Source organism: Agromyces sp. Marseille-P2726, assembly GCF_902809835.1.
Classification (GTDB): Bacteria; Actinomycetota; Actinomycetes; order Actinomycetales; family Microbacteriaceae; genus Agromyces.
In genome coordinates, this window is record NZ_CADDWM010000012.1 from 1 (window position 1) to 57,553 (window position 57,553).

Here is a 57,553-nt window from a genome sequence, read left to right on the forward strand (position 1 = left end):
CTTCCCGCCCCCGGCAAACCCCAGCAAAGGAACCCCGTGCTCGAACTGCTGTTCACGCCCATCGCCGGCGTCATCGCCATCGTCGTCGTCGTCCTCATCATCGTGTGGGCCTGGGCGAAGGTGCTCTACCGCAACGTGTCGCCCGACGAGGCGATCGTCGTCACCGGCAAGCGCTCGCGGCGCAAGATGATCGACGGCGTCGACACCGAGGAATCGGGCCAGCGCGTCGTGCACGGCCAGGGCGTCTGGATCATGCCGTTCTTCCAGAAGGCGCACAAGCTCTCGCTGCGCTCGCGGGCCATCGAGATCCGCGCCGAGGCGCAGACGAACAACGGCATCACGGTGAACGTCGACGCCGTCGCCATCGTCAAGGTCGGCGACAGCGCCTCGGCGATCCGTGCGGCCGCCCAGCGCTTCCTCGGCCAGGACAAGAACATCGACATCTTCGCCCAGGAGGTGCTGTCGGGCTCGCTGCGCGCCTCCATCGGCGCCACCGACGTGCTCACGATCATCAATCGCCGCGACGAGCTGTCGGCCGCCGTGCTCGGCGTCGCCCGCGACTCGCTCGCGAACCAGGGCCTCGACGTCGACTCGTTCGAGATCAAGGGCATCTCCGACAGCAACGGCTACATCGAGGACCTGGGTCGGGCCGAGCAGGCGAAGGTGCGGAAGCAGGCCGAGATCGCCGAGGCCGAGGCTCAGCGCGAGGCGCGCGAGGCCGTCATCGCCGCCGAGCAGACCGTGGCCGAGCGTGAGGCCGAGCTCGCCCAGCGCAAGGCCGCCCTGCAGCGCGAGACCGACAAGGCGATGGCCGAGGCGGCCGCCGCCCGCCCGCTGGCCGAGGCCCTCTCGCAGCAGGAGGTGGTCGCGCAGCAGGAGATCACCGCCCAGAAGAAGGCGGCCCTGCGTGCAGCCGAGCTCGACTCCGAGGTGAAGGCGGTCGCCGACGCCCAGGCGTACCGGGTGAAGGTCGAAGCGGATGCCGCAGCCGAGGCGGTCCGCGTCGCCGCCGATGCCGACCGGGTCGCCCGCACGGCCGCCGCCGAGGCGCTGAAGGCCGAGGGCCTTGCGGAGGCGGACGCCATCAACGCGCGGGGTGCCGCCGAGGCATCCGCGACCAAGGCCGCCGCCGAGGCCGTCGCACAGCAGTCCGAGGCGCTGCTGCAGATGCGCCTCATCGATGCCCTGCCCCTCATCGCGCGCGAGCTCGCGGCGCCCATGTCGAACATCGACCAGCTCACGGTCGTCTCGACCGACGGCGCCTCGCAGCTCGCCAAGAACGCCGTCTCGGGCATCACCGAGGTCGACGCGATGCTGAGCTCGACGATGGGCGTCGGCATCCGCGAGCTCATCGGATCGCTCGTCGGAGGCACCGCCGCCGGCGCCGCGATGGCGCGCAGCACCGAGCCGGTCGCGAATCCCGCGCTCGCCGAACTCGGACTCGACGACGTCGGCACGCGCATCGAGGGCGCCGCCGGTGCCGAGGTGTCCCGAGCATCCACCGAGCACGACATCCCGACGGTCACCGGATAGGGCGCCGGCGTCGCAACCGTGCCACGATGGCCGTATGTCCGAGCCAGTGAGCGGCGAGTACGGGTCAGGCGTCGAGGGCGATCGCAACGCGGCGTCATCGGGGATGGTCATCGGGGTGGATGGCTCCGAGTCGTCCATGGCGGCACTGCGCTACGGCGTCGATCTCGCGCGACGCCTCGGCCTGCGGGTGCAGGCGACCGCGGTGTGGCATCACCCGTCGTTCCTGTACGGCGGCTACTACCCCGAGCTCGACTGGACCCCTGAAGACGACGCGGCGAAGGTCCTGAAGCTGGCGACCGACGAGGTCCTCGGCGACGACGTGCCCGAGTGGTACACGACGCAGACGCGCCAAGGACGTCCGGCCGAGGTGCTCATCGAGGCGTCGATGGACGCCGAGATGATCGTTGTCGGCAGTCGCGGCCACGGCGGGTTCGCCGGGCTGCTGCTCGGCTCGGTCAGCGCCGCGGTCGCCGAGCACGCGCATTGCCCCGTGCTCGTCGTGCACCGGAAGTAGGGGGTCAGCACGGCCGAATCGGGGGGTCGAGGGATCGAGGATCGAGTGGAACGGAGGGGTCGGATGCCACGACGCACCGCCATCTACTTGCCCGGGTTCGGGCACGCCAACCCGATCCCGGTGGCGAGCCGGATCGGGCCGCACCTCGTTTCGGGCGCCCTGACCGGGCGCGACCCGTCGACGCGAGAGCTGCCGCCGTCGCTCGAGGAGCAGTGCGCGAACGTGTTCGCGCATGTGCGGGCGCTCATGGAGGCCGCGGGCGGCACCCCTGACGACATCATCAAGATGACGGTCTGGCTTGCGGATCCCGGCGACCGCCAAGCCCTCAACCGCGAATGGGTCGCGATGTTCCCCGACGTCGACAGCCGGCCAGCGCGCCATGTCATCCCGCAGGTCGGCGGGGGTGCGCTCATCCAGGTGGATCTCACCGCCGTGCTCGCCGAGCCCGCGAGCGGGTGACGGGCGTTCCGCGCGCCGTGCCCGAGCGGCATCCGATGCTGAGGTGACACGACCGGGAGTGGCCCGCACGATAGGGGGATGGCTTCCGCAGACACGCTCATCTCCCTCGCAGACCCCGATGATGCCGAGATCGTGACGCGGCTGCAGATCGACTTCGGCGACGAGTTCGACGATCCGTCGCCGCCGTTCGACGTACTCGTGCCGCGATTCCGGCACTTGCTGGCTGATCCGGCTGCGTTCGTCCTCTTGGCCGGGGATCGCGACGACCCCATCGGCTACGCGGTCGTGACCCTGCGCCCGACTGTCTACACCGACGGGCCGCTCGCCGTGCTGGATGAGCTCTACGTGCGACCGGCTCGCCGAGGCGAGGGCATCGGCACCGTGCTCCTGACGCGCGCGATCGAGGAGGTGCTTGCTCGCGGCGGCGGGGAGATGCACATCAACGTCGACGAGATCGACACCGATGCACGCCGGTTCTACGAGCGGCACGGCTTCGTCAACATCGAGTCGGGCCACGACTACCGAATGCTGCTGTACGTCGGCCAGCTCACTCGGTGACGGCTGGCGCGGCGTGTCCCGGCCGCTGGGCCGGACGCTGGCGCCCCCGCGCTCGAGCGGGCGATACTCGAAGCATGAGCGCAGACGAGCGACCCCCGACCCTCCACCTGACCGAGGACGAGTGCTGGCAGCGACTCAGGGATGCGCCGTACGGTCGTGTCGCCGCGTCCGCGGCCGGCGAGGTCGACATCTTCCCCGTGAATCACGCGGTCGACAACGGCACCATCGTGTTCCGCACGTCACCCGGAACGAAGCTGCTCGAGCTGACGATCCGCCACAGCGTCGCATTCGAGGTCGACGGGTACAGCGAGACCGACGCGTTCAGCGTCGTGGTGAAGGGCACCGCCCAGGAGTTCGACCGTCAGTCCGAGGTCGAGGCCGCCGAACAGCTCGGCATCACGCCGTGGGCGCCCGAGGAGAAGGACCGCTGGGTGCGCATCACGCCGAGCAGCGTGCAGGGGAGGACGTTCCAGCGGCGCGGAGCCTGAGTTCCCGGCATCCGCTCGGCCGGCGCCGGGGCTGCATCCGCTCGCCGGGCGGCGCCCTGGTCAGGACTCGTCGAACGTGACCGCGGGCGTGCGCGCGGGCGGCCCGGTTCGGAAGCCGACGAGCTTGTGCGAGCCGTCGCAGAAGGGGCGGCTCGCGGAGGCGCCGCACCGGCACAGGGCGAACGTGCTGCGGCTCGGCTGCACCGGCCGGCCGTCGTCGTCGACGAGTTCGAGGTCGCCGCGTACCAGGAGCGGGCCGTCGGGGCACGCCGTGATCGTGACGGGGCGGGCGGGCCGGCCCGGCGCAGCCCCCCGGTGCGACCCCCCGGCCCCACCCGGCCCGGCGGGAACCACCGGCGGGGCGGCCGGCCCGGCCGCGGCTCCCTGAGCGCCGACTCACCCGCCTCGAGCCGCTGCCGAACGCCACCCCAGAGGTCGCCGTCGATGGCAAGGCAGGCGGCCGCGCCGAACAGGATGTCGGCGACGAGCTCAGGCTCGTCCTCGGCGAGGGATCCGGCGAGGTCCCGTGCGGCGACCTGCTCGTGGACGGCATCGGCCTCGACGTGCTCGTCGAAGTACTCGATGACGTCGGCGTCGAACCCGAGGCGCCGAAGGCCGTTGGCATAGGCGCGGCACGGGAGCGAGGACGTCATCTCGTACGCGGCGAGATGCCCAGCGATCGCACCGCGGAACCGACGGTGCAACCCGAAGAGCGACATGACGTTCATCGAGGTGTAGGCCGCGGCCGGCACGTGGTCGGCGTAGGCGCCGTACCGGTCGTCGAGGCCGGCCGCTCTCACGCACTTCGCGTAGAGGGTCGCGTGCAGGCGGTCGGCGCGGCCGCCACCGTACTCGTCGGCCTGGATCTCGACGAGGGCCGCCTTCGCCCGACCGTGCAGGCGGGGGATCGCCCAGCTGTGCGGATCGGCCTCCTTCAGCGTGTAGATCGTGCGGCACGCGAGCACCTCGCGAACCTGGTCGGCGGTCGCCTCGCTCTCGACGAATCGCGAGAGGCTCGGCCCGCCGTCGTCCTCGGTGAGCTCGAACAACGCCTCGGGAACGGTGCGCGTGGCGACCGGCTGCGGTACGCGCTGACGCAGCGCTCCCTCGAACGCCTGCTCGACCTCTGCACGCACCCACAGCAGGCGGGGGTCCCACTCCCAGCGATCGTCGACGCCCTCGATGCCGCCGTAGTGCAGTTCGTACATGAGGAAGAGCGCGAGTTGCACGTCGTCGTCGACGAGCAGGTCCTCGGATGCCGCGAGCGCGCGTTGCCCGATGGCGGCGAGTCGCTCCGCCGCACGCGCGGCGTCGTACCCATCCTCCGTCGCCTCGCCGAAGGGGCCGGACGAACCCAGCAGGTCGATCAACGCCGTACTGAACGGTCCACGCGGTGAGGGCATCGCCATCGGCCGCATGTGCCGGCTGATCGTGTCGTCGTCGGGGCGGTCAGCGGTCGCCAACGTCGTCGTCACGGCTTCAACACGACCTTGATGCATCCGTCCTCCTTGTTCTTGAACGTGTCGTACATCTCGGGTGCCCGGTCCAGCGGCACGCGGTGCGTCGCGAGGTCCTCGAGCCCGAGCGGGTCGTCGGGCGCCTCCGCGAGGGGGAGGAGCTCGTCACGCCAGCGATGCACGTTGCACTGGCCCATGCGCATCGCGATCTGCTTGTCGAACATGGTCATGAGCGGCATCGGGTCGGCGGTTCCGGCGTAGACCCCGCTCAGCGAGACCGTGCCACCACGGCGCACCGCGTCGATCGCGAGCATCATCGCGGCGAGGCGATCGACGCCGGCGGTGGTCATGAGCTTCTTCGCGACCGCGTCGGGCAGCAGGCCGACCGCATTCTGCAGGAACGCGGTGCCCGGGTTGCCGTGCGCCTCGATGCCCACCGCGTCGACGACCGAGTCGGGTCCGCGCCCGTCGGTCGCGTCGCGCAGGCGCTCCAGCACGTCATCGGTGAGGTCGAAGACCTCGGCGCCGTACCGCTCGGCCATGAGCCGCCGCTCGGGTACCGGATCGACCGCCACCACGCGATGGCCGAGGTGCGTGCCGATGCGTGCGGCGAACTGGCCGACCGGACCCAGCCCGATCACGCCGAGGGTGCCGCCGGGTGGAACGTCGGCGTAGGCGACGCCCTGCCAGGCGGTCGGCAGGATGTCGCTGAGGTACAGGTAGCGCTCGTCTGGCAGGTCGCGGCCCACCTTGTACGCGTTGAAGTCGGCACGACGAACGCGCAGGTACTCGGCTTGGCCGCCGGGAACGGATCCGTACAGCTCGGTGTAGCCGTAGAGGTCGGCGCCCGTGCCGGTGTCGCGGTTCTGCGTGGTCTCGCACTGCGTGGTCAGTCCGCGCCGGCACATGAAGCACTCGCCGCACGCGATCACGAACGGGATGACGACCCGATCGCCGACGGCCAGCTTCTGCACCTCGCTGCCGACCTCCTCGACCACGCCCATCGGCTCGTGCCCGAGGATGTCGCCCTTGTCGAGGAAGGGCCCGAAGACGTCGTAGAGGTGCAGGTCGGATCCGCAGATCGCCGTCGAGGTGATCCGGACGATCACGTCGGTGGGCTCCTCGATCCTCGGATCGGGGACCTCCTCGACCGTCACCTTCCGGGTCGCCTGCCACGTGAGCGCTCGCATCCTTCCGGTCTACGTGGGCTCCGGGCGGATGTCACGGGGTTGACAGGCCGCGCGGCCCGCTCCCGCCCCTGCACCACCGTCGCAGGTCATGGGTGCTCCGGCGCACAACGACGGTTCGATGAGTTCGGGCGGGGATCAGGCCTCGTCGGGCGGGGATTCGATGTCGCCGGGTCGGGTGTCCCCGTCATCCGCGATGTCGATGCGCGTGACCCCGTCGCGCTCGGTTGACTGAGCGGTCCGGCGCCCGCTGCGCCATTTCGGCGTTACCTGCGCCACCAGAACGGGCGCAGGCAACGCGCAAGTGGCGCAGCGCCGGCGCCCGCATGCCACGCGCACACTGTCGGCCGGGTCCGGCACACTGGAACGGTGATCGCCGAGCATGAGCTGACCTGGCGGCCGCGCCATCCGACCGATCTTCGCCAGACACTCGGGGTGCTTCGGCGCGGTCCCGCCGACCCGACCTTCAAGCTCGACGCGGCCGGCGCGGCCTGGCGCACCACGCGCACCGCCGACGGCGTCGCGACGCTGCGGTTCGAGCAGCGCGGTCCCGACGAGCTCCGCTGCAGCGGGTGGGGCCCCGGCGCTGCCGCGGCCGTCGCGCAGGCGCCCTCGGTGCTCGGCGAGCACGACGACCCCAGCGGCTTCGATCCCGGCATCCGGCTGCTCGACGACGCGCACCGCCGCAATCCCGGCATGCGCATGGCGCGCACCGGCGCCGTGTTCGAGGCGCTCGTGCCGGCGATCCTCGAGCAGAAGGTCATCACGCCGCAGGCCCACGAATCGTGGCGCCGGCTCGTGTGGATGTTCGGCGAGCCGGCACCCGGTCCGACGCCGAGGCGCATGCAGGTCACCCCGTCGCCCGAGGCCTGGGCATCGATTCCCACGTGGGAGTGGCACCGGGCGGGCGTCGACCCGCGCCGCGCCCGGACCGTCGTGAATGCGGCCCGGTATGCCGCTCGTCTCGAGGAGGCGGCCGGCATGAGCCCGGCGGATGCCACGGCCCGCCTCACCCTCATGCCCGGCGTCGGGGCGTGGACCGCCGCCGAGGTCGCCCAGCGCGCCTTCGGCGACCCCGACGCGCTCTCGGTCGGCGACTACCACCTGTCGAACTACCTGGGCCATGCGCTCTGGGGCCGCGACATGACCGACGGCGAGATGCTCGAGGCGATGACGCCGTGGGCGGGGCACCGCTACCGGGTCGTGCGCCTGCTCGAAGCGGCTGGCGTGCGAGGGCGTCCCCGCCGTGGACCGCGCATGCCCTTCGTCGACCACCGCGCGATCTGAGCGCCCGAGCCGTTCGCACGCCTCTCGCACGTCCAGGCCCGGCCGGCTCAGGGCAGCAGCGCGTCGAGGCTCGGGTGCAGGTGCCGGGTCATGAGCACGGATGCCGCGTGCCGCGCCCCCGCCCGCAGCGCGTCGGGCAGTGGCGATCCCGCGAGCGTCGCGTCGAGCACGCCGGCCATGAATGCGTCGCCGGCGCCGTTCGTGTCGAGCACCTCGACGGGCTCGGCCGCGACGTGGTGGCGCCGCATCCGTTCGTCGACGGCGACCGCTCCTTCAGCGCCGAGCGTGCACACCACGAGCGAGGCACCGCGCTCGATGCACGGCTCCATGAAGGGGAACGGATCGTCGCCGATGCGGTCGGCATTCATGAAGATCACGTCGGCCGCCTCGATGAACGGGCGATGGAACTCCGTCTCGCCGTCGTAGTCGTGGATGTCCGTCCAGATCGGCAGCCCCGTGGCGCGCGCGGCGGGCAAGAGGCCGACGGAGAGGGGAGCGAGGTCGAGCACGAGCGCCGCGGCATCCGACATGGCGGCCATCGCGTCGGGTGAGGGGGCGTCGTCGACCGGCTGCGGAGTCGCCAGGTAGAGCGACACGCGGCCCCCGGCACGCGTCATGAGATTGAGGTGTCGCTCGGTCGTGACCCCGTCGCCCGCGATGAGGTCGACGCCGGCTCCGGTGAGCGCACCCCGCACACGACGGCCTTCGGCATCATCGCCGAGGAGCGTGTGCAGCGTGACCGGGCGTCCGAGCCCGGCGAGACCGAGCGCCTTGCCCGCCGACGTGCCTCCCATCGTCTCCCAGTCGCCCAACGCGAACTGCATGTGCGGCACCGGGTCGGGCAGCCGGTCGAGTTCGACGAGGTGGTTCCACGCTGCGGGCCCGGCGATGAAGACGCGGTCGGTCATCCGTTCATTCTGGCGCGTTCCCCCGGCAGGATCCGCGTCGGCGGTCGGCTACGCTGAGCCTCGCCGCCACAGCCGCCCGCCAAGGAGGAACGTGCCCCGCTTCGACCTGCCGCTCGAGGAACTCCGCGTCTACCGGCCCGAGGTGGCCGAGCCCGACGACTTCGACGCCTTCTGGGCCGAGACCCTGGCGGAATCCCGTGCGCTCGCCGGGTCACCCTCGTTCGCGCGCGTCGAGTCGCCGCTCTCCGCCGTCGAGGTCTACGACGTGTCGTTCAGCGGCTTCGGCGGCGACACCGTCGTCGGATGGTTCATCGTGCCGGCCGGCAGCGACGGACCGTTCCCGGCCGTGGTCGAGTACCAGGGGTACGGCGGCGGGCGGGGCCTGCCACACGAGCACCTCGCGTGGGCGGCATCCGGCTTCGCGTATTTCGTCATGGACACCCGCGGTCAGGGCAGTAGCTGGGGCACCGGCGGGTCGACGCCCGACCCGCACGGCGTGGGGGCGTCGGCGCCGGGATTCATGACGCGCGGTATCGAGTCGCCCGGGTCGTACTACTACCGGCGGGTCTTCACCGACGCGGTCCTCGCGATCGAGGCCGTTCGCTCGTTCGAGGGGATCGACGGCGACCGCATCGCCGTGTCGGGCACGAGCCAGGGCGGCGGCATCGCCATCGCCGCCGCCGCGCTCAGCGAGGGCGTCGTCGCGGCGATGCCGAACGTGCCGTTCCTCTGTCACTTCGAGCGCGCGGTGGGCATGACCGACCGGCTCCCGTATCACGAGATCGTGCGATACCTCTCAGTGCATCGGGATGCCGCGCCACGCGTCTTCCAGACGCTCGCGTACTTCGACGGCGTGAACTTCGCGAAGCGCGCGACCGTGCCCGCGCTGTTCTCGGTGGGACTGCTCGATCCCGTGTGCCCGCCCTCGACGGTGTTCGCTGCTCGCAACCACTGGGACGCGAGCGGGCGAGCCGGTACACCCCACATCGTCGAGTACGCGTTCAACGAGCACGAGGGCGGTGCCGCGGCGCACTGGCCGCGCCAGCACGACTGGCTGGCCGGGCGCGTCGGGTGACGGCGAGCCGCCCGCCGGCCCGGGCAATCGCGAGCCGAACCCGCCCGCCGTGTGCCTCAGGCCCCCGAGCGCTCGAGGTACGCCTCGATGCGGTCGAAGGCGCCGTTCCAGGCCTCGGTCTCGAAGAAGTCGCGCACCTCGGGGGTGGGGAACCCGGTCTGCTCGACGGTCATGAGCGTGCCGGTGCCGCTGGCTTCGAACGTCACGACGACGTGCGTGGTCATGCTCTGGCCGCTCGGGTCCCACCCGGTCGACTCGGTGACGAGCCGGTGCGGGCGGTCGATCTCGAGGAACGTCTGCACCTCGGTGAAGAGCGTGTCGCGGTCGGGCCCCCACACGGCCTTCTGGGTGCCGCCGACACGCAGGTCGACCGAGATCTCGACGACGCCGGGCTCCTCGTCGAGGATCGAGAACCAGATCTTCTGCTTCTCGGCGTCGGTGTACGCGTCGAAGACCTCTTCGGGGGGAGCAGGCAGCTGTCGCGACATCCGCAGTCCGATGGTGTCGGATGTCTCGGTGCCGGTCGTGCTCGTCTCGCGCTCGCTCATGATTCCGTTCCTTTCGTTCGGTCGTCGTTCGTTGGGTTGCCCTCTGCTCCGGTCTGGAGCGTGAAGTACGCCTCGAGGCCGTCGAACCGACGCTCCCAGAGCCGTTGGTAGAAGGTGATCCACGCCATCGCGTCGTCCAATCGCTCGGCGCCCGGCCGGACCTGCCGAACCCGGCCGACCTTCTCGGGGGCGACGAGGCCCGCGGCCTCGAGCACGGCGACGTGCTTGCGGATGCCGGTGAGCGGGATGCCCGCCTGCTCAGCGAGCTCGGTGATCGTCGCCCGACCCTCGCCGAGCCGGGTCAGGATGCCGCGCCGCGTGTCGTCGGCCAGTGCTGCGAAGGCTCGATCGAGCGCCTCGGGTGGGATCACCTGTTGCTGAACCATGTGGTTCAGTGTACGACACTGAACCGAAAAGTTCAATAAGTGCCGTCGATCGATTCGATCTGGGATGGGGCCTCGCGCAGACGCGCAGCAGCGACATCCGAGCCGCGCTCATGCCATGGTGTCGAGGATGCCCACCAGCTGTTCGAACGTCGTCATGGGGTTCACGATCGCGAATCGCGTGTTCGGCCGGCCGGCGTGGGAGCTCGGCGTCACGAACGCACGCTGCTCGTCGAGCAGGCGCGCCGACCACGCCGCGTACTCCGACCTCGACCAGCCGTCGCGCTCGAACACCACCACCGAGAGCTGTGGCTCGCGCACGAGGTGCAGGTACTCGCGCGAGGCGATCTCGCGAGCGATGTCCTGGGCGAGCTGCAGCGAGCTCGAGATCGCCGCGCGGTAGGCGCCACCGCCGTACGTGGCGAGCGAGAACCAGAGCGGCAGCCCCCGGGCGCGCCGCGTGAGATGCGCGGCGTAGTCCGACGGGCTCCACTCGCTCGTCTCGGTGAGCGTGTCGAGGTACTCGGCGTGCTGGGTGTGCGCCCGGCGGCCGGCCTCGGGGTCGCGATAGATGAGCGCGCAGGCGTCGAACGGGGCGAACAGCCACTTGTGCGGATCCACGATGAGCGAGTCGGCCCGCTCGACCCCGGCGAACCGTTCGCGGGCGAGCGGAGAGAGCATTCCGGTGAGGCCGTAAGCACCGTCGACGTGGAGCCAGAAGTCGAACTCCTCCTTGAGCGTGGCGATCGAGGCGATGTCGTCGACGATGCCGAAGTTCGTCGAACCAGCGGTGGCGACGACGGCGAACACGGATGCCCCGTGCTGCTCGAGTGCGGCCCGCACTGCGTCGCCCCGCAGCGTTCCGCCCGGGTCGGGGGTGACCGGAACGACCTCCACGTCCATCACGCGGGCGGCCGACGCGATCGACGAGTGGGCCTCGGCACTGCACACGACGCGCCATCGATCGGGCGCGGGCGCACCCATCTCGCGGAGTGCGAGCCGCGCGGCCTCCCGAGCGGCGACGAGGGCGGAGAGGTTGCCCAGCGTGCCGCCCTGCACGAAGACCCCGCCCGCGGCGGGCGGCAGTCCGAACTCGCGTGCCAGCCAGGAGAGCACCTCGTTCTCGGCGTGCACGGCTCCCGCGCCCTCGAGCCAGGAGCCCCCGTAGATCGCGCACGCCGACACGACGAGGTCGAAGGCCGTGGCCGCCTTCGTCGGCGCGGTCGGGATGAACGAGAGGTACTGGGGATGATCGGTCGTGATGCAGGCCGGCGCGAGCACGTGCTCGAAGAGCGCGAGCGCCCGGCGTGCTCCGATGCCGTGCTCGTCGATCGTGCGCCCGGCCAGGCGGTCGAGTTCGAACGGCGACACGGGCTTGTCGAGCGGGGTGTCGCTCGACAGCACCCGACGGCGCGAGAAGTCGAGCACGAGGTCGACGATCTGTGCGGTCTCGTCGGTGACGGCGTGCATCCGAGTGGCCGGTGACGACATGGGCGTTCCTCTCGTGGGGGCTGGGTCCATCAAAGCACCGCGTCGGGGTCATCCCTGACCCGATCGGTTCTCCTCGGGTGTAGAACGAACTGAGGAACACTCAGAGGGGGAGAGCGTCATGAACGCGGATGCAGGAGTGGAACCTCGGGGGCCGGGAGATGCGCTGGTGCAGGTGGCCACGGGCTTCGATGCAGGGTTCCTGGGGGTGGATGCCGCGATGCCGCGTCTGCCCGAGCGTCGGGCCGCGGCATCCGTCGAGCTCGCGTACGAGCACTTCACGGTCGTGCTCGACACGACCAGGCGTTTCGCCGGGGTGACAGCCGTGAACATCGACGGCGCCCGGCTCCTGCAGGTGCCGCGCGACGACAGGTGGGAGTTCGACGACCGCATCGACCGCCAGCTCCAGGCTGGACCGGACGTCTATGCGAACAACGATCTCGACCGCGGTCATCTCGTGCGCCGGAACGATCCCGTGTGGGGCGAACCGGCCGTCGCTGCGCGCGCGAACACCGATACGTTCCGGTTCACGAACGCCGCGCCGCAGGCGTCGGGGTTCAACCAGTCGAGGGAGCTGTGGCTCGGTCTCGAGGACCATGTCCTCGAGCACGCCCGCGTGCACGACCTCAAGCTCAGCGTGTTCACCGGGCCGGTGCTGGCCGACGATGATCCGCCGTATCGCGGCATCCGGATTCCGTTGAAGTTCTGGAAGGTGGCGGCGTGGAGCACCGGCGACGCGCTCGCGACGACGGGCTTCGTCGTCGATCAGTCGCCGCTGGTCGATGTGGACGAGCTCCCGCGCACAGTCGGTGCGCCGCCCCCGCTCGGGCCGTTCCGGACGTTCCAGGTTCGGGTCGCCGACATCGCGGAGCTGACCGGCCTCGACATGCCCGAGCTCATCGAGGCCGAGCACCTGCCGCGCGGGGTCACGGGGTGGCGGCCGCTCGAGTCGGCGGACGACATCCTGGTCTGAGCGCACAGGCGGGCGGCTCGGCGTCCATACGGGTTCAGCCGGGGGATCGGGGACCGCGCTCGGTCAGCGGGCCGCCGTCGCCGGCACTCCGTGATCGGTGTGCGGTGCGATGCGCTCGATGATCGACGAGAGCCGGGCGTGCAGCTCGACCAGCTCATCCATGTCGACGCCGAGGGCCTCGACCACCTGGCGAGGCACCGTCTGCGCTTCGCGGCGCAGCGCCCGACCGGCAGCGGTGAGGCGGAGTGCCAGTTGCCGTTCGTCGTGGTCGGAGCGCTCGCGCGTGACCAGCCCGGCGGCTTGCAGTCGCTTCACGAGCGGCGAGAGGGTCGCCGGTTCGAGTCGCAGGGCGCTCGCGATCTCGCTCAAGGAGCGCGGCTCTCGTTCCCAGAGGGCGAGCATCACCAGGTACTGCGGATGGGTCAGGCCCATCGGCTCCAGGATGGGCCGGTACGCCGCGATCACCGATCGCGAGGCGACCGCAAGGGCGAAGCAGAGCTGACGATCGAGCTTGAGCAGGTCGTCGTCGGTCATCGCCGTCGGATTCGTCGTGCCCATAGTTACTTAGTATACTAAGAGTTATGGCACGAAAGAAAGCGGATGCCGCTCACTCCGAGTCCGTGCGTGCATCGACGTCGCACGACGCGTCGGGTTCGGGCCGCTCGAAGCGTCGACCCAACCCGATGAACCCGTTCGACCAGAAGCCCGGGTTCTTCAACAGGGTGAATCGCGTGGTCTACACCTTCATGGGTCCTGCCCACGTCGGCATCGGCCGTCCTGAGGCTCCGTACGTGCCGCCCGCCGACCCTCGCTGTCCGCTCTGCGATCAACAGATGACCCTGCATCAGATCGACCGCTCGAGCGAACGGACGCAACTGCACTGTCCAGCCCGGGGCTGATCGAGCTCCCGGCCTCCCTGGTTCCCCCGCTTCCCTGCTACCCGTACTCCTCTCCTCCCCTCGCTCTCTCGCTCTCTCGCTCTCTCGCCCTCTCGGCCGGGTTCTCGCGCCACTCGATCTCGGCCGTGCGGCGCGCGCGGTCGCCGGTGTCAGGGGCTCGTGGTCGAGTTGCGGTATGGGCTTCGATGCGTTGTTCCTGGGGGTGCGGGCGCCGATGCCGCGGACCAGTCATGCGCTCCCGTCGCGCGGCCTCAGGGATCATGCCGCCGCTTCCGTTCCGCTCGACTACGTGCATTTCAGCGTGGTGCTCGATTCCGTGCGCCGGCTCGCGCGCGTCACGGGCGTGAATGTCGATGGCGCCCTCCTCGTCGAGGTCGAGCGGGCCGACCGGTGGCATCTCGACGAGCGAATTCCGGCCGACTGGCAGGCGGGGCCCGCGATCTACGCCGACAACGACCTCGACCGGGGCCACCTCGTGCGCCGGCGGGACCCGGTGTGGGGCAGCCCAGAGGTCACCGCTCGCGCGAACTCCGACACCTTTCACTACACGAACGCGGCCCCGCAGGCGTCGGGCTTCAACCAGTCGAAGGAACTCTGGTTGGGCCTCGAAGACCACGTGCTCGAGCACGCCCGCGTGCACCGTCAGCGCCTCAGCGTGTTCACGGCCCCCCTGCTGGATACCGACGATCCGTCGTACCGCGGCATCAGGATCCCCCTGCGGTTCTGGAAGATCGCCGCATGGAACTCGGGCGCCGACCAGCTCGCCGCGATCGGTTTCGTCGTCGACCAGTCGCCGCTCGTCGAGACCGGCGGACTGCGCGAGCCCGCGCCGGGTGAAGCGCCGGCACTCGGCCCGTTCCGCACGTTCCAGGTTCCCATCGGCGACATCGCGGCGCTCACTGGGCTTGCGATGCCAGAGCTGGTGGAGGCCGACCGCATTCCCGCGACGGTCGCCGAAGCCGGTTGGCGGCGCGTCGAAACTCCCGACGAGATCCTGTACTGATTCCGAGACCGAGTGCACTGATTCCGAGGCCGAGTGCTGGCTGGAGGCACCGTGCGACCAGCCGCAGACGAACCGCGGTCTCGAGGGATGCCCCGGACTCTTCATGCCGCGCCGATCTGATCGGGCAGCGCGAATCGAGCTCGCCCGCCGAGCCGAGGAGTTCGGGAAGGGTCGATCCCTGGCGGCGGGATGAACCAGACGCGATCACGCGACGCTCGGATCTCCCACTCCTCGCGGTGCATGCGGTGGTGGCAGAAGCTGCAGAGCATCACCCCGTTCGCGAGATCGGTCGGACCTGCATCGCGTTCCCACCAGCGGATGTGGTGCGCCTCGACGTAACCGATGTTCTGACCGCAGGCGGCGCAGCCGCCGTCGCGTTCGGTGAGTGCGATGCGCTGCGCCTTCGAGAAGAGCCGAGTCGTGCGGCCCACGTCGAGTGGAAGACTCTGGCCACCGAACACCGCGGGAATCAGCTCGGCGTCGGCGGAGAGCCTTCTGGCCATGCTCGCGGATACGGGCTGATCGATGCCATCGATGGTCGCGTGTCCGACGCCATCGCGCAGGGTGTCGAGGTCGAGGCGTACGACCATGGTGGTCTTCGCAAGCGGGGCGAGCGTGCTCGAGCAGCCGAGGGTGTGACGAGCGATCGCCGCCAGCGCATCGGCCTGCAATTGCGGAACGGAGCGTTCGTCATCGAGGATCGGCGGCGAGTCGCCGTCGGGGCGCCGTCGGCGGAGTGAGTCGGACACGAGCGCCTCGATCGCCGCCTTGATGGGTGCGGCCGTTTCTGCGTCGAGGCGCGCATGCAGGTGCACCATTCCGCGTGACTCGCGGAGGGTGAGCGAGCGTTCGTGCCAGGTCTCGACTTCGCGCCGCTCGATCGCATCGTGATCGAGCCGGGCTTCGGCCTCGCGCACGCCGCGGATCAGCAGCTCGAGCGGCGCGCTCTCAGCGAGCTGCACGAGCGCGGCCTCGGTCGCGTCGGACCTTTCGGGGTCAGCGCGCGGCCCGACCCGGTCGAGCATCGTGGTGATCGCTGAAGCGGCATCGATGCTGATGCGGCCCTGATCGAGCGAGGATGCCACGTGGGAGTGACGAGCGGGCCCACGTTCGTCGGTGAACGATCGCAGCGCGGATGTCGCGCTGCCGACCGCGATGAACTTCGCCGCGTCGCCGCGGGAGATGCCCATTGACGCTGCCACGAGCCGAGCCGGATTGTGGAACCCCCTCGCCTTGGCGAGACCCTCGACACCGAATCCGCGATGCGAGCGCTTCTCGATCTCAGCCGCCACGCGGGCGAGCAGTGCCTCGGCGTGGCGACGGAGCTGCGCGATCGACTCGGTCGCGCGCACCAGGCCGTCGTCGCTCATCTGCTCGACCGCCGACTGCGCCCCGCCCTCGACACGCCCGGGTGCACGCAGGGCCCCAGCCCACGTCTCGCGCAAGTCGGCGACGTGCGCTTCGAGCTGCGCGAGCGGGGATTCCATGTCTCGAGTCTGCACCGACCCACTGACATTCGTCGCACGCAGAAAGGGCGTCTGAACAGGCAAAAGGCCTGTGGAGAACGCGAAGTCACCCGCCGCCTGTTGAGGACAAGTCGAGCCGGAGGACCCGGCAGCCCGACGCGCCTTGCGCTCGGCCTTCGCCTCGGCGTCGATCTGCGCCATGATCTGCTTCGTCTCGTCGAGCTCGCCGAGCATCGGCCGGATCCACTCCATCCGCGGGTTCGAGTCGACGAGGATGAGACGCACGAGCAGGCTCAGCGGGATCGCCAGGATCGCGCCGATCGGCCCGATCACGACCGCCCAGAACAGCACCGAGAAGAACGTGAGCGTCTGGCTGAGCGACACCGCGTGGCCGACCACCCGCGGCTGGATCACCGATTGGATGATCCCGTTGATGATCCCGTACACGACGATGACGGCGATCACGGTCGGCCACCCGCCGACCAGCGCGCCGAACACGATCGGCGGGATCAGCGCGATGAAGTACCCGACGTTCGGGATGAACGAGCACACGAACGCGAGCAGGCCCCAGATGAACGCGCCCGGCACGCCGATGATGAGGAGCGCGACCCAGTTGATGACGCCCTGGGCCACCCCGAGCACCGTGGTGACCACCATGTAACGGCGCACGTTCGAGCCGTACGCCACGAGCGATGAGACCACGAGCGGCCGCGTCGGGTAGAGCTGGCGGAACAGGGTCGGCACGAAGCCCGCGTCCATCGCCATGAGCAGCAGCATCGTGAAGACGATCACGAGCAGCGTGATCCAGCCGGTCAGTCCGCCGACCAGCCCGCCGAGGAATCCGATCAGCGTGCCCGGGTCGAAGTCCGCGAACAGGTGGTCGATCTCGTCGGCGTCGATGCCGATCGTCGACAACCACTGCGCGAACGACTGGCCGACCGCGGCGATCTGGTCGGCGAACTGCGGCAGCAGCTCGGCGAACTGGGTGAACGCCACGAGCACCGCGTAGCCGAAGGCGAGCAGCAGCACCACCACGGCGAGGATCACCGAACCGGTGGCGATGCCACGTGGTACACCTCGCTTCTCGAGGGCGATGCGCAGCGGATGCACGCAGATCGTGAGCACGAGGGCGAAGAAGACGGGCGCGAAGATGCCCGCGATCGCGGCGAGGCCGAACGCGATGACAACGCCGCCGGCGATTCCCATCAGGATGTACGCGTTGCGGTGCTCGCTCACCGGCTCGGCCGGGACCTCATCGCTGTGCTCATCGGCGACGGAATCGGCCTTCGATCGCCTCCTGGTCCACCACATGAGGACTCCGATCCGCGGGCCGCGACGCCCGCGCTGAGCCATACGATAGCGAGCGGATGCCGCAGCCGGCATCATCCGATTCGCGTGACGTGACCCCGCGGCCGGTGCCACAGTGGGGGCATGGCCGAGGCCAGCGCCACTCGACGGGAGCTCACCACCGACGTGCTCGTGGTGGGCGCCGGACCGAGTGGCCTGATGCTCGCGGTGTGCCTCGCGAAGCTCGGCGTCGATGCGATCATCGTCGACGGCAAGCTCGGACCGACGCGCGAGTCCCGTGCACTGGGCGTGCAGGCCCGCTCGATGGAGCTGTACGACCAGCTCGGCCTCGTCGACCGGGTGCTCGCCGAACGCGCGCCGGCGCCGGCGATCGTTCCCGGCGCCGGTCGTCGGGCATTCGGCCGCGTCGAGTTCCGGGGACTCGGGGCCGGAGTGTCGCCGTACACCGAGATCACGGTGTTCGAGCAGAGCCGGAACGAGCGGCTGCTGGTCGACGCGTTGGCCGACCTCGGACGTGAGGTGCACTGGGGTCACGGGCTCGAGCGACTGGAGGTGGTCGAGGCCGCCGGGGGCGCCGCGGCATCCGTCATCGCGACCCTGGCCCGGCCCGGCGGCGAGACCGTCGTGCGCGCACGATACTGCGTGGGCGCCGACGGATCGCACTCCCCGGTGCGCGAGTCGCTCGGCATCCCGTTCGAGGGCGTGACGAACGCGTTCACGTACTACATCGCGGATGCCGCGGACGTGACGGGCCTCGTCGACGGCGCGATCAACCTGCGGTTCACGACCGACCACTTCGTGCTCGCGTTCCCCATGGGCGGCACCCGGATGCGCCTGCTCGGCATCGTGCACGACGCCGACCTCGACGCCGAGGGGAACCTGCCCGAGGCGAACGTGCGGGCCCTCATCCGACGCGAGTTCGGCGTCGCGTACTCGCAGACGTCGTGGTTCACGACCTACCGCGTGCACCACCGGCTCGCGGCCCGCTTCCGCCAGGGTCCGTGCTTCATCGTCGGTGATGCGGCGCACATCCACTCGCCGGTCGGCGCGCAGGGCATGAACGCGGGCCTGCAGGAGGCGCACAATCTCGCCTGCGCGCTCGCCGACGTGCTCCTGGGCGGAATGCCCGACGCTCGCCTCGACCGATACGAGGCGGAGCGCCGGCCGGTGGGCCGGACCCTCGTCTCGACGACCGATCGCCTCTTCGCGAACATCACCTCCGAGTCGCGGTTCGCCCGCTTCGTCCGCGGACGCGCACTGCCGGTCGTCGGCCCGATCGGTGTGCGGCTGCTTCCGCACCTGCTCGGCGGTCGGCTCTACGGGTACGTGTCGCAGACCCGCATCCACTACCGGATGTCTCCCCGGCTCTCGAGCCGTCGCGACCCCGTCGTCGGCCGCCGGCTGCCGTGGACCGGCGACAACTTCGACGTGCTCCGCTCGATGACGTGGCAGGTGCACGGCTACGGCGTGCACGAACCCGAGGTGCAGGCCATCGCCGAGTCCGTCGGCCTCGCGGGTCACGCGTTCCCGCCCGACCCCTTCGGGCGGCTCGACCCGGGGCTCGTGTACCTCGTGCGCCGTGACGGGTTCGTCGCGGCCGCGGCATCCGCTCGCGCCGTGTCGGGCGGCCCCCTCGCGTTCCGCGAGCAGCTCGCCGGCTGAGCGAACGGATGCCGCGGCCACGGTCGATGCGAATGGATGCCGCGTGGCGGCGTATCGTCGTCGGGTGACCCACGAGCCGAATCCCGAGCAGCCTCCCGAGCCGCCGCCGGGACCGGCGACGTCCGCCACGCTGCAGCGCCGCCGGATCGTGGGCGCCGCGACGCAGCTGGGCACCGAGGTCTCGATCAACTTCGGGTCGTCGCTGGCGGGACTCGTGATCCCCGTCGTCGGTTCCTTCGTCACGGTCGCGGCGCGGCAGATCGTGATGGTCGCGGCGGTGCTGCCGTTCTACCGGCCCAAGCGCGCCGAGTTCACCTGGCGCCGGATCCGCCCGGCGATCGCGCTCGGCGTGGCGCTCGCCGTCATGAACCTCGCGTTCTACGAGTCCGTGCACCTGCTCGGGCTCGGCATCGCCGCGACGATCGAGTTCCTCGGGCCGCTCGGTCTCGCGTTGGCGACCTCGCGCCGCGTGCTCGATGTCGTCTGCGCGCTCGCCGCGGGATCGGGCGTCGTGCTGCTCATCGGGCCGGGGTCATCGGATGCCGCGGCCATCGACCCCTGGGGCGTCGTCCTCGCGCTCACGGCCGCCGCCGCGTGGGCCGCGTACATCGTGCTGACGCGCCGCGTGGCCGTCGGACTCCCCGGACTCGAGGGGCTCACGATCGCGAGCATCGTGAGCCTCGTGTTGCTGCTGCCGTTCGCCATCGCGACCTTCGATCCGGCCGTGATCGACTGGGGCGTCGTCGGGCTGCTGCTCGGCGTCGGCGTGCTCTCGTCGGCGCTGCCGTACAGCCTCGACACGTTCATCCTGCGACGCATCACACCCCGCCTGTACGCGATCATCACGAGCTTCGGTCCCGTGATCGCGGCCGTGTTCGGCTGGCTCGTGCTCTCCGAGACGTTCACCGTGACGGAGGTGGTCGCCATCGCGATCGTGTGCGGCGCGGCCGGCACCGCCATCGCGACGCAACGCGATCGGCCGAAGAGCGACCTCGAGCGGACCGCCGAGGGCATGGCGTAGGAGACCGGCGGGGGCGAGCACTGTGCCGGGGGCGGGCACCGCGCCCCGCCTCGTTGCCCCGCCGGATGTCGCGACCCTATCGTGGAACCGCGGGTGCACGCCGGGCTCGCACCCGCATTTCGCACGACGACGTCGGGAGGGGCCATGGCGACGATCGCCTGGATCGGTCTGGGTCATATGGGCGGCCCGATGTCGGGCAATCTCGTCGCCGCAGGGCACGAGGTGCGAGGCGTGGACCCAGATCCGGCGTGCCGCGTCGCGGCGGGCGAGCGGGGGGTGCGGGTCGTCGACACCATCGCCGAGGCGGTGGCCGGCGCCGACGCGGTGTTCACGTCGCTGCCGCGCGGCGAGCACGTGCGTGAGGTGCTGGGCGGCGACGGCGGCGTCTGGGCGACGGCACCGACGAGTGCGCTGTTGCTCGACACGTCGACGGTCGACGTCGAGACCTCGCGGTTCTGCCACGAGGCATCCGTCGAGAGAGGGTTCCGCTTCGTGGACTCGCCCGTCTCGGGCGGTATCGCGGGTGCGCACGCGGGCACGTTGACCTTCATGCTCGGCGGCGACGAGCAGGCCGTGGCCGAGGCGACCTCGCTCGTCGAGCCCATGGCCGGTCATGTCTTCGCGGTCGGCGGCCCGACGATGGGCATCGCGGCGAAACTCGCGAACAACCTCATGCTCTTCGTCTCGCTCCTCGGGGTGGCCGAGGGGTCGCAACTCGCCGCGCACCTCGGCCTCGACGCCGCGACCTTCTTCAAGGTGGCCTCGGTGTCGTCGGGCGACTCCTGGCCTCTGCGAACGTGGTACCCCGTGCCCGGTGTCGTCGAAACCAGCCCCGCCAACCGCAACTTCGACGCGACCTTCAGCACGGCGCTCGCCGAGAAGGACCTCTCGTTCGCGGTCGCCGCGGGCGACGAGGCCCGGCTGCCCATGCCGGCCTCTCGGCTCGCGCTCGAGCAGTTTCAGCGGCTCATCGACGAGGGGTACGGCGGCAAGGACTGCAGCCTCGTGGTGAAGTTCGCGTCGGCCGACGGTCGCATCGAGGGGTTCGACCCCGGGGCCTGACCTCGAGACGCCCGCGACTATCGGCGAAGCGCCGCCAGCCTGCTGACCCAGCGGTCGTAGCGGGCCCACGGGTCGTCTGCTCCCTCGCGAAGCTCATCGATGTGCGCGACCAGCGTCGGGTGCGCGGCGAACCACTCGGTGCCGGGGAACCGGTGCTCGGCGAACTGCTCGTGTCGGCGGTGCTCGAGACGGCGACCGCCGCGTTCGAACGCGAGCACCTCGTCGTGCGGGATGGCCGTGAAGCGCAGGCGTGGATTCGACGAGGTGCCGATCTTGATCTGGTCGCGATAACGGAGGTAGTAGACGACCTCGACGAGCGGCCGCGCCAGCTCGTCGTCGGGCGCATCACCCACCTTCCACTCGCAGTCGGCGCAGATCCAGCCCGACGGGTACCGCACTCCGAGACGCGACCCGCAGGCCAGGCACGGCCCGGGCAGCAGGTCGACGACGCCGACCCCTGAGGCGACCCGATCGTACGCCTCCAGGAGGTGGGCGCTGCAGAGCAGCAGCCGAGCGCCGGCTTCAGCCCGGTTCGGGCAGCGAACGCCGTCGGCGCCGAGCAGGCCGCACTGCGTCTCGTCCATGCCCGCAGGTTAGCTGCGGCATCCGACAGTGCACCGACTCGGTCGGTAGGCTCGAAGCCGGATCCCGAGTGGCGGCGGAGGTGGCTGATGTGGCGCTTCTTCCGTCGGCGTCGTGCCCCCGCCTTCAAGCCGTTCGATCGCAAGGCCCTGCCGAAGGTCGAGCCGCTGACCTTCGAGGAGACCTTCGCCGACGGCCTCCTCGTCGCCGAGGCGGCGGCTCGGATGGCACTGAAGAACCGCATCATCCTGATGGCGCTCCGCGGCGAGGAGCCGTTCGACGCCGACCGGGCCGCGGCCGCCGCTCGTGAGGTGCTCCACGAGCTCATACGCGAGACCGACGAGGTCGCAGAGTGGTCGGCACACGAGCTCGAGACCGCGGCGAATCGCGTCGGCCGCTCAGCGCACCAGCACGACTACCATCGCGAGGACACTCGCAACCTGCGGCTTCGAGAGCAGGTGAACACGGCGATCGCCGAACGGCTCGCAGAGCTGCGCGACGACCCCGAGTACCTCGCCGAGCTCGCCGAGCGGGCTCGGCAGGACGCCTGGACCGATATCGCCGGGGCCATCAACGCGAGGCTCGCCCGCGAGTGGCCCGAGGTCGAGGTCGACGAGACATACCTGCGCGAGCGCGATCAGCGCATGCAGGATGTCGCGGGCGACCTGGAGCGCGACCTGCGCGAGGCGGCACGCCAACGCGAGATGCTCGACGAGCTCGACGACTCGTTCGGCGGCTGGTGAGGGCTACGCCGGCGTGAGGTGATGCGGCGGGCGGAACACGTCGCCCGGGTCGACCTCGGCCTTCACCCGCCGCAGGCGGGCGAGGGTCTCGGGCGGGTAGATCGTCTCGAGCACCGCGTCACCGAAGGTGTCGGTGAAGTTCGAGTACCTGCCCGAGGTGAAGCGCAGCGCCCCATCGAGTTCGGCCTGCACGGCGGCCGCCTGCTCATCGGTGGTGTCGGCGGGCATGAGGCGGTTCACGATGAAGAACGCCTGCGCATCGCGGAACGCGATGGGCGTGGCGTCGGGCGCGACCCGCGAGAACGCGCCGCCGAGCGCGCGCAGCATCACCATGGTGGGCACCTCGCTGGCCGACGCGCGTTCGGCCGCGGCGAGCAGCTCGTCGGAGACGTCGGGCACGAATCCGTTGCCGCCGACGAAGCGGAACGGCGGCCGACCTGGGGGCCCCTCTTCGAGGAGCTCGCCGTACTGCACCGGACCGAGCGAGACGTCGGTCACCGAGGGCAGCGAGAGCAGCGGCTCGAGCAGGCGCCGCAATTCGTCTTCGGTGCCCTGGAGCGCCACCGCGAGTTGCGGCCCGGCCGGCATCTCGGGCATGAGCGCCGGCATCACGACGAGCGTGGAGTTCAACTCGTCGGGTGAGGAGACCGTGATGTCTCGCCAGGCGCGCAGCACGGCGCCGACCTCGGACTGGTCGAACGACACGTGGCCGCCGACCATGCCGTCGACCGGCGACGCCTGGAGCGTGAAGCGAGTCGCGATACCGAAGTTGCCGCCGCCGCCGCGAAGGGCCCAGAAGAGGTCGGGGTGCGACTCGGCACTCGCCGTGACGACGGCTCCGTCTGCGGTCACCACCTCGATCTCGCGCACGAGGTCGACCGTCAGCCCGTGCGTTCGCACCTGCCAGCCGATGCCGCCGCCGAGGGCGAGGCCGCCGACGCCCACGCTGAGCGTGTCGCCGGAGCTGATTCCCAACCCGTGCGGTGCGAGGGCAGTGGCGACATCGCCCCAGTGGGCACCGGCGCCGACGGTGACCAGCGCGCCATCGTGCACCGCGATCTCGTTGATGGCCGAAAGATCGATGAGGATTCCCTCGGTGGTGGGCATGCTGCCATGGCCGCCGCTTCGCACCGAGATCGGCTGGTTCGCCTCGATCGCCGCTCGGACGGCGGCGGCGACCTCGGCCGTCGTGGTCGGACGGATGACGGCCTCGGGATCGCCGGGACCGTAGAAGACGGTACGACCTCCGTCGTACTCAGGGGAACCGGGGCCGAAGGTGCGGCCCGGAACGCGTTCACTCAGGTCGGAGAGGATGGACATGAGCGGCAGTCTGACAAACACCACCGTCATCCGTCACGGATGCTCGCTCAGCGCTGAATCGCTGCATTCGCATGCATCGGCGGGTGTCACAGGGAGCGCGTAGGGTACCGCCATGGCGTTCGATGACGGCCTGGTCACGGCCAACCTGTCCATCTCACTCGACGGCTTCGTCGCCGGGGCGAACCAGACCCGGCAAGACCCGCTCGGCATCGGCGGCGAACGCCTCCACGACTGGATGTTCCGGCAGCGCGACGCGAACCAGTCGATCGTCGACCAGATCCTCGCTCCGAGGGCCTACATCATGGGGCGCAACATGTTCGGACCGGTTCGGGGCGAGTGGCCCGACGACGAGTGGAAGGGGTGGTGGGGCGACGAGCCGCCGTATCACGGGCCCGTGTTCGTGCTCACCCACCACCCACGCGACCCGGTCGCGATGCAGGGTGGAACGACGTTCCATTTCGTCACCACGGGCATCCACGACGCGCTCGCACAGGCGAAGGCGGCCGCAGGCAGCGGCCGAGTCTCGATCGCCGGCGGGGCGAGCACGGTTCGCCAGTACCTCGCCGCCGGTCTCATCGACCGCATCATCGTCAGCATCTCGCCGATCACGCTGGGTGCGGGCGAGCGACTCTTCGAGGGGTTCGACGACCTGCGGCTGAAGCCGGTCGACGTGCTGCACAACGAGCTCGCCACCCAAATCACGTACGACGCCGTGCGCTGACGGCGGTCGCCGCTGCCCGGCGTGACCGAGATTCGCGTGCACGGGGCATCCGTCGCGGCCCGCTACTCGCCGCTGGGATGCGCCTTCGCCCGATCGATGACCCCCGCGTACGCGAACGCCCGCTCGCGCCACGCGGAGTATCGGCCCGAGACGCCGCCGTGCCCTGCGGCCATCTCGACCTTCAGCAGCGGATCGGCTCCGGCGTCGCGCAGGCGGGCCACCCACTTCGCGGGCTCGACGTAGAGCACCCGCGTGTCGTTGAGCGAGGTCACCGCCAGGATCGGCGGGTAGTGGTTCTCGTGCACGTTCTCGAGCGGGGAGTACGACCGCATGTAGGCGTAGACCTCGGCGTCATCGAGCGGGTTGCCCCACTCGTCCCACTCGATCACCGTGAGCGGGAGCGACGGGTCGAGGATCGAGGTGAGCGGGTCGACGAACGGCACCTCCGCGAGGATCCCCGAGAAGTACCGCGGCGCCATGTTCGCGACCGCACCCACGAGCAACCCGCCCGCGCTGCCGCCCTGTGCGACGAGACGATCGGCTGCCGTGATGTCGTTGTCGATCAGGTGGCGAGCGACGGCGACGAAGTCGGTGAACGTGTTGCGCTTCTCGAGCTTCTTGCCGCGTTCGTACCAGAGCCGGCCCATCTCACCCCCGCCGCGCACGTGCGCGACGGCGAAGATCATGCCCCGGTCGAGCAGCGAGAGCCGGGGGATCCCGAAGCCGGGGTCGATCGAGTGCTCGTAGGATCCGTAGCCGTAGAGCAGCGTCGGTGCGGGCGTGCCCAGCTCGACGAGGTCGTGCCGGTACACGAGGGAGACCGGGATGCGCGTTCCGTCGTCGGCCTCCGCCCACTCCCGACGTTGTGCGTAGCGGGAGGGATCGTAGTCCCCGAGCACGGGCTGGCGCTTGCGCAGCCGTCGCTCGCCCGTGGCGACGACCACGTCGTACACGGTCGTCGGCGTCACGAAGCTCGAGTACGCGATCCGCAGCGTCGGCTGCTGCCAGTCGGGGTTGCTGCCGACGCCGACCGAGAACAGGTCCTCGTCGAACGGCAGCTCGTGCAGCGTGTCGTCGGGCGTCGCATCCGCGGGCAGTCCGGCCGGGGGCACCTTGGCCACCGCCACCCGGGGCAGGCCCTGGCGCCGGTACTCGACGGCCACGAAGTCGCGGAACGCGTCCACGCCCTCGAGCCGCACCTCGGGGTTGTGCGGCAGCAGCATCCGTCGGGGTCCCTGCGGGTCGGATGCCGCGACGCTGACGAGCTCGAAGTTCACCGCGTCGTCGTTGTGCACGATGAGCAACCGGTCCCTGCCGCCCGCCACCACGTGCTCGACGTCGTACTCGACGCCATCCTTGCGCGGCCAGACCACGCGGAACTCGCCCGCCGGATCGTCGGCATCGAGCAGCCACGTCTCGCTCGTGACGTTGGAGCCGGCCTCGATCATGAGGAACCTCCGGCTGCGCGTGACCCCGACGCCGAGCCAGAACCGCTCGTCGGGCTCGTGGAAGACCGAGACGTCGTCGGATGCCGCGGTGCCGACCTCATGGCGCCAGACGGTGTCGGGGCGCCACGATTCGTCGACCGTCGCGTAGAAGACGTACCGTCCGCTCGGATCGAACACCGCACCCGCGGCCGTGCCCTCGATGACGTCGTCGTACTCGCGGCCCGAGCCGTCGAGCGAGCGCAGCCGGATCGTGTAGCGCTCGTCCCCCTCGACATCGATGCCGTAGAGGAGCGTCGACCCGTCGGCGCTCACGTCGAAGCTGCCCAGTGCGTAGTACTCGTGGCCCTCGGATTCGACGTTGTCGTCGAGGAGCACCTGCTCGCCGGGAAGCGGCTCGTAGGAGGCATCCGTCAGCTCATCGCCCGTGGTCTCGGGGAGCACGGGCGGCTCCCAGTCGTCGCCCGACGCAGGCACTCGGCAGTGGATGCCGTACTGGCGCCCCTCGACCGTGCGGGAGAAGTACCACCAGTCGCCCTCGCGCGTCGGCACGCTGAGGTCGGTCTCCTTCGTGCGATCCCTGATCTCCTCGAAGAGCTGCTCCTGGAGGATCGCCAGGTGCTCGGTGCGTGCCCTGGTGTAGGCGTTCTCCTCGTGCAGGTGCGCGATGACGGCGGGATCCTCCTTGGCCCTCAGCCAGTCGTACTCGTCGATGAAGACGTCGCCGTGGTGCACGCGTTGGATCGGTCGCTTCTCGGGTCTGGGAGGAGTGAGCACGAATTCAACGGTACTCCGCGCGCTCGCGTCCTTCTTCGCCGGAGCCTCGCGCCCCTTCTCACGAGCCCGGGACATCGGTCAGGTCAGCAGTGCCGCGCGGATGCGAGCGAGTCCCTCGGCGAGCTGGGTGTCGGTGACCCCCGCGTAGCCGATGACGAAGCCGGGCTCCTCGTCGCCGGGCACGGCGGAGTACTCGGCGAGGGGTGCCACCGCGACGCCCTCGGCCGCGAGCCGGGCGATCACCGCATCGGATGCCGCCAGCTCTCGCAGGCGCACGACCGCGTGCAGCCCGCCGTCGAGGCCCGACAGCGGCGCGCCGGGCAGCCCGTCGAGTGCTTCGAGCACGAGTGCGCGCCGGTGCGCGTAGTCGCGCCGCGTCGCTGCGATGTGGCGACGCACGGCACCGCTCTCGAGCAGGGTCGCCACCGCGTCCTGCACGACCCCGGGAACGGGGCACCGATCGTCGGCGCGCATGCGAGCGTACGCGGCGCGGAGCTCGTGGTTCTCGGGCATGACGAGGTACCCGAGGCGAAGCCATGGCGTCAGTACCTTCGAGAAGCTGCCGACGAGCACCGCGCGCCCGGCGTCGTCGAGCGAGGCGAGCGCCGGCAGTGGCGGTCCGAGGTGCCGGTACTCGCTGTCGTAGTCGTCCTCGAGCACGATCGCCTCCGCCTCGCGGGCCCACTGGAGCAGCTCGAGCCGAGCCGCGACCGGCAGGCGCCCACCGAGCGGGTACTGGTGGCTCGGCGTGACCATCGCCGCGTCGGGCGGTTGCGGCATCCGTCGCAGCGCACCGACGTCGAGGCCGTCGGCGTCGACCCGCACGGGAACCGTGCTCGCGCCATGGAGCTCGAGGGTGCGTCGCGCCGATGGGTAGCCGGGATGCTCGACGGCGATGACGGGCGGACGTGCGACTGCGACGGCCAGGGCGGACGAACTGAGGGACAGCGCCTCACTGGTGCCCGCCGTCACGACGATGTCGGCGGCGTCGCACTCGATCCCGCGGGCGATCCGCAGGTGGTCGGCGATCTGCTCCCGCAGGCGCTGCACGCCGAAGGGCGGCGGGGACTCGGAGGGGATGTCGCGGGCCGCGGCCGTGCGCCAGGCGGCCCGCCATGCCCGGGTGTCGAAGCGCAGCGTGGCCGGGCGGCCCGGCAGCAGGTCGATGCGCGGCGACGCGGGGCCGGCGACCTCCTCGGCCCGCGATCGGGGAGCGGTGCCTGATGACGCGGTGTCGGATGACGCGGGGTCGACCGAGATCGCGGGGTCGGGTGATGGCGTGGCGCCTCGGGCAAGATCGGCGACTCGCGTCGCCGCTCCCTGCCGCATCTCGAGGTACCCCTCGCCGGCGAGCTGCTCGTAGGCGGTCACCACGGCGCTGCGCGAGACCGCCAGCTCGGCCGCGAGGGCTCGCGTCGACGGGACCGCATCACCGGGCCGGAGGGCTCCCCGAAGGATTCCGCGGCGCAGCCCGTCGACGAGCTGCGCGCCGATCGGCCGTGCCGCGTCGCGATCGATGACGAGGATCGGTCCGTCCACGGATGCCCCTCTTCTCCACGACTGGACTGGTGGATGCTGCGCGAACTGGACTGCTCGCCGAACCAGTATGCTCGCGAGACTAGCAGCGTGACCCCGACGACCACCACGACCACCACCGCTGCGCGAGCGACCGCACCTCGGCGCATCCGCCGCCTCGCGGAACGGCAGACCGCCGATCGCGACGCGCTCCTCGCCCTGCTCGACGACGAGCTCGTCGGCCACCTCGCCGCGGTCGTCGACGACCAGCCTGTGGTCATCCCGACCGGCTACGCTCGCGACGGCGATCACCTGCTGCTGCACGGCTCGACGGGTGGCGGATTCGCCCTGCGCGCGGCATCCGCTCGATCGACCGTCGCGTTCTCGGTGACCGCCTTGGACGGCCTCGTCTTCGCACGCTCGCTCTTCGACAGCTCGATGAACTACCGCAGCGCCGTGGTGTACGGCGTACTCGAGCCCGTTTCCGACGAGCGAGCGGATGCCGCGCTGCTCGCGCTCGCCGAGCGCCTCATGCCCGGGCGCGCCGCCGAGGTGCGGTCGACGACCCGGAAGGAGATCGCGGCGACGCGCGTGCTCCGCCTCGCGCTCGACGACGTGGTCATGAAGGTGCGCGCGGGCGGGCCGTCGGAGCAGCCCGACGACGGCGAGGACCACGCTGTCTGGGCCGGGGTCGTGCCGCTCGTACGCACCTGGGGCATGCCCGAGCCGTCGCCGCTGACTCGCGCGGGAACCCCGACGCCGCAATCGGTGGTCGCCCTGACGACAGACTCCGGCGCGGAACGCAGACTCACCTGATGGAGAAGATGGAAGGAGGTGCGCGATGTTCGCGACCATGATCGTCCTCGGAGTGCTCGCCGCTGCGGCACTCACGACTGCGCTCGTGCAGTTCCGACGTGACGGTTACCACCGCACGCCGACCCTGCGCTTCTGAGCACCGACCCTGCCACCGCCGCCCGAGAACGGGCCGACCCGCGACGCCGTCATCCGATGCCGTCGTCGCGATTCAGCCGGCAGCGATCAGGCGGCGTTCGGCTCCCCACGGTGTCGGTGGGCCGTGGCACCATGAATGAATGACCACGTCAGCGCCGGCCATGATCGGTCGCGACGCCGACCTCGCGAGGCTCAACGAGCGACTCGACGAGGTGCGCGCCGGTGCGCCGTTCACCGTCATCATCGGCGGCGAGGCGGGCATCGGCAAGACGCGCCTGATCCGAGAGTTCCAGGCCGGTCTTCCCGACGACGTGCGGCTCCTGGCGGGGCAGTGCGTCGACCTCGGCAGCGTCGCCTCGCCGTACTCGCCGGTCAAGACCGCGCTGCGCACCCTGATCGCCGACGAGGGTGCCGAACGGGTGCTCGAGGCCGTCGGCCCGGGCCGCGTCGCGCTCGTCGCGCTGCTCCCCGAGCTCGCCGCGGCCGAGCCGGCCCCCGCACTGCCCGCGACGCCGCCCGTCGGCCCCCAGTCCTCGTCGGGCGTCGCCACCGGCCAGCTGCACGAGGCGATCGCCGTGCTGCTCGAGACCTTCTCGCGCGAGCGCCCCATCGTGCTCGTCATCGAAGACCTCCACTGGATCGATGCGGCGAGCCTCGCGCTGCTCCGGTTCCTCACCCGGGCGCTCGGCTCCAGCCGGGTGCTGACGGTGCTCACATACCGCACCGAAGACGTGACGCGGGGGCATCCGGTGCGCGACTTCCTCTCCGAGGCCGAGCGCGACCGCTGGGTCGAGCGCCGCGACCTCGGTCGACTCACGAAGGCGCAGGTGCGCAAGCTCGCGCGGTCGATGATGGTCGACGAGGCCCCGACCAACGCCGCCCTCGACACCGTGTACCGCCGCAGCGACGGGGTCCCCTTCTTCGTCGAAGAACTCGTCGGCATCGACGGCTGCAGCGACGAGGGCCTCGTGCCCGACACGCTTCGCGAGCTCCTGCTCGCCCGATACGAGCGCCTGCCCGAGTCAGCGCAAGAACTGCTGCGCCTCATCTCGACCGGTGGAGTGCGGGTCTCGCATGCACTGCTGTCCGAGGTCTACACCGGTTCGGCCGACGAGCTCGACGCCGCCGCACGTCAGTGCGTGAACGCCGGCGTGCTCACGATCGAGGGCGACGACTACGCGTTCCGGCACGCGCTTGTTCGCGAGGCGATCCTCTCCGACCTGCTGCCCGGCGAGCGGGCACGGTTCCATGCCCGCTACGCCGAGGCCTACGAGCGGGCCGCCGCCGCCGGCACCCGCCGGCTCGCCGCCGAGATCTCCTACCACTGGCTCGGGGCGCATGACCATGCTCGGGCGTCCCCCGCCACGATGCAGGCGATGCGCGAGGCACGTGCGGCCGCCGCCTACGCGACTGCGGCCCAGCTCGGCGAGCGCGCCTTGTCCCTCTGGGACGTCGTGCCCGATCCCGTCGGCGCAGCCGGCATGGGCAAGCTCGAGCTGATGGGCCGCACGGCCTCGCACCTCCGTAATGCCGGTGAGGGCGAGCGCAGTCTCGCGCTCGTCAAGGCGGCGCTCGCCGAGTGCCCGGTCGACGATCCCCAGTACCCGCGGCTGCTGCGCGACAAAGGGCTCTACCTCGCCAATGTCGGCCGGCCCGGGTCGATCGAGGTGCTCGAAGAGGCGCTCGCCGCGCTCGACGCGCGCGGCGACACCGGCCCGAGCGACCTCCGCGCCACGACGCTCACCGCCCTCGCCGGTCGTCTCATGATCGACGGGCGCCTCGACGATGCGGTCGAATTCGCCGACCGCGCGCTCGAGGTGGCCGACGCGATCGGTTCCGCCCGGTACTCGTCGATCGCCACGAACATCGCCGGAATCAGCCGCGCCGATCGCGGCGACGTCGAGAACGGCCTCGCCATGGTCGAGCGAGCCCGCGAGCTCGCGGACGGCGATGGTGCTGCGCTCCTCCGATACTGGGTGAACGCCTCCGACCAGCTCTACCTCATCGGCCGGTACCACGAGGCGGTCGCCCTCGCCGAGGAGGGGCTCGCGGCATCGCGCGCCCAAGGTGTGGAGCGCAGCTCCGGAGTCATCCTCGCGTCGAACGCCGTCGATCCGCTCTTCGCGCTCGGCGAGTGGGAGCGCGCCGAGAAGCTCATCGAGCGTGCCCTCGCGCTCGATCCGACCGCCCCCTTCGCGGTGTACATGCAGCGCGCCCGCATCTGGGCGATGCTCTGGCGGGGGCATACCGAGCGAGCGAACGAGCTGTATCGCAGTGTGCGACCGACCATGGCCGCGATCATGCAGGTCGAGATGCAGACGCGGCTCTCCGCGGGCCGCGTGGCCGCCGAGCTCGCCCTGGCCAACGACGATCTTCCGGGCGCCTGGCGCGAGGCCCGCGCGATCCTCCTCGAGAAGCTCAAGCCCCTCGCGGGGTACGCGCTGCCGTTCCTCTGGGTCGCCGCGCGGGTGGTTGCGGCGGTGCGTGCCCGGCCGGGTTCGGTGACCGAGTCCATCGCCGCCGAGGTCGACGAGGCGGTGCCGCGGCTGCGATCGCTGCTCGAGCGGCTCGACTACTGGCCGACGCATGCGGTCTGGGCGCCGCTGTTCGAGGCCGAGCTGGCCGCGGCATCCGAGGGTGCCGGCGCGGGCGTGCCCGGCACCGACATCGCCGCATGGCGGGTCGCCGTCGAAGCGGTCGCCGCGCCCGCCGCGCCCGGATTCCTCGTGCCCTACGCGCTGCTCCGCCAAGGAGAGGCCGAGCTGGCGGTCGCCGATCGTGCTGCAGCGCGCACGTCGTTGCAGACGGCGCTCGAGCTCGCCGAGACAGGCGGCGTCACGTCCGTGCACGACCGCATCCTGCGCCTGGCCTCGACAGCCGGCATCGCTCTCGACGGAGTGGGCGGCGGCGCGGGCTTCGTCGTGCCGACCGGCGGCATCGCCGGCTCCGCGGCATCCGATGCCGATGCCGCGGCGACGGCCGAGCTGACCGCACGCGAACGGCAGGTGCTCGAACTCATCGCCGAGGGGCTCAGCAACCGGCAGATCGGCGAGCGGCTCTTCATCAGCGGCAAGACCGCGAGCGTGCACGTCTCGGCGATCCTCCGCAAGCTCGGTGCGGCGACGCGCACCGAAGCGGTCTACCGGGCCGGCGCGCTGCGCTGAGCGGGTCGTCACCCGTCGTGCGCCGGCGAACGCGAGGCGGGAACGGTGACCGGGGGGCTCGTGTGCCCCAGGGCGAATCGGATGGCGCTGCGACGCGACATCGAACGCCCGCGCACACGTGACGCCTCGAACTCCATTGCCCGATCCGATGCGAGCACTCGCTCGACGATCGGTCCCGACGTGGGGTACGTGCGCTGGTCGACGCTGCCGATGCGCGTCCTCAGGGTGTCGACGATGCCGAACAGTACGCCGCCCCGGTCGATGTCGCCGACCACGAGGGCGCATGCGCCCAAGCCCTCGACCGCGTGGCCGGCGCCCTCCTCGTTGCCGAGCTGCAGCGACAACTCGAGATGCCGTGCGAACAGGTCGGGGCGCGGCTCACCGAGCGCGAGCCGCGCCCATCCGGCATTCGTGAGCTCGATCATCTCCACGAAGTGATCGCCGATGCGCACCGCATCCGCGATGACCTCGTCGAAGGTCTCGAGGGATTCGGCGGCACGACCGCGCATGAGCCCGATGCTGCCGAGCTGGCCGCGGAACAGGGTGTTGAAGCTCGGGTCCTCCTCCCAGGTGACGAATTCGAAGGCCCGGCGCTGGAGCTCCTCGGCGTGATCGAGATCGGGAACGGCCGCCGTGGTGCAGGCGATGCCCTGCACCGTCAGGGCCGCGCCCTCGCCGAAGCGGTCGCCCGCCTCGTGGAACAGCCGGGCCGCCTCGTGCAGATTCTCGCGATCGACCTCGTTGCCCGGATGGGACAGCGTGACCCACGACGAGAAGGTGAGCGCGATCGCGCGGCTCCGGCCCGAGAGGGGTGCCCCGCTCTGGAGGAGGCGGTCCGTCCACGCCTTCGCGGCCGGCAGGAGGTTCCGGATCCACCAGAAGAGCAGCAGTCGCCACACCGCGTCGGCGACCGTGTCGACCTCGCCGATCGAGATCAGGTACCCGTAGCCCGCCCGCACGTTGTCCCGCTCCGCCTCGAGGCGCTCGACCGCACGCTGCTGGGTCGGCCCGCGCAGCAACGGCTCGATCTCCTTCGCGAGTTGCACGTAGAAGGCAGCGTGAGCGCGGCGGATCCCCTCGACGCCGGGCTCGTCCCCGAACCGCGCGGCCGCCAGCTCGCGCACCGGAACGAGCATGGAGAAGAACGGAGCCCCGTCGACCTCGTGCTGCCGCAGCAGGCTCGCGTCCACGAGCTCGAGGAGCGTGCCGGGCAGATCGACGGCCCACGGTTCACCAGCGGCGACCGCCTCGACCGCGTCGAGGCTGAAGTCGCCGACGAAGACGCCCAGCCGCACGAACAGGGCACGCGCCTGGGGACTCAGCAGATCGATGCTCCACTCCACCGTCGCTCTGATCGTGCGTTGACGCTCGGGAACGTCGCGGTCGGCCGTCGCGAGCAGCGAGAGCATCTGGTCGAGCTTCGCGAGGATCGCGGTGGGCGTGAGCACGCGGATGCACGCGGCCGCGAGCTCGATGGCGAGCGGCACGCCGTCGAGCGCACGGCAGATGCGAGCGACATCCTCGGCGTTCTGCACCGTGAGGTCGAACCGCGAGTCGGCCGCGTGCGCCCGCTCGAGGAACAGGCGCACCGCGGGCGCCTCGGCGACCTCGGCGAGCGACACGGCATCGGGGTCGGTCGGCAGCCCCAGCGGTTCGACGTCGAAGACCTGCTCGCCGTGCAACCTCAACCGCGCGCGACTGGTGACGAGCACCGTGGCGTCGGCGAGTTCGGTCAGCAGTGAGGCCACCTGCGGGGCCGCCTCCATCACCTGCTCGAAGTTGTCGAGCACGATGAGATCCCGTCGCCCGGCGCGCGCGTGCGCGATCCGCTCGAGTGTCGGGTGGCCGCCGTCCTCTCGCACGCCGAGCGCCCGCGCGACCGCCGGCACCACTCCCTCGGGGTCGCGGACGTTCTGGAGCGCCACGAACGTCACCCGGTCGTACCGTTCGCCGGCGAGCCGTGCGGCCCCGATCGCGAGCCGTGTCTTGCCGATGCCGCCGGGTCCCACGAGGGTGACGAGTCGCTTGGGGTCCTCCCCGCCGAGCCACTCGAGCAGGGTCAGGAGCTCCAGCTCGCGGCCGAGCACCTCGTCGGGTGACGCCGGCAGATGGTCGGCGGCGTCATCCGCCTCACCCGCGCCCGAGCCGGTATCGGATGCCTCGACCGCAGCGCGCGCGGCGTCGAACCGCTCGGCGAGCAGGATCGCGAGATCGGCCTCGATGAGCTCGGCGAGTTCCTCCGCCGTCGTGAACGACTTGTACGAGGTCGTGTCGTCGTCACGGATGCGCGCCACGAGTTCGTCGAGCCGCTTCTCTCGCTCGGCCGGCCGCTTCAGGTAGATGAGCTTCGGCATCTCCCGGGGCGCGAGCCGGAACTCGTCTTCGAGACCCGAGATCTCCTCGCCCGGCGCCACCCATCCGTACTGCTGCCAGTAGATGCCGACGAACACCTCGCTCTGCTCCAGGTAGGAGCGATAGAGCTCTCGAGGGGGGTGCGGCCGGGCACCGAGCTCGAACATGACCGGCGCCAGATGAAGTCGCTCGATCGCGGCGCGCGCGGCGACCCGTTCGGGTTCGAGTTCCTTCAGCGTCGAACTCACGAACACCCGCAGGCGTTGGTCGGGAGTTCGAATGACGCGGAGCTTCGCGGCGTCGCTCATGGGATCGGCGCCTGCGGTCGTCGGGTGCATCCCGGTCGACGCCCCATGGCGTCATTGTGCGCTCAGATCGGTCGCTCGTCCAGCACCCGATCGGGGGTGTCCGCCCGGCATCGTGTCGCGGGCATGTCAACGGAACGGCTGGAACGCGCGCGCGACGTCGATGAGGATCCGGGTCCCGAACCCCGTCGCGCCCTTCGAGCGCCACGATTCGTCCTTCTCGGACTGCATCGTGCCGGCGATGTCGAGGTGCGCCCACGGGGTCTCGCCCACGAACTCCGCGAGGAAGAGCGCCGCGGTCGTGGCGCCGGCGTAGGGACCGCCCAGGTTCGAGATGTCCGCGACATCCGAGTCGAGTTGCTTTCGGTACCGCTTCTCGAGTGGCAGTTCCCACACGGGTTCGTCGGCAGTGGCCGCGGCCTCCTTCACTCGTCGCAGCAACGTCGCGTCGTTGCCGATGACCGCGGCGATCGAGGGGCCGAGCGCCATGAGGGCGGCCCCGGTCAGCGTCGCGATGTCGACGATCGCATCGACGCCCTCCTCGTTCGCGAGCACGAGGGCGTCCATCAGGGCCAACCGTCCCTCGGCGTCGGTGTTCTTCACCTCGACCGTCGTGCCACCACGGGCGGTGAGCACGTCGCCGAGCTTGTACGCCGAGCCCGACGGCATGTTGTCGGTGCACATCAGCCAGCCGGTCACGGTTGCGGTGGCTCGCAGCGCACGAAGCGCGGTGAAGGTCGCGAGCACGGATGCCGCACCTCCCATGTCCATCGTCATCAGGAGGTGCATCGGGTCGGACGGCTTCAGGCTGATGCCGCCCGAGTCGTACATGATGCCCTTGCCCACGAGTCCGAGGTGCCCGGTGGATCCCTCGGGCGGCGAGTAGTGGAGCTTCACCATGCGCGGCTCCTCGGCACTGCCGGCGTTCACGCCGAGCAGGCCGCCGCAGCCGAGTTCGATGAGTTGCGCACGATCGAACACCTCCACGTCGAACCCGAACCGGGAACCGAGTGCGACGGCGACGTCTGCGAGGTCGGCCGCGGTGAGATGCCCGGGCGGCGTGTTCGAGAGGTCGCGGGCGAGGTTCGTGGCGCGAGCGGTGATCACGCCGGCCCGGACGCCACGGGATGCCGCGACTCGGTCGATCCCGTCGATCAACAGCTCCACCCGTTCGAGTCGCGTGTCCTTCGGCGCCCGCTGCAGCGGCGAATAGCGGTAGCGGCTGAGGATCACGCCTTCAGCGAGCGCCTGACCGGCGGCCGCGGCGTCCGACGTGCCGACCCCCGGATCCCGCACGCCGACACGCGAGAACCGCGTGGTGGCCCGGCCGGCCGCCGCCGCCGCGTCTCGGAGGGCGGTCACATCGAGCTCGCCGGACGGCCCGAGCCCGACCAGGACCCGCGGCCTTTCGCCGCCGGGGAGCACCAACGTGCTGCCGGGCTCGGCCTCGAAGCCGGCACGGGCCAGTTGCTTTCGATCGAGGGCGATGCCGGGTGGCAGCTCCCCGTCGCTCGTCACGAGCAGCGCGATCGTGTCGAGCTTCGACGCGTCCAGGTCCCCGACCACCGACACGAAGGGCACGGCGTCGAGCGACGGGATGGCGCTGAAGCCCTCGGGGATGAGCCTGGCGGGACTGTGGGGCATGGGACGCCTCCTTCGCAACGGAGCGATCGAACGAACCGTAGCCCCTCGGCCGGGTGACCGGATAGTGTCCGGCCCAGCGACTCGCACCGAACGGCCCGGGCGGGCTCGTAGTCTGGGGGCCATGGATCTGGGCACGGTCATCGCAACGGCGGTGCTCGTGGTGGCCGCGCTCCTGTTCCTCGCCCTGCGTCCGCGAGCGCAACGGAGCATCGAGGAACGCGCTCGCGAGGCGGTGAGAACCGGCGCGGTCCCGGTGACGCCCGATGGCCGACCCGATGCCGCGGCCACGCTGGCCGCAACCGAGGTCGTGGGCGACGCCATGATCGCCGCGGGCTACTCCGTCGTGACGGTGCGCCAGGCCCTCGAGGAGATCGCCCGGGTGAACCACCTGCCGGCGAGCCAGGTGGTCGTGTTCCCCACCGCCCTGCTCGTCTCCGCGCGCGGAGACGGCGACGACCCCCGCACCGGCGCGGTCTCGAGCGGCGAGGGCAGCCTCCTGCTCGAGCAGGTCGACGAGCTGCAGCGCACGGTGGACGCGGCGCGCATCGGGGCGCTCGGGCCCGAATCGACGATCGAACGCGTCCGATGGATCCGCGAGATGTCGCCGCCGTACGGCCGTTTCCTCCGCGTGCTCGGGTATCTGCTCGTGAGCGCGGCGCTCTCGGTCATGCTGGGCACCACGTGGGCCGGCGTGGCGATCGCCGCCGGCCTGGGCGTCGCCGTGGGCGCCGCTCTCCTCGTCAGCGAGCGCGTCCCGAACCGGTACAGCGCGCTGATCACCGTCGCGATCGCGTTCGGCGTCTCGCTCGTCGTGTTCCTGCTGATCGATGCGGGGCTCGGCTCGCGCCTCATCCCCGTGCTCATCGCGCCGCTCGTGGTGCTGCTGCCCGGCTCGCTGCTCACGACCGCCGTCATCGAGCTGTCGACCGGTCAGATGATCTCGGGCGCCGCTCGACTGGCCGCCGGCGGGATGCAGCTCGTGCTGCTGGGCGCCGGCATCGTGACCGCCGCCGCCCTCGTCGGCGTGCCCCACTTCGACTTCGCCGAGCAGCCCGACGCGCTCGGCCCGATCGCACCCTGGATCGCGGTCGCCCTCTTCGGGGTGGGTATCACCGTGCACCAGTGCGCCACCCTCAGGTCGCTGCCCTGGATCCTGCTCGTGCTGTACGTCGCGTACGGCGCGCAGGTCATCGGCGACGTCTTTCTCGGTGGCGTGCTGTCGGCCTTCGTCGGTGCGCTCTTCGTCCCCCCCGCCACGGCGCTCGTGGCGATGCAGCCGACCGGTCCGGCTGCTCGGGTGAGCTTCATTCCGGCCTTCTGGCTCCTCGTCCCCGGCGCGCTCGGCCTGGTGGGGGTGGCTGATGTCCTGGGCGGCGATGCCGGCGGAACGAACACGCTCGTGGCCACGATCGGAACCATGGTCGCGATCGCGCTCGGGGTGCTGGCCGGCTCGGTGGTGTCGAACCGGATGCAGCGCCCCGCGCTCTGACTCGTTCAGGCGGAACGACTGCCGGCTGCGGCATCCGTCGATGCACCGGCGGTGAGGGCACTGACGAACCGGATGAAGACCGAGATCCACCCGAAGATGATCGAGAACGCGGCGAGCTCGAACGCGGTGAGGTTGTAGTAGGCGACCGGCTCGAAGAGGAGCGCCGACGCGAGCAGCAACACGATGGCGCCGGTGCAGATCACGAAGAACCGCGCCGGCATGCCGCGGAGGATCCAGGGCGAGCCGATCAGCAGGCCGAGGAAGCTGAGGGACAGGCCCACCGCGCACGCGTTGTGCACGGGCATGTTGACATTCACGGGGAAGAGGCCGACGCCGGCGAGGAGCACCCCCATGGCGATGAACACGACCGAGACGATTCGCGGAGCGGAGGCGCGCTGAAGCACCCCGAGCCGCACGAGGGTGCTGAGGTCACGGTCGACGTAGATCGCGAACGTCGTGACGAACGCGCCGCCGACGACCAGCGCGAGGTTGAACAGCGAGCTCGAGAAGTCGTCGCCGGTGCCGAGCTGGCTGAAGTGGTACTCCCACCACTGCGGGTCCTGCACGGTTGCCATGCTGGCCAGCACGGATGTCGCCATGAACACGATGAGCAGCATCGCGAGTTTCGGCGTCGAGATCGACGAGACCGAGAGGTAGATCCCGTACACCGCGAGACCGGATGCCGCGGCGACCGCACCCGTCGACGTCCACACGTCGACGACCAGCCCCTCGAAACTCCGCTGCAACAGCAGGAACGTCACCGTCGTCAGGATGAAGCCGATGATGCCGTGCACCGCCGCGACCGTCGCGACGTCGATCGTGAACTTCCACGACCTCAGCCGGTGCCGCCACTCCTGGCCCGGGAGGTTGCGGGAGCGCCAATAGCCGACGGCGCCGGCGGCGACTCCCGTGAGCAGTACCGCGACCGCCGCGACGAGGCCGACCGAGAGACCGCCCCAGAGCGGCCAGTCGGAGCCGGCGAAGAGCAGCACGGCGATGAGTCCCGCGACCGTGGCGGCGGCGGCTCCGGCAAGGAGGGCCTCCGATTCCACGGCGAGTCGGCGCTGCGGCTGGGAGTCGGCGGCGACGCCCGCCGTGGCAGGTGCGATCATGGCTGGATCGTACGCCCGTGACAACGATTTCGCCGGGAGGTCGTGCGGTCTTCGTCGGGTGTCAGCGCCGAGGCGCGCCGCTCGTTGCCGTGGTGCGGTCGCCGCCGAGTGCGAGCTCGAGCGCGGTGCTCCGAGCCATGGCCCGGCCGCGAACCCGCGCCGCCTCGAATTCGCCAGCACGATCGGAGGCGAGGAGCCGTTCGACGAACGGGCCGTACGTGACGTACGACCGCTGCTCGATGAGGCCCGTGCGCAAGCGCGCCGTCTCGGCGGCGCCGAGCAGCATTCCGGCACGGTCGACGTCGCCGACCGTGGCCGCACAGGCCACCAGCCCCTCGAGTGCGTAGCCGATCCCGTCCTCGTTGCCGAGACGCAGCGAAAGCTCGAGGTGCCGAGCGAACAGTTCGGGGCGCGCGTCGCCGAGTGCGAGGCGGGCCCAGCCGGAGTTCGTGAGCGACAGGCTCTCGACGAAGAGGTCGCCGATGCGGGCGGCATCCTCACGCGTCTCATCGAAGATGGCCGCCGCCGCCTCGGCACGGCCCCGGAACAGCTCGACGCTGCCGAGCGCGCCGCGGAACAGCAGCTCGAAGGTCGGGCGGCCGAGTCCGGTGACGAGTTCGAGGGCACGCCGCTGGGTCGCTTCCGCGCGTTCGAGGTCGGGCGGCGAAGCGGCGGTGCAGGCGATGCTCAGCACGGTGTAGGCGCATGACTCGCTGAACTCGTCGCCCACCGCGTGGAACAGGGCGATGCTCTCTTCGATCTGTGCGGTGTCGACCAGCATTCCGGGCTGCGAGAGTGAGACCCATGAGGAGAATCCGAGTGCGATGGCACGTGTCCGTTCTGCCAGCGGTACGCCGGTCGCAAGGACGTCCTCCATCCACGCCTTCGCTTCGGGCAGCAGATTCCGGATCCACCAGTAGAGCAGCAGGCGCCAGACCGCATCCGCGACGAGGTCGACCTCGCCGATGGCGATGAGGTGGCGGTATCCGGCGCGGAGGTTGTCGCGTTCCGCCTCGAGCCGTGCCAATGCGGCCAACTGCGTCGATCCGCCGAGGAGCGGCTCGATCTGCGCTGCGAGGCGCACGTAGGCGTCGGCGTGCGCGCGGCGCACCGTCTGTGCATCGGGGTCCAGCTCGAATCGCGCGCTCGCGATCTCGCGTACCGGCACGAGCATGGAGAAGAGCGGCACGTCGGCGTCGCCGTGCTGGCGGAGCAGGCTCCCGTCGACGAGCTCGAGGAGCGTGCCGAGCAGGTCGATCGCCCATGGCGCTCCAGCGGTGACCGCCTCGACGGCGTCGAGGCTGAAGTCACCGGCGAAGACGCCCAGCCGCGTGAACATCGCCTGCGCGTCGGGCGTGAGCAGGTCGATGCTCCACTCCACCGTCGCCAGGATCGTGCGCTGGCGCTCGGGAACGTCGCGCGCCGACGTCACGAGCAGCGGGAGCACGCGATCCAGCCGTGCGAGCATGGCTGCCGGGGTGAGCGCGCGGATGCGCGCCGACGCCAGCTCGATCGCCAGCGGCACGCCCTCGAGCGCGCGACAGATCCTGGCGACATCCGCCGCATTCTCAGCGGTCACGTCGAACCGTGGGTCGGCGGCCCGTGCCCGATCCCGGAAGAGCGCGACCGCGGGGGATTCCAGGATGGCGTCCACATCAGCGTGAGCGGGATCCGGCGGGATGGCGAGCGGCTCGACGTCGAAGACCTGCTCCCCGCGCACGCGAAGACGTACCCGGCTCGTCACGAGGAACGTCGCGTCGGGAAGGTCCGTCAGCAGTTCGACGATGTCGGGCGCCGCCTCGACGACCTGCTCGAAGTTGTCGAGCACGATGAGGTCGCGCCGCCCGACCCGAGCGGCTCCGAGCAGCTCGGGGATGGGCCGATCGCCGGTGACCCGCACGCCGAGCTCGCGCGCGATCGCGGGGAGCACGCCCGCCGGGTCGCGCACGTGCTCGAGCGTCACGAATGTCACGCGGTCGAAGGATGGGCCCGCCTCGCGGGCCACCTCGATGGCCAGGCGACTCTTGCCGACGCCGCCGGGACCGACGAAGGTGACGAGGCGCCGTCGATCCTCCACGAGCAGGGCCCGCAGCGCTGCGACGTCGTCCTCGCGGCCCACGGCGTCGGTGAAGGGTGCGGGGATCCGACCGGTCGCCGGTGGATCGGCAGCCGGCGGAACCGGAGCAGCCGTGAATGTGTCCGCCCTCGAGGCGTCGAACCGTTCGGCGAGCAGCGTGGCGAGGTCGCCTTCGACGAGATCGGCCAGTTCATCGGCGGTCGAGAACGACTTGTACGACGTCGTGTCGTCGTCGCGGATGCGGGCGATGAGCTCGTCGAGTCGCTCCTCGCGCTCGGCCGGCTGCTTGACGTACATGAGCTTCGGCATCCCACGTGGGGCGAGCCGGTACTCGTCCTCGAGGCCCGAGATCTCCTCGCCCGGGGCGATCCACCCGTACTGCTGCCAGTAGATGCCGACGAAGACGTCGCTCTGCTCGAGGTAGGCGCGATACAGCTGCCGCGGCGGATGCGGCCTGGCGCCGAGCTCGAACATCACCGGCGCGAGACGGAGCCGCTCGATCGCCGCTCGGGCGGCCCGGCGTTCGGGCTCCAGCTCCTTCAGGGTCGAGCTGACGAACACCCGCAGGCGTTGGTCGGGCGTGCGGATCACCCGCGCCTCCGCCGTGCCGCTCACGACGTCACCCCTGAGGACGGCTCGTGCGCCAGGCTCGCCGGACTCGCCGGACCCGTCGCGGCGGCCACGGTGTCGCGACCGAGCGCCATCTCGAGCACCGCGCGTCGCGGCATCCGTCTCCCGACGATGCGGGACGCTTCGAACTCGGCAGCGCGGTCGGTGGCGAGCACCGCATCGACGAACGTCTCGTACGTGGCGTACGAGCGCTGGTCGCCGATACCCGTGCGGGCACGAAGCGCCTCGGCTGCTCCCAGGAAGACGCCGGCCCGCTCGATGTCGCCGACCGCGGCGGCGGATGCCGCGAGCCCGACGAGCGCGTACGCGTCGCCGTCGACGTTGTGCAGGCGCAGTGAGATCTCCAGGGCTCGGGAGAACAGCTCGGGGTGCGGTTCGCGCTTCGAGAGTCGCAGCCATCCGGCCTGGATGAGTGCGATGCGCTCCGCGAACCGATCGCCCGTGCGTTCGGCGCCCTCGCGAGCCCGATCGAAGCACTCGGAGGCACCTGCGAGGTCCCCGCGAGCCAGCAGGATGCGACCGAGGTTGGATTCGAACAGCGAAAGGAAGGTGGCATCACGCCGGATGGCCGGCAGTTCGAGGGCCGAGCGCTGCAGCGCCTCCGCACGATCGAGGTCTCTCGGCGCGGCCGACATATAGGAGAGCGACGCGAAGGTGAGTGCCTGTCCCTCGCTGAACTCATCGCCCACCTCACGGAAGAACGCGATCACCTCGTCCATGGATTCCGTTCGGATCTCGGCATCCGGCTGCCACACCGCGACCCACGACGAGAAGGCTCGCGCGATGGCGCGGGTGCGCGGGGAGAGGGGAAGCCCCGATTCGAGCACCGTCTCCATCCAGGCCTTCGCCTCGGGCATCAGGCTGCGGATCCACCAATAGAGGAACAGGCGCCACACCGCGTCGGCGACGGGATCGACCTCGCCGATCGCGATCAGATGGCGGTATCCGGCGCGCAGGTTGTCGCGTTCCGCCTCGAGCCGGTCGAGCGCCGCGGACTGGGTCGTGCCGCGCAGCTGCAGGGCGGTCTCGGCGGCCAGACGCACGTAGTACTCGCCGTGCGCGCGGTGCGCCGCCGCGGCATGAGGGTCGAGCTCGAAGCGCGCGGCCGCGATCTCGCGCACCGGCACGAGCATCGAGAAGAACGGCAGGCCGTGGTCGTCGCGCTGCCGAAGCAGGCTGCCGTCGACGAGCTCGAGCAGGGTCTCGAGCAGGTCACCGGCCCAGGGTTCGCCGTCGGCGACCGCCTCGACGGCGTCGAGGCTGAAGTCGCCCACGAACACGCCGAGCCGTTCGAACAGCGCTCGGGCATCGGGCCCCAGGAGGTCGATGCTCCACTCAACCGTCGCGCGAATGGTGCGCTGGCGTTCGGGAACATCCCGCGCAGCCGTGACCAGCAGGGGAAGCACTCGATCCAGTCTGCCGAGCATGGCGGCCGGGGTGAGGGCTCTGATGCGGGCCGCCGCGAGCTCGATGGCCAGCGGCACGCCCTCGAGTGCCCGGCAGATCCGGGCGACATCCTCGGCATTGTCGTCGGTCACGTCGAACCGGGGATCCGCCGCATTCGCGCGATCCCGGAACAGCCGCACGGCGGGAGCTTCGAGGATGGCCTGGTACGAGACCTCGTCGGGATCGCCCGGCAGGGCGAGCGGGTCGACATCGAACACCCGCTCGCCACGAACCCGCAGTCGGACGCGACTCGTGACGAGGAACGTCGCACCGGGCAGGTCGGTGAGGAGCGCGACGACGTCGGTCGCGGCCTCGACCACCTGCTCGAAGTTGTCGAGGACGATGAGGTCGCGCCGGCCGGCGCGCGCGACGCCCAGCTGCTCGCTCAAGGGGCCATCGCCGATCTCGCGAACCCCCAGCTCTCGCGCGATCGCACCCAGCACCTCGCCTGGGTCGCCCACCTGCGCCAGCGGAACGAAGGACACTCGGTCGAAGCGGGCGCCGGCGTTGTGGGCGACCTCGATCGCGAGGCGGCTCTTGCCGATCCCGCCCGGGCCCACAAGCGTGACCAGCCGATTCCCCTCCGCCCCGAGCCAGTCGAGCAGCGTCGACACCTCGCGCTCGCGGCCGACCGCGTCCGAGAACGGGGCCGGAAGGCGTCCCGACGGCGTCGCTTCGCGTGCGGCGGTCGCCGTCCGCGTGTCGGCTCGTGACGCGTCGAACCGTTCGGCGAGCAGCGTGGCGAGGTCGCCTTCGACCAGCCCGGCGAGCTCGTCCGCGGTGGAGAACGCGGTGTACGAGGCGGTGTCGTCGTCCCGGATGCGGCCGATCAGCTCTGCGAGCCGCTCGTCCCGCTCGGCCGACTGCTTCACGTAGATGAGCCTGGGCATCTCGCGCGGGGCGAGCCGGTACTCGTCCTCCAGGCCCGAGATGTCCTCGCCCGGGGCGATCCAGCCGTACTGCTGCCAGTAGATGCCGACGAAGACGTCGCTCTGCTCGAGGTAGGCGCGATACAACTCGCGCGGCGGATGCGGCCTGGCACCGAGCTCGAACATGACGGGCGCCAGGTGCAACCGCTCGATGGCGCGGCGTACGGCTCGTCGCTCGGGCTCCAGCTCCTTCAGGGTCGAGCTGACGAACACCCGCAGCCGCTGGTCGGGCGTGCGGATCACGCGCCCGTCCGTACGCATGCTCACGCCGATCCCGCTCGCGTCGTCGGGCTGCATCCACCTCGATGCCCCATCCTGCAATTGTCAGCCGTCGGCGCGGCCTCCGTCCATCACCTGAACGGGTCTGCCGCGGGGACTGCGCTAGCGTGGATGGCTGATCCCGAGGAGCCGCATGAAACCCGGACCGAGGCGCAGCCTCAGCCAGGCCGACATCGTCGCAGCCGCCTTCGGCATCCTCGAGGCGCAGGGCTTCGGCGCCGTCTCGGTGCGGAGGGTCGCCGCCGCCGTCGGACTCACGCCGGCGGCGATGTACACCTACTTCCCGTCGAAGGCCGCCCTGCTGCGAGCCATGGTCGAGCAGCTGCTCTCGACGACCGACCTGGCTGCGGCATCCGACGACGATCGGCCGTGGCGCGACCGGGTGCACGCACTCGCCGCCGCGCTCCGGTCGCGACTGGCGGAACACGCCGGTGCGATCGTGCTGGTGACGAGCGGCCCACTCGACGGGGCGCATGCGCTCGCCCTCAACGAGGTGCTCATCGCCGGATTCGTGCGCGAGGGGATGCCCGACGCCGAGGGCGCGCACGCAGCGCATGCAGTGCGGTCGTACGTGCTCGGCGCGGCCCTGCTCGACGCGGGGACCGCCGCGGCGGCCGGCGACGGGTCGCACGAGCCGGGCGTGCCGCTCTGGTCGGATGCCGCGGGGTTCCCCCGCAGCGCGGCGACCGGCGACGTCTCCTCGGGCGATGCCGGATTCCGCTTCGGCCTCGACCGGTTGCTCGATGGCCTCGAGCGACGCGTTCCGGTGCTCGAGTAGGCCGCATGCGACGAGGCGCCGACCCACCAGGGCCGACGCCTCGTCGGTGCATCCGTCAGGTCACTCCGCGCGGGGCGGGGTGATGCTGATCAGTGCTGCGCGGTTGTCATCCATGGCCTTCTTGACCGTGATGACCGTGCCGTAGCCCACGCCCGAGTCGGCCGGGTTGCCCGAACCGAACGGGCCGAGGCCGATGTCGAGACCGTCGTACGCCGGCAGGCGGTTGCCCAGCAGGTCGTACAGCGGCGTCGTGTACTGCGCGTTGCCCAGCGACGGGACGACCGTCGAAGCGTCACGGTCGCGGTAGTAGAGCTGGCCGGTCGCCGCGTTCAGGGCGAAACCGGGCACCCAGCCCCGGTCGTCGGTGAAGGTGCTCACCGGCTCCTGAGCCGCGACGTCGGTGCAGTACTCGGTGAGCGCGGCGTCCGTGATGCACTCCGTGAAGGGGTACGTCTTGGTCAGGCCGAAGGCCGCGTTCGAGGACTGCGCTCGCGAGGGCATCACGTTCAGCGTCGACGGGTCGAGGTCGGCCGCGGCACCCGTGCGCTGCAGCGGGTTGAAGTGGCTGTCGACGATCAACAGCCCACCCTTGGCGCCGTAGCTCGGCAGCGCCGCCTCGTTCGTGGTGATCTGGTTCGAGCTGCCGTAGGTGGTGTCGCGGTACCAGACCAGTGCGCCCGGCGCGTTGTAGGCGAGCTTCTCGACCTTCCAGGCGTCGACGCTGTAGGTCGAGTTGTAGGCGTACTTCAGGCCCTCGTCGAACCCGTCGAAGTTGCGCCATTCGACCAGGTAGTACTGCGCCTTGATCGAGGTGCCGGTGTCCATGCGCCAGCCCGGGCCGGTGGTCGTCGTGAACGACGCGACCTCGGTGGCCCAGCCGTTCTCGCCGCCCTCGACGTCGTCGCTCCACACCACGGTGCCGCCGCTGGTCAGCGCGAAGTCGTCGCTGAACCAGCCCCGGTCCTGGTATGCGGCATCCGTCGCCAGGCGCAGTCGCACGTCGACCGTCTGTCCGGCGTACGCCGAGAGGTCGATGTAGTGGTGCGCCCAGCCGTGCGTGTCACCCGAGAGTCCGTACTTCTTGTTGCCGTAGTCGGCCATGCGGCCGTTCGGGTCGGCGTAGTTGTCGGGCGTCGAGACCTCGGTGCCGTTCTCGGCGTAGACCTTCTGCTCGGTCCACGTCGTGCCGCCGTCGGTCGAGACCTCGACGAAGCCGAAGTCCCAGTCGGACTCGATCACGTAGTCGTTCCACATCCAGAACCTGGCGTCGGCGGGAACGTTCTCGATCGTGCGGCCCAGGCGCAGGTCGGCCCAGTCCTGATCCGCCCCGGTGTACCACATGTTCTCGCCGCTGTGCGGCTCGGCGAGGGTCACCACCTTGTCGGGCAGGTTGATCTTGACGCCGTCCTGTGTGCCCTTCTTCGGCCGCGAGTTCTGGCCGACCTTGACGGTGGTGGCGTCGTCGCCGGGGTTCAACTCGACGGGGTCGGCCCAGCCGAGCACCCACTTGTCCCAGAGGCCCATGTGGCTCGGCATCGACTGGAAGATCGGACCCGAGTGCGAACCCGACGACATGAGGTCCCAGAAGTCGATGTCGGAGCTGCCGACGCCCGAGGTGTCGTACAGGTCGGGCAGGCCGAGGTCGTGGCCGTACTCGTGCGCGAACACGCCGACGCCCGAGTCCTCGGGCTGCACGATGTAGTTCGAGAGCTTGAGGTCGGTGCCCGGGATGTCGGCGCCGCCGGCCACGGCCGACGAGTGCGCCCAGATCGCATAGGTGCCCTCGGCGCCGCCGCCGCCCGACTTGTCCTCACCGGCGTGCACCAGCACGACGTGGTCGATCACGCCGTCGGGCTCGAGCACATTGCCGTCGCCGTCGCGGTCGCCCTGGTCCTCGATGTCGTACTCGTCCCACGGGAAGTCGGGCTGCGCGGCAGCGAGCGCAGCGACGGCGTCGATGGGCAGCTGGCCGGGGCCGAGCGGGTTGTCGGGGTGACCCTGCATGTCCTGGATCGCGCCGGCCTCGTACTCGCCCGCCTCGTTCTTGAAGCAGAGGCTCGCGCCGTAGTAGGCCTCGGAGTGCGGCACCATGATCCACGGAGTCGCCTCACCGGTGACGGTGTACGCGCCGCGTGACATCTCCTCGTACATGGCCTTCATCGTGTAGCCCGAGATGTCGAAGCCGGGCTTGCCGTCGGGGCCGGTGAGATCGGTGCGGACGCGCTCGGTGATGCCTTCGTCGGTGAAGAGCATCTTGTTGAAGTGCTCGGACGAGAAGTCCTCGACCCACATCGAGTTGTTGTCTTCGAGCTCGTAGTCGGCGGGGTTCGGGATGTTATTGTGCAGCGGCCCGTTCTGCACGGAGCCCGGCTTGCAGTCGGTCGCGCCGAACGCGGTCGGAACGTACGAGCCGGTGAAGTCGTCGTTGGCGGTGTCCGAGAACTCGACGAGGATCGTCAGCAGCTTGGCCTCTTGCGTCGTCTTCGACTGCTTGAGCTGCTTCTGCTTGATCGCCTTCGGGCTCGCGCCGGTCTGGATCGACTTCGACTCGAGCATTGCGAGCCCCTGAGCGGCGACCGGGTTGCCCTGGCCGAACTTGCGGTCGAGCGCATCGGCTTTGGCGATGGCCGCGTCTGCGTCGACGGCGGCGGCCCCGTCGGCCACTGTCGCGCCCGTGATGTCGACCCCGGCTTCATCGTCGGAGCCGAATGCCGTCTCGGCGCGCGGAGCGACGTAGTTCATGTAGTACTCGGAATCGCCGATCACCGGCGGCGACACCGGCGACTCCGCTGCGACCGCAGAGCCCGCTCCCAACGACACCAGACCGGTGGCGGCGAGCGCGAGCACTGGAATGGCCGCGACCGCGCGCTTGCGCGCGCGGGGCGTGGATCCAGACATGCTTCTCCCTTCGAGTGCCCGACGAGTTGACGTCAGGGCACGAAACAACGCCCGCCGGTAGACGGACGTAAACGGCATCCTGCCCCGAGAAGGGGGGTCATGGGAAGATTCGCGAGCAGATTTCTTGCGTGAGGATGCCTCAACTTAACGATATCGCCGCATTTCGCGCGGCGAAACGGCGAAAACCACCGTTGGGCCGCCGAGGGACGACGGGGAAGCTGCATCCGGGGCGGCGCATTCGCCCGATCGTGCGAGCGGCTGCCGCATCCGGCGGCACTGTGCGGCGTACGATCTGGCCAGGGGGTCGATGATGCTGGAAACGCACGGGACGGGTGCGCGGCGTCGGCTGGCGGCATCCGTGCTCGTCATGTCCGTCGGTGCCATGGCGGTCGGCTTGGCGGGATGCTCGAGCGGGGGATCGGGAGGCGATCCCTCGGGAGGGGCCTCGGCGCTTCCACCGGTGATCGTGGAGCTCGACACGGTCGACGGCACGGCGGTGGAGGTGCCCGAGGGATCTTCGATCGACCTGACGGGCGACGACGAGACGTTCACCGAGTGGACGGCCGAGATCGCAGACCCGTCGATCGTCGAGTTCGTGCCCGGCCGCGACGATGGAAGCGCTCAGTTCAACCCGGGCCTCACCGCCGAGTCGGTGGGTGAGACCGAGGTCGTGCTCGAGAACGGCGAGACCGGCGACACCGTGACCTTCACGGTCGAGGTCGTGCCGAAGTCGGGCGGAGGGTGAGGTCGGCCGAAGGCTGATGCAGGCCGGAGAGAGAGTGCGCGCGGACGTTACTGAGTCGAGCCGAGCAGCAGTCCGCGTAACTGGTCGGTGGAGTGCACCACCGCGAGCGCGTCGCCGGCTTCGGCCGGGGAGCCGTAGCCCCACTCGACCATGATGGTGGGCACGCCGTTGGCCGCGGCCCCGAGGGTGTCGTAGCCGCGGTCGCCGACCATCACCGCGTTGCTCGTGTCGATGCCGTTCTCCTGCAGTCGTCGCAGCGCCTCGGCGACGACGTCGGCCTTGGTGCTGAGCTCCTCGTCGTCGCTCGCGCCGGTGATCACGGTGAAGTACTCGCTGAGGCCCGCGTGATCGAGCACGATGCGAGCCATCGACTCGGGCTTGGAGGTCGCGAGGGCGATGGGGATGCCGGCTGCGTGCAGCCGCTGGAGGACGCCCGCGACGCCCGGGAACACCGGGGAGCGCAGCACGTGCTCGCCGTAGTGGTCGCGGTAGATGTTGAGGGCCTCCCACGCCTCGGCGTCGTCGAAGCCCGCAGTCAGGCGCAGGCTGTCGAGCAGCGGCGGGCCGACGTACGAGCGGAGCACCTCATCGGAGGGGACATCGAGCCCGAGTTCCGTGAACATGTGCGCGAGCGACGCCGTGATGTCGGCTGCGGAGTCGACGATCGTGCCGTCGAGGTCGAACAGCACCGCCGACCAGGTTCGCGGGGGCGCGATGGTCTGATTGGGCATCGTGGAAGTCATCGCAACATCATATGGGTACGTAATCTGAGCCCTTCTCAGGGAGAGAACGCTCTCATACGGCGGCGACCTCCACAAGGGGCTGGTTCAGAACAACCTGGCGTGGCCGCTGTCGATACCGCGCATGGCGTCGTAGTCGAGCACGACGCAGCGGATGCCCCGGTCCTCCGCGAGCACGCGGGCCTGCGGCTTGATCTCCTGGGCGGCGAACACCCCGGTCACCGGCGCGAGGCGCGGGTCGCGGTTCATGAGCTCGAGGTAGCGGGTGAGCTGCTCGACGCCGTCGATGTCGCCGCGCCGCTTGAGCTCGACGGCGACCGACGCCCCCGTGGCATCCGTCGCCAGGATGTCGACCGGCCCGATCGCCGTCATGTACTCGCGGCGCACGAGCCGGTGTCCCTCGCCGAGGAGCTCGATCTGCTCGGCGAGCAGCTGCTGCAGGTGCGCCTCGACGCCGTCCTTCACGAGTCCGGGGTCGACACCCAGCTCGTGCGACGAGTCGTGCAGCACCTCGTGGATCGACACGATGAGCTGGTCGGCCGTCTTCCTGTGCGTGACCTTCCACACCGCGGCGACCCCCGCGGCCCGCTGCTCGTCGTCGGGGTCGACGGTCTCGAGGGTGCATGGCGGGCTCATCCAGTTGAGCGGCTTGTAGCTGCCCCCGTCGGAATGCACGAGCAGGCTGCCGTCGCCCTTGATCATGAGCAGGCGCGTCGCGAGCGGGAGGTGGGCGGAGAGCCTCCCCGCGTAGTCGACGGAGCATCGGGCGATCACGAGACGCACCTGTCGAGTGTACGGCGAGCGGATGCCGCGAGCCGATGCCATGGTCCGTTGCCGCATCGCCGGGGCGGATGCCGCCGCCGGCGTCGGGCTCGCGCTCAGGCCTGCCGCGGCGCGTCGTCGGGTCGCGCCTCGTGGTGGCGGCGTCCGTGCGTGCGCTCGCGCTCCTTCATCTCGGCCTCGTAGACGTGGCGACGACCCTGGATGAGGGCGTCCCGGGCCGCTCGCTCGGCATCCTTCACGGCGGCGTAGTAGCCGTCGTCGTACTCTTCCACGACCTGGAACGTCCAGCGGCCCTCGAGCACATTGCGGCCGACGACCTCCTCCTCGATGCGGTCGGCGATCGCTTCGTGTCCGGCCGCGCGGAACAGCTCGACGGCCTCGCCGATCGCCAGGTCCGCCGTGCCGGTCAGGCGGTGGAAGCGGTAGAGCGAGCCGCGGGCGTCTTCGATCACCTCGAGCGCCTCGGAGAGCTTGCCGAGGGCGTCGACGGTGCCGTCGTCGACGCCTGGCGGTCGGGTGTGCTCGGGAAGCGGCTCGTCGCGAGCGGACGCGCTTCCGCCTGCGGCCTTGGCGGCAGCCCTCGAGTCTGGCGCGGTCATGTCGGCATTCTGCCGTGCTGCCCCGGCCCGCGGCAGCCCCCGTGCGGGGAATTCGGCAGCATGCCGGCGGTCGTACTGGCCGTTACGCGCCGCGCGCGCCGGCGCGGGCGCGCGGGCCGGGCTGCTCCCGCGCGGCAGGAGCCGCCCGGCCGGCCATCGCCCTGAGCGCGAGCAGGAGGATCAGCCCGTTGAGGATTCCGAACGTCTGGCCGAGGAACCCGATGAGCGGCGGGCCGACCAGGAACGCGCAGTACCCGATCATGGCGACCGCGCTGACGCGGGCTGCGGCATCCGCCCGATCGCGCACATCGGCCGCGGCCGACATGCCGACTGGGAACGCGAGGGAGCAGCCGATACCCCAGAGCACCGTGCCGGCGATGATCATCCACGGCTCACTCGAGAAGATGAACAGCGCGAGGCCCACAACACCGATGGCCGACATGCTCTGCAGCATCGCGACGCGACCGAACCGGTCGATGAACGGGCCTCCGAACACCCGAGCGGTCGTGATCGCGATCGTGAACACGGTGAACATGGCGGCGCCGGCGGTCTGGTCGAGGCCGTGGCCGTCGACGGCGGCGATGGCCAGCCAGTCGTTGGCGCTGCCCTCGGCGAACGACATGCCCAGCATGACGACGCCGATCAGGAGCAGGCGAGGGTCGGCCCAGACCCGAAGGCTGCGCTTGACCCGCGTGCTCCGCGGCTCGCGGGGGGCTTCGGCGTGCGGGCCGTCGCCCGGCTCCTCGCGCACCGGCACGAACCGAACGGCGATGATCGCGACGACGCCGATGAGGCCGGCGATGATGCCGAGGTGGCCCCACACCGGAAGTGCGATGGCGGATGCCGCGACCGCGAGCGCTGCGCCGGCGACCGTGCCGAAGCTGAAGAACGCGTGCATGAGCGGCATGACGGTCTTGCCGAGCTCCCGTTCGGCCTCGGCCCCTTCGACGTTCATCATGACGTCGACCGATCCGTTGCCGAATCCGAACAGTGCGAGGCCGATGACGACCAACGGCACGGACGGCGTGATCGAGCCGCCGATCCCGATCAGCACGAGTCCGGCAGAGACGAGCAGCAGGACGCCCGACATGCCGAGGCGGGCGCCGAAACGTGCCATGATCCACGGCGCGCCGACGAGTCCGATGATCGAGCTGATCGACATGGCCAGGATGATCAGGCCGACGCCCTGCGTGCTGACGCCGATCTCGTCGCGGATCGCGGGAAGTCGCGCGACCCAGCTGGCGAGGCTCAGCCCCGACAGGAAGAAGATCGTGAAGACGGCGTTGCGCCACGCGACCAGCTCACGACGGGGCCGGGCGGGCCCGGCGGGGCTCACGCGGTGCTCGTCGTGGGTCTCTGCCATGTCGGTCTCGGGGTGCTGGTGCTGCGACATTACTGCCTCGTGGTCGGGGCCGTGATCGGAGTCGTGGTCGGATCTCGGCGAGAACAGGCGGGCCGACGCTCGTCGGAACGTCACGCTCGAATCGATTCGATCGAATCGATTCGACCACGATACGCCCGCGCAGAGGCCGTGCGCAAGCCATCGTCAGTCACGTGCCGGCCGGCTCGGTACGATGTTCCGGTCACCTCGACGTGCGTCGTGACCCTCGGCGCACGAGCCCGGCGCCGGCACATCCCGCGGGCGCCCGTACGAAGAAGGCAGCCGATGAAGGCCCTGTACAAGCCCGCGCCCGCCGCGGGACTCGAACTCGTCGATCGTCCCGAGCCCGAGCCGGGGCCGGCAGACGTGAAGATCCGGGTGCTGCGCACCGGCATCTGCGGCACCGATCTCCACATCGAGAAGTGGGACGACTGGGCCGCCGCCGAGATCCGTGCGCCCCTCGTGCCCGGTCACGAGTTCTACGGCGAGGTCGTCGAGGTGGGCGAGCTGGTGCACGACGTGGTCGTCGGCGACCACGTCTCGGGCGAAGGGCACATCGTGTGCGGCATGTGCCGCAACTGCCGCGCCGGACGTCGGCAGATGTGCATCCGCACGAAGGGCGTGGGTCTCCACCGCGACGGCGCATTCGCCGAGTACATCGTCATCCCCGGCGAGAACGTCTGGGTGCACCACGCCACCGTCGAACCCGAGGTCGGCGCCATCTTCGACCCGTTCGGCAACGCCGTGCACACCGCCCTCGCGTTCTCTGTCGTCGGCGAGGACGTGCTGGTGACCGGCTGCGGGCCGATCGGCCTGATGTCGATCGCGGTCGCGCGCCATGTCGGTGCCCGCTTCATCGTCGCGAGCGACGTGAGCCCGGCCCGCCTCGAGCTCGCACGTGCGATGGGGGCGGATGCCGCGGTCGACGTGTCGCGCGAGCGGATCCGCGACGTGCAGGGCCGTCTCGGCATGCGCGAGGGCTTCGACGTCGGCTTCGAGATGTCGGGATCGGCAGCGGCCCTGCCCGAGATGATCGAGAACATGAACCACGGCGGCCGAATCGCGCTGCTCGGCCTCCCCGCCGAACCGTTCGCGATCGACTGGGGCAAGGTCGTGACGCACATGCTCACGATGAAGGGCATCTATGGTCGCGAGATGTTCGAGACGTGGAACTCGATGAGCGCGATGCTGCAGACCAGCACCGAGCTCCGCTCGCGCGTCGCGTCGATCATCAGCGACCGCTACCCGGCGCGACAGTGGCGCACCGCCTTCGACGCGGCCGCATCCGGCGGCGTCGGCAAGGTCATCCTCGACTGGACGGAGGTCTAGGCATGTACGGAACGATTCGCGACCAGCTCCGGGACGAGCTCGAGGTGATCGAGGCGGCCGGGCTCACGAAGCGCGAGCGCGGCATCCACGGTCCGCAGTCGTCCGAGGTGGAGGTCGGGGGCCGCGACATCCTGAACTTCTGCGCCAACAACTACCTCGGCCTCGCGAACGACCCGCGCATCGTCGAGGCGGCACATCGCGGTCTCGACGAGTGGGGCTACGGCATGGCGAGCGTGCGGTTCATCTGCGGCACGCAGGAGCAGCACCTCGAGCTCGAGCGGCGCGTGTCCGAGTTCCTCGGATACGACGACACCATCCTGTTCTCGTCGTGCTTCGATGCGAACGGCGGCGTCTTCGAGGTGCTGTTCGGCGCCGACGACGCGATCATCTCTGACGAGCTGAACCACGCGTCGATCATCGACGGCATCCGGCTCTCGAAGGCGCGCCGGTTCCGCTACCGGAATCGCGACATGGCCGACCTCGAGGCCCAGCTGCAGGAGGCGGCCGACGCACGCCGGCGCGTGATCGTCACCGACGGCGTCTTCTCGATGGACGGGTACATCGCGCCCCTGCGCGAGATCTGCGACCTCGCCGAGCGGTACGAGGCGCTGGTCTTCGTCGACGACTCGCATGCGGTGGGCTTCGTCGGCGAGCACGGCCGGGGAACGCCGGAGTACTGCGGCGTCGAAGGCCGCATCGACATCACGACCGGCACCTTCGGGAAGGCGCTCGGCGGGGCATCCGGTGGCTACGTCTCCGCGCGCCAGGAGATCGTCGACCTGCTGCGGCAGCGGGCGCGGCCATACCTCTTCTCCAACACGCTCGCCCCCGCGATCGTCGCCGGCACGCTGCAAGCGCTCGACCTGCTCGCCTCGTCGGGTGAACTGCGCGAGCGGCTGAAGGCCAGCGCCGCGCTGTTCCGCTCGCTGATGACGGATGCCGGCTTCGACCTGCTGCCCGGCGAGCACGCGATCGTGCCCGTCATGTTCGGAGACGCGGCGCTGACGGCGCGCATCGCCGACGGGCTGCAGCGGCACGGCGTCTACGTCACCGCCTTCTCGTACCCGGTCGTGCCGAAGGGCAAGGCTCGGATCCGCGTGCAGCTGTCGGCGGCGCACTCGGACGACGAGATCCGCCGCTGCGTCGAGGCGTTCGTCGCGGCCCGCCACGAGGTCGGCGCGGCCGGGTAGCGCGGCGCAGCCCGGTCGTCGAGTAGCGCCCGGCGCAGCCGGACGCGTATCGAGACGTTGCCGGAGGAGGATCTCGATACGCGTCGCCTCCGGCGGCGCTCCTCGATCGCCGCGCGGCGCGGGTCCGGTCGTCGAGTAGCGCCCGGCACCGCCAGTTCGTCGAGTGGCGCCCGGCGGGGCCGGACGCGTATCGAGACGTTGCCGGAGGAGGATCTCGATACGCGTCGCCTTCGGCGGCGCTACTCGATCACCGCGCGGCGCCAGTCCGGTCGTCGAGTGGCGCCCGGCACCGCCCGGTCGTCGAGTAGCGCCCGGCGCCAGCCGGACGCGTATCGAGACGTTGCCGGAGGAGGATCTCGATACGCGTCGCCTTCGGCGGCGCTACTCGATCACCGGGCGGCGCAGCCGTCGCCTTCGGCGGCGCTACTCGATCACCGCCCGGCACAGCTGGCGGCGCTACTCGATCACCGCTCGCTCGAATCGATTCGATCGTAGAATCGAATCGTGAACGGAGAGCCTGCGCCGCACACCGGCACCATCGCCCGCCCGACGCTCGCCGACGTCGCGGCGAAGGCCGGCGTGTCGGCCTCGACCGCCTCGCTGGCCTTCAGCGGCGCCGGTCCGGTGTCGGATGCCACGAAGCAGCGCGTGCTCGCCGCGGCATCCGAGCTCGGCTATGCTGGTCCCGATCCCCGCGGGCGGTCACTTCGCAGAGGACGCTCGGGCATCGTCGGCGTGGTGCTCGAGGAGCGCATCCGCGCCGCCTTCCTCGACCCCGTGAAGATCCAGATGCTCGACGGCCTCACCGAGGGCATCGCGCCGCTCGGGGCCGGCCTGCTGCTCCTGACCGACACGGGCGAGACCGGCGACACCGCCCTGGGCATCGAGAGCGCCCCCGTCGACGCCGTCGTGCTCGTCGGGTGCAGCCCGCGCCTGTCGCACTCGGTCGAGGCACTGCGTCGTCGCGGCATCCCTGCGGTCGCCATCGAGGGCGCGACGGCCGAGGATGTTCCGGAGATCTCGCTCGACAACCGCGAGGCGACCAGGCGTGCCGCAGAGCACCTGCGTGAGCTCGGCCACACGGATGTCGCGCTCGTCACGCTTCCCCTCGACCCCGAGCGCACGCGTGGCCCCATCACCGAGCAGCTCGCCTCGAACAGCACCGCCGACACCGCCAGGGAGCGGCTGCTCGGGGTGTGGGACGTCTTCCCCCACGCGACCGGGCGCGCTGCAGCCGCGAGCTCGGTCGAGGAGGGCTGGGCCGCCGCGAAGGAGCTGCTCGCCGACCCCGCGGCTCGCCCCACGGCGATCATCGCGCAGAGCGACCTGCTCGCCGCCGGCGTCATCTGGGCCGCGGAGGAGCTCGGTATCGCGGTACCCGCCGAGCTGAGCGTGGTCGGGTTCGACGGCATCCGTGTCGACGGGCTGCAGCACGACCTGACGACGCTGGTGCAGCCCTCGGTGGCGAAGGGCCGGGCGGCCGGCGAGGCGCTCGTGCGGTTGCTCGAGGGCGAGCCCGGTCTGCCTGCCGAGGCGATGCACTTCACGAGCACGCTGCATGTGGGGGATACCACCGCGCCGCCGCGCGGCTGAAGGGCCCGGTCAGGCCGATCCCACGACCAGCCACGCCGTGCCCCTCGCGCGGAGCCAGAGCGTGACCGCCCGCGCCGCCAGGTAGCCGATCGCGAACGATGCGGTGAGCCAGGCCAGCGACGCGGCACCGGGCAGCCCCGCGGCATCCGACCACCAGACCACCCCGAGCGCGAGCGGCACGAACACGGCGAGATTCACCAAACCGGTCCACGCGAGGTAGCGGGCGTCGCCCGCACCGATGAGCACGCCGTCGAGCACGAAGACGAGCCCGCCGAGCGGCGCCGAGAGCCCGAGCACCACGAGCGACGGCGGCAGCAGCGCAGCAACCTCGGCCGACGACGTGAACACGACCGGCAGCACCCAGGCGGTCGCGATGACGAGCCCGCCGAGCACGACGCCCGACCCGACTCCCCAGAGCAGGCACCGACGAAGCACGGCTCGAACGTGGTCGACGTCTCCTGCGCCGAGCCCCTTGCCGACGAGCGCCTGCGCCGCGATCGCGAGCGCGTCGAGCGCGAACCCGAGGGTGAAGTACAGCGTGATCGCCACCTGGTAGGCCGCGAGCTCGTCGGATCCGAGTGCGGTCGCCGCCCAGGTGGCGAGCAGCAGGGCCGCGCGCAGGCTCGCCGTGCGGAGGAACAGCCAGCCACCCGACGCCGCGCCGCGCAGCAGTCCCGCATGGTGCGGCCACGGGCTCGCCCCGACGCGCGTGGCGTGGCGCGCGATCACGATGAGGTACACCACGACCATGCCCCAC

At 70.7% G+C, this 57,553-nt stretch carries 46 protein-coding genes and 1 pseudogene (1 of these 47 cut by a window edge); 23 read left to right on the plus strand and 24 right to left on the minus strand.

What is annotated here, in order from left to right; genetic code table 11:
• From HUS56_RS06295 to HUS56_RS06315, 5 genes are all read left to right on the plus strand, one after another.
• On the plus strand, positions 1-1,533 hold a 1,533-nt coding region (locus HUS56_RS06295), incomplete at its 5' end, for a flotillin family protein (protein WP_217423952.1).
• 34 nt (positions 1,534-1,567) lie between these two features.
• Complete coding sequence (locus HUS56_RS06300) at positions 1,568-2,047, plus strand: universal stress protein (protein ID WP_254431314.1); 480 nt, start codon at positions 1,568-1,570, stop codon at positions 2,045-2,047.
• Between the two features lie 63 nt (positions 2,048-2,110).
• Complete coding sequence (locus HUS56_RS06305) at positions 2,111-2,506, plus strand: RidA family protein (protein WP_173922561.1); 396 nt, start codon at positions 2,111-2,113, stop codon at positions 2,504-2,506.
• A 78-nt stretch (positions 2,507-2,584) separates the two neighbouring features.
• The gene (locus HUS56_RS06310; RefSeq protein ID WP_173922562.1) at positions 2,585-3,064 is read left to right on the plus strand and encodes a GNAT family N-acetyltransferase; all 480 of its coding nucleotides are present in this window, start codon (positions 2,585-2,587) and stop codon (positions 3,062-3,064) included.
• A 74-nt stretch (positions 3,065-3,138) separates the two neighbouring features.
• Entirely contained in the window at positions 3,139-3,552 is a 414-nt protein-coding gene (locus HUS56_RS06315) for a pyridoxamine 5'-phosphate oxidase family protein (RefSeq protein WP_173922563.1), read from the plus strand.
• Positions 3,553-3,612: 60 nt separating this feature from the next.
• On the opposite strand, the gene HUS56_RS17480 is transcribed toward HUS56_RS06315, so the two are convergent.
• From HUS56_RS17480 to HUS56_RS06330, 3 genes and pseudogenes are all read right to left on the minus strand, one after another.
• Complete coding sequence (locus HUS56_RS17480; protein WP_173922864.1) at positions 3,613-3,906, minus strand: CDGSH iron-sulfur domain-containing protein; 294 nt, start codon at positions 3,904-3,906, stop codon at positions 3,613-3,615.
• 149 nt (positions 3,907-4,055) lie between these two features.
• Positions 4,056-5,051 (minus strand): annotated as a pseudogene (locus HUS56_RS06325) (iron-containing redox enzyme family protein); the annotation flags it as partial.
• Positions 5,024-6,199: a zinc-dependent alcohol dehydrogenase gene (locus tag HUS56_RS06330; RefSeq protein WP_173922564.1), complete on the minus strand. Its 1,176-nt coding sequence runs from the start codon at positions 6,197-6,199 to the stop codon at positions 5,024-5,026. The pseudogene HUS56_RS06325 and the gene HUS56_RS06330, both read right to left, overlap by 28 nt.
• Positions 6,200-6,565: 366 nt before the next feature.
• Here HUS56_RS06330 and HUS56_RS06335 point away from each other — a divergent pair, with 366 nt between their 5' ends.
• Positions 6,566-7,483 (plus strand): DNA-3-methyladenine glycosylase, encoded by a 918-nt coding sequence (locus tag HUS56_RS06335; protein ID WP_173922565.1) that lies wholly within the window; start codon positions 6,566-6,568, stop codon positions 7,481-7,483.
• Between the two features lie 47 nt (positions 7,484-7,530).
• Here the strand turns inward: HUS56_RS06335 and HUS56_RS06340 are convergent, their stop codons facing one another.
• On the minus strand, positions 7,531-8,391 hold the full coding sequence (locus tag HUS56_RS06340; RefSeq protein ID WP_173922566.1) for a carbohydrate kinase family protein: 861 nt from the start codon (positions 8,389-8,391) through the stop codon (positions 7,531-7,533).
• Between the two features lie 91 nt (positions 8,392-8,482).
• On the opposite strand from HUS56_RS06340, the gene HUS56_RS06345 reads away from it, so the two are divergent.
• On the plus strand, positions 8,483-9,466 hold the full coding sequence (locus HUS56_RS06345) for an acetylxylan esterase (protein ID WP_173922567.1): 984 nt from the start codon (positions 8,483-8,485) through the stop codon (positions 9,464-9,466).
• 56 nt (positions 9,467-9,522) lie between these two features.
• Here the strand turns inward: HUS56_RS06345 and HUS56_RS06350 are convergent, their stop codons facing one another.
• The 3 genes from HUS56_RS06350 to HUS56_RS06360 form a co-directional block, all read right to left on the minus strand.
• Positions 9,523-10,014 carry an SRPBCC domain-containing protein gene (locus HUS56_RS06350; protein ID WP_173922568.1) on the minus strand — a complete coding sequence of 164 codons (492 nt, stop codon included), beginning with the start codon at positions 10,012-10,014 and terminating at the stop codon, positions 9,523-9,525.
• A complete protein-coding gene (locus tag HUS56_RS06355; RefSeq protein WP_173922569.1) occupies positions 10,011-10,400 on the minus strand; it encodes a winged helix-turn-helix domain-containing protein in 390 nt (129 codons plus the stop codon). The genes HUS56_RS06350 and HUS56_RS06355 overlap by 4 nt, the downstream gene beginning before the upstream one ends.
• Positions 10,401-10,508: 108 nt before the next feature.
• Complete coding sequence (locus HUS56_RS06360) at positions 10,509-11,888, minus strand: aminotransferase class V-fold PLP-dependent enzyme (RefSeq protein WP_173922570.1); 1,380 nt, start codon at positions 11,886-11,888, stop codon at positions 10,509-10,511.
• Between the two features lie 118 nt (positions 11,889-12,006).
• Between HUS56_RS06360 and HUS56_RS06365 the strand changes: the two genes are divergently transcribed.
• On the plus strand, positions 12,007-12,858 hold the full coding sequence (locus tag HUS56_RS06365) for a DNA/RNA non-specific endonuclease (protein WP_371808297.1): 852 nt from the start codon (positions 12,007-12,009) through the stop codon (positions 12,856-12,858).
• A 63-nt stretch (positions 12,859-12,921) separates the two neighbouring features.
• Here the strand turns inward: HUS56_RS06365 and HUS56_RS06370 are convergent, their stop codons facing one another.
• Complete coding sequence (locus HUS56_RS06370; protein ID WP_254431315.1) at positions 12,922-13,416, minus strand: MarR family winged helix-turn-helix transcriptional regulator; 495 nt, start codon at positions 13,414-13,416, stop codon at positions 12,922-12,924.
• Positions 13,417-13,439: 23 nt separating this feature from the next.
• Between HUS56_RS06370 and HUS56_RS06375 the strand changes: the two genes are divergently transcribed.
• Together HUS56_RS06375 and HUS56_RS06380 are read left to right on the plus strand one after the other, a co-directional pair.
• A complete protein-coding gene (locus HUS56_RS06375; protein WP_173922571.1) occupies positions 13,440-13,757 on the plus strand; it encodes a hypothetical protein in 318 nt (105 codons plus the stop codon).
• Positions 13,758-13,932: 175 nt separating this feature from the next.
• Positions 13,933-14,760: a DNA/RNA non-specific endonuclease gene (locus tag HUS56_RS06380; protein ID WP_173922572.1), complete on the plus strand. Its 828-nt coding sequence runs from the start codon at positions 13,933-13,935 to the stop codon at positions 14,758-14,760.
• A gap of 101 nt (positions 14,761-14,861) precedes the next feature.
• Here the strand turns inward: HUS56_RS06380 and HUS56_RS06385 are convergent, their stop codons facing one another.
• Complete coding sequence (locus HUS56_RS06385; protein ID WP_173922573.1) at positions 14,862-17,537, minus strand: AI-2E family transporter; 2,676 nt, start codon at positions 17,535-17,537, stop codon at positions 14,862-14,864.
• Positions 17,538-17,657: 120 nt separating this feature from the next.
• Between HUS56_RS06385 and HUS56_RS06390 the strand changes: the two genes are divergently transcribed.
• The 3 genes from HUS56_RS06390 to HUS56_RS06400 all read left to right on the plus strand — a co-directional run bounded on the left by HUS56_RS06390 (position 17,658) and on the right by HUS56_RS06400 (position 21,279).
• Positions 17,658-19,196, plus strand: a complete 1,539-nt coding sequence (locus tag HUS56_RS06390) for an FAD-dependent monooxygenase (RefSeq protein WP_173922574.1) — start codon at positions 17,658-17,660, stop codon at positions 19,194-19,196.
• A gap of 64 nt (positions 19,197-19,260) precedes the next feature.
• Positions 19,261-20,217, plus strand: a complete 957-nt coding sequence (locus HUS56_RS06395; protein WP_173922575.1) for a DMT family transporter — start codon at positions 19,261-19,263, stop codon at positions 20,215-20,217.
• A 144-nt stretch (positions 20,218-20,361) separates the two neighbouring features.
• Positions 20,362-21,279: an NAD(P)-dependent oxidoreductase gene (locus HUS56_RS06400; RefSeq protein WP_173922576.1), complete on the plus strand. Its 918-nt coding sequence runs from the start codon at positions 20,362-20,364 to the stop codon at positions 21,277-21,279.
• A gap of 17 nt (positions 21,280-21,296) precedes the next feature.
• On the opposite strand, the gene HUS56_RS06405 is transcribed toward HUS56_RS06400, so the two are convergent.
• On the minus strand, positions 21,297-21,863 hold the full coding sequence (locus HUS56_RS06405; RefSeq protein WP_254431316.1) for a GIY-YIG nuclease family protein: 567 nt from the start codon (positions 21,861-21,863) through the stop codon (positions 21,297-21,299).
• 87 nt (positions 21,864-21,950) lie between these two features.
• Between HUS56_RS06405 and HUS56_RS06410 the strand changes: the two genes are divergently transcribed.
• The gene (locus HUS56_RS06410; RefSeq protein WP_173922577.1) at positions 21,951-22,604 is read left to right on the plus strand and encodes a hypothetical protein; all 654 of its coding nucleotides are present in this window, start codon (positions 21,951-21,953) and stop codon (positions 22,602-22,604) included.
• Between the two features lie 3 nt (positions 22,605-22,607).
• On the opposite strand, the gene HUS56_RS06415 is transcribed toward HUS56_RS06410, so the two are convergent.
• Positions 22,608-23,924: an FAD-binding oxidoreductase gene (locus HUS56_RS06415; RefSeq protein ID WP_173922578.1), complete on the minus strand. Its 1,317-nt coding sequence runs from the start codon at positions 23,922-23,924 to the stop codon at positions 22,608-22,610.
• A gap of 112 nt (positions 23,925-24,036) precedes the next feature.
• On the opposite strand from HUS56_RS06415, the gene HUS56_RS06420 reads away from it, so the two are divergent.
• Complete coding sequence (locus HUS56_RS06420; protein ID WP_173922579.1) at positions 24,037-24,645, plus strand: dihydrofolate reductase family protein; 609 nt, start codon at positions 24,037-24,039, stop codon at positions 24,643-24,645.
• 62 nt (positions 24,646-24,707) lie between these two features.
• Here the strand turns inward: HUS56_RS06420 and HUS56_RS06425 are convergent, their stop codons facing one another.
• Positions 24,708-26,867, minus strand: a complete 2,160-nt coding sequence (locus tag HUS56_RS06425; protein ID WP_254431317.1) for a S9 family peptidase — start codon at positions 26,865-26,867, stop codon at positions 24,708-24,710.
• Between the two features lie 78 nt (positions 26,868-26,945).
• A complete protein-coding gene (locus HUS56_RS06430) occupies positions 26,946-28,406 on the minus strand; it encodes a PLP-dependent aminotransferase family protein (protein ID WP_254431318.1) in 1,461 nt (486 codons plus the stop codon).
• 87 nt (positions 28,407-28,493) lie between these two features.
• On the opposite strand from HUS56_RS06430, the gene HUS56_RS06435 reads away from it, so the two are divergent.
• Entirely contained in the window at positions 28,494-29,198 is a 705-nt protein-coding gene (locus tag HUS56_RS06435; protein ID WP_254431319.1) for a pyridoxamine 5'-phosphate oxidase family protein, read from the plus strand.
• A 275-nt stretch (positions 29,199-29,473) separates the two neighbouring features.
• On the plus strand, positions 29,474-32,497 hold the full coding sequence (locus HUS56_RS17455) for an AAA family ATPase (RefSeq protein WP_173922582.1): 3,024 nt from the start codon (positions 29,474-29,476) through the stop codon (positions 32,495-32,497).
• Positions 32,498-32,505: 8 nt separating this feature from the next.
• Here HUS56_RS17455 and HUS56_RS06445 read toward each other — a convergent pair whose 3' ends face one another.
• Positions 32,506-35,157 (minus strand): DUF4062 domain-containing protein, encoded by a 2,652-nt coding sequence (locus HUS56_RS06445; protein WP_173922583.1) that lies wholly within the window; start codon positions 35,155-35,157, stop codon positions 32,506-32,508.
• A 126-nt stretch (positions 35,158-35,283) separates the two neighbouring features.
• Positions 35,284-36,798 (minus strand): leucyl aminopeptidase, encoded by a 1,515-nt coding sequence (locus HUS56_RS06450; RefSeq protein ID WP_173922584.1) that lies wholly within the window; start codon positions 36,796-36,798, stop codon positions 35,284-35,286.
• A 121-nt stretch (positions 36,799-36,919) separates the two neighbouring features.
• Here HUS56_RS06450 and HUS56_RS06455 point away from each other — a divergent pair, with 121 nt between their 5' ends.
• Entirely contained in the window at positions 36,920-38,287 is a 1,368-nt protein-coding gene (locus tag HUS56_RS06455) for a threonine/serine exporter ThrE family protein (protein ID WP_173922585.1), read from the plus strand.
• Between the two features lie 5 nt (positions 38,288-38,292).
• Here the strand turns inward: HUS56_RS06455 and HUS56_RS06460 are convergent, their stop codons facing one another.
• The 3 genes from HUS56_RS06460 to HUS56_RS06470 all read right to left on the minus strand — a co-directional run bounded on the left by HUS56_RS06460 (position 38,293) and on the right by HUS56_RS06470 (position 44,742).
• Complete coding sequence (locus HUS56_RS06460; protein ID WP_173922586.1) at positions 38,293-39,399, minus strand: DUF998 domain-containing protein; 1,107 nt, start codon at positions 39,397-39,399, stop codon at positions 38,293-38,295.
• 61 nt (positions 39,400-39,460) lie between these two features.
• Positions 39,461-42,091 carry a DUF4062 domain-containing protein gene (locus HUS56_RS06465; RefSeq protein WP_173922587.1) on the minus strand — a complete coding sequence of 877 codons (2,631 nt, stop codon included), beginning with the start codon at positions 42,089-42,091 and terminating at the stop codon, positions 39,461-39,463.
• Positions 42,088-44,742 (minus strand): DUF4062 domain-containing protein, encoded by a 2,655-nt coding sequence (locus HUS56_RS06470; RefSeq protein ID WP_254431348.1) that lies wholly within the window; start codon positions 44,740-44,742, stop codon positions 42,088-42,090. The genes HUS56_RS06465 and HUS56_RS06470 overlap by 4 nt, the downstream gene beginning before the upstream one ends.
• 151 nt (positions 44,743-44,893) lie before the next feature.
• Between HUS56_RS06470 and HUS56_RS06475 the strand changes: the two genes are divergently transcribed.
• Entirely contained in the window at positions 44,894-45,538 is a 645-nt protein-coding gene (locus tag HUS56_RS06475; protein WP_217423953.1) for a TetR/AcrR family transcriptional regulator, read from the plus strand.
• Between the two features lie 60 nt (positions 45,539-45,598).
• Here HUS56_RS06475 and HUS56_RS06480 read toward each other — a convergent pair whose 3' ends face one another.
• Positions 45,599-48,436, minus strand: coding sequence for an immune inhibitor A domain-containing protein (locus tag HUS56_RS06480; protein ID WP_173922589.1), 2,838 nt, complete (start codon positions 48,434-48,436; stop codon positions 45,599-45,601).
• A 310-nt stretch (positions 48,437-48,746) separates the two neighbouring features.
• Between HUS56_RS06480 and HUS56_RS06485 the strand changes: the two genes are divergently transcribed.
• Positions 48,747-49,181: a hypothetical protein gene (locus HUS56_RS06485; protein WP_173922590.1), complete on the plus strand. Its 435-nt coding sequence runs from the start codon at positions 48,747-48,749 to the stop codon at positions 49,179-49,181.
• Positions 49,182-49,228: 47 nt separating this feature from the next.
• On the opposite strand, the gene HUS56_RS06490 is transcribed toward HUS56_RS06485, so the two are convergent.
• The 4 genes from HUS56_RS06490 to HUS56_RS06505 all read right to left on the minus strand — a co-directional run bounded on the left by HUS56_RS06490 (position 49,229) and on the right by HUS56_RS06505 (position 52,696).
• Positions 49,229-49,924, minus strand: coding sequence for an HAD hydrolase-like protein (locus HUS56_RS06490; protein ID WP_254431320.1), 696 nt, complete (start codon positions 49,922-49,924; stop codon positions 49,229-49,231).
• A gap of 84 nt (positions 49,925-50,008) precedes the next feature.
• Positions 50,009-50,704 carry an endonuclease NucS gene (nucS, locus tag HUS56_RS06495; RefSeq protein WP_173922591.1) on the minus strand — a complete coding sequence of 232 codons (696 nt, stop codon included), beginning with the start codon at positions 50,702-50,704 and terminating at the stop codon, positions 50,009-50,011.
• A gap of 95 nt (positions 50,705-50,799) precedes the next feature.
• On the minus strand, positions 50,800-51,303 hold the full coding sequence (locus HUS56_RS06500) for a hypothetical protein (protein WP_173922592.1): 504 nt from the start codon (positions 51,301-51,303) through the stop codon (positions 50,800-50,802).
• An 82-nt stretch (positions 51,304-51,385) separates the two neighbouring features.
• Positions 51,386-52,696: an MFS transporter gene (locus HUS56_RS06505; protein WP_254431321.1), complete on the minus strand. Its 1,311-nt coding sequence runs from the start codon at positions 52,694-52,696 to the stop codon at positions 51,386-51,388.
• A gap of 273 nt (positions 52,697-52,969) precedes the next feature.
• Here HUS56_RS06505 and tdh point away from each other — a divergent pair, with 273 nt between their 5' ends.
• The 3 genes from tdh to HUS56_RS06520 all read left to right on the plus strand — a co-directional run bounded on the left by tdh (position 52,970) and on the right by HUS56_RS06520 (position 56,796).
• Positions 52,970-54,013: an L-threonine 3-dehydrogenase gene (gene tdh, locus HUS56_RS06510; protein WP_173922593.1), complete on the plus strand. Its 1,044-nt coding sequence runs from the start codon at positions 52,970-52,972 to the stop codon at positions 54,011-54,013.
• 2 nt (positions 54,014-54,015) lie between these two features.
• A complete protein-coding gene (locus HUS56_RS06515) occupies positions 54,016-55,203 on the plus strand; it encodes a glycine C-acetyltransferase (RefSeq protein WP_173922594.1) in 1,188 nt (395 codons plus the stop codon).
• 504 nt (positions 55,204-55,707) lie between these two features.
• A complete protein-coding gene (locus tag HUS56_RS06520) occupies positions 55,708-56,796 on the plus strand; it encodes a substrate-binding domain-containing protein (RefSeq protein WP_254431322.1) in 1,089 nt (362 codons plus the stop codon).
• Between the two features lie 9 nt (positions 56,797-56,805).
• Here the strand turns inward: HUS56_RS06520 and HUS56_RS06525 are convergent, their stop codons facing one another.
• Positions 56,806-57,553, minus strand: partial view of an MATE family efflux transporter gene (locus HUS56_RS06525; RefSeq protein ID WP_173922595.1) — the 3' portion only. Its footprint extends 608 nt past the window's final position; 748 of the gene's 1,356 nt are visible here — the last part of the coding sequence; its start codon lies beyond the right edge, outside the window — the gene reads right to left on this strand; the stop codon is at positions 56,806-56,808.

What these genes read in the sequence shown, in the direction of transcription:
- HUS56_RS06410 (WP_173922577.1), top strand. Translation starts at nt 21,951, where the DNA reads ATGTGGCGCTTCTTCCGTCGGCGTCGTGCCCCCGCCTTCAAGCCGTTC.
- HUS56_RS06445 (WP_173922583.1), bottom strand. Translation starts at nt 35,157, where the DNA reads ATGAGCGACGCCGCGAAGCTCCGCGTCATTCGAACTCCCGACCAACGC.
- HUS56_RS06360 (WP_173922570.1), bottom strand. Translation starts at nt 11,888, where the DNA reads ATGTCGTCACCGGCCACTCGGATGCACGCCGTCACCGACGAGACCGCA.
- tdh (WP_173922593.1), top strand. Translation starts at nt 52,970, where the DNA reads ATGAAGGCCCTGTACAAGCCCGCGCCCGCCGCGGGACTCGAACTCGTC.
- HUS56_RS06340 (WP_173922566.1), bottom strand. Translation starts at nt 8,391, where the DNA reads ATGACCGACCGCGTCTTCATCGCCGGGCCCGCAGCGTGGAACCACCTC.
- HUS56_RS06420 (WP_173922579.1), top strand. Translation starts at nt 24,037, where the DNA reads ATGGCGTTCGATGACGGCCTGGTCACGGCCAACCTGTCCATCTCACTC.
- HUS56_RS06505 (WP_254431321.1), bottom strand. Translation starts at nt 52,696, where the DNA reads ATGTCGCAGCACCAGCACCCCGAGACCGACATGGCAGAGACCCACGAC.
- HUS56_RS06300 (WP_254431314.1), top strand. Translation starts at nt 1,568, where the DNA reads ATGTCCGAGCCAGTGAGCGGCGAGTACGGGTCAGGCGTCGAGGGCGAT.
- HUS56_RS06390 (WP_173922574.1), top strand. Translation starts at nt 17,658, where the DNA reads ATGGCCGAGGCCAGCGCCACTCGACGGGAGCTCACCACCGACGTGCTC.
- HUS56_RS06380 (WP_173922572.1), top strand. Translation starts at nt 13,933, where the DNA reads ATGGGCTTCGATGCGTTGTTCCTGGGGGTGCGGGCGCCGATGCCGCGG.
- HUS56_RS06415 (WP_173922578.1), bottom strand. Translation starts at nt 23,924, where the DNA reads ATGTCCATCCTCTCCGACCTGAGTGAACGCGTTCCGGGCCGCACCTTC.
- HUS56_RS06405 (WP_254431316.1), bottom strand. Translation starts at nt 21,863, where the DNA reads ATGGACGAGACGCAGTGCGGCCTGCTCGGCGCCGACGGCGTTCGCTGC.
- HUS56_RS06350 (WP_173922568.1), bottom strand. Translation starts at nt 10,014, where the DNA reads ATGAGCGAGCGCGAGACGAGCACGACCGGCACCGAGACATCCGACACC.
- HUS56_RS06515 (WP_173922594.1), top strand. Translation starts at nt 54,016, where the DNA reads ATGTACGGAACGATTCGCGACCAGCTCCGGGACGAGCTCGAGGTGATC.
- HUS56_RS06370 (WP_254431315.1), bottom strand. Translation starts at nt 13,416, where the DNA reads ATGGGCACGACGAATCCGACGGCGATGACCGACGACGACCTGCTCAAG.
- HUS56_RS06485 (WP_173922590.1), top strand. Translation starts at nt 48,747, where the DNA reads ATGCTGGAAACGCACGGGACGGGTGCGCGGCGTCGGCTGGCGGCATCC.
- HUS56_RS06330 (WP_173922564.1), bottom strand. Translation starts at nt 6,199, where the DNA reads ATGCGAGCGCTCACGTGGCAGGCGACCCGGAAGGTGACGGTCGAGGAG.
- HUS56_RS17455 (WP_173922582.1), top strand. Translation starts at nt 29,474, where the DNA reads ATGACCACGTCAGCGCCGGCCATGATCGGTCGCGACGCCGACCTCGCG.
- HUS56_RS06305 (WP_173922561.1), top strand. Translation starts at nt 2,111, where the DNA reads ATGCCACGACGCACCGCCATCTACTTGCCCGGGTTCGGGCACGCCAAC.
- HUS56_RS06400 (WP_173922576.1), top strand. Translation starts at nt 20,362, where the DNA reads ATGGCGACGATCGCCTGGATCGGTCTGGGTCATATGGGCGGCCCGATG.
- HUS56_RS06455 (WP_173922585.1), top strand. Translation starts at nt 36,920, where the DNA reads ATGGATCTGGGCACGGTCATCGCAACGGCGGTGCTCGTGGTGGCCGCG.
- HUS56_RS06315 (WP_173922563.1), top strand. Translation starts at nt 3,139, where the DNA reads ATGAGCGCAGACGAGCGACCCCCGACCCTCCACCTGACCGAGGACGAG.
- HUS56_RS06475 (WP_217423953.1), top strand. Translation starts at nt 44,894, where the DNA reads ATGAAACCCGGACCGAGGCGCAGCCTCAGCCAGGCCGACATCGTCGCA.
- HUS56_RS06375 (WP_173922571.1), top strand. Translation starts at nt 13,440, where the DNA reads ATGGCACGAAAGAAAGCGGATGCCGCTCACTCCGAGTCCGTGCGTGCA.
- HUS56_RS06470 (WP_254431348.1), bottom strand. Translation starts at nt 44,742, where the DNA reads ATGCGTACGGACGGGCGCGTGATCCGCACGCCCGACCAGCGGCTGCGG.
- HUS56_RS06460 (WP_173922586.1), bottom strand. Translation starts at nt 39,399, where the DNA reads ATGATCGCACCTGCCACGGCGGGCGTCGCCGCCGACTCCCAGCCGCAG.
- HUS56_RS06500 (WP_173922592.1), bottom strand. Translation starts at nt 51,303, where the DNA reads ATGACCGCGCCAGACTCGAGGGCTGCCGCCAAGGCCGCAGGCGGAAGC.
- HUS56_RS06450 (WP_173922584.1), bottom strand. Translation starts at nt 36,798, where the DNA reads ATGCCCCACAGTCCCGCCAGGCTCATCCCCGAGGGCTTCAGCGCCATC.
- HUS56_RS06355 (WP_173922569.1), bottom strand. Translation starts at nt 10,400, where the DNA reads ATGGTTCAGCAACAGGTGATCCCACCCGAGGCGCTCGATCGAGCCTTC.
- HUS56_RS06310 (WP_173922562.1), top strand. Translation starts at nt 2,585, where the DNA reads ATGGCTTCCGCAGACACGCTCATCTCCCTCGCAGACCCCGATGATGCC.
- HUS56_RS06480 (WP_173922589.1), bottom strand. Translation starts at nt 48,436, where the DNA reads ATGTCTGGATCCACGCCCCGCGCGCGCAAGCGCGCGGTCGCGGCCATT.
- HUS56_RS06365 (WP_371808297.1), top strand. Translation starts at nt 12,007, where the DNA reads ATGAACGCGGATGCAGGAGTGGAACCTCGGGGGCCGGGAGATGCGCTG.
- HUS56_RS06490 (WP_254431320.1), bottom strand. Translation starts at nt 49,924, where the DNA reads ATGACTTCCACGATGCCCAATCAGACCATCGCGCCCCCGCGAACCTGG.
- HUS56_RS06385 (WP_173922573.1), bottom strand. Translation starts at nt 17,537, where the DNA reads ATGTGGTGGACCAGGAGGCGATCGAAGGCCGATTCCGTCGCCGATGAG.